This is a genomic window from Gordonia sp. OPL2, from assembly GCF_003797825.1.
In the GTDB taxonomy this organism is placed as follows: domain Bacteria; phylum Actinomycetota; class Actinomycetes; order Mycobacteriales; family Mycobacteriaceae; genus Gordonia.
Window position 1 is genome coordinate 57,672 of the sequence record NZ_RKME01000020.1, and the last position, 48,772, is coordinate 106,443.

General features: G+C 68.2%; 48 protein-coding genes and 1 riboswitch (1 of these 49 running past the window's edge). Of the genes, 27 read left to right on the top strand and 21 right to left on the bottom strand.

Features of this window, described 5'->3' with window-relative positions; all coding sequences use genetic code 11:
* The 3 genes from serC to EEB19_RS17980 form a co-directional block, all read left to right on the top strand.
* Positions 1 to 398, top strand: the 3' portion of a protein-coding gene (gene serC, locus EEB19_RS17970) for a phosphoserine transaminase (protein WP_187588714.1). 748 nt of this gene lie to the left of the window's left edge; 398 of the gene's 1,146 nt are visible here — the last part of the coding sequence; its start codon lies beyond the left edge, outside the window; the stop codon is at positions 396 to 398.
* Positions 399 to 888: 490 nt separating this feature from the next.
* The gene (gene sepH, locus EEB19_RS17975; protein ID WP_187588715.1) at positions 889 to 1,911 is read left to right on the top strand and encodes a septation protein SepH; all 1,023 of its coding nucleotides are present in this window, start codon (positions 889 to 891) and stop codon (positions 1,909 to 1,911) included.
* Between the two features lie 11 nt (positions 1,912 to 1,922).
* The gene (locus EEB19_RS17980; protein WP_187588716.1) at positions 1,923 to 2,702 is read left to right on the top strand and encodes a hypothetical protein; all 780 of its coding nucleotides are present in this window, start codon (positions 1,923 to 1,925) and stop codon (positions 2,700 to 2,702) included.
* A 165-nt stretch (positions 2,703 to 2,867) separates the two neighbouring features.
* On the opposite strand, the gene EEB19_RS17985 is transcribed toward EEB19_RS17980, so the two are convergent.
* Together EEB19_RS17985 and EEB19_RS17990 are read right to left on the bottom strand one after the other, a co-directional pair.
* Entirely contained in the window at positions 2,868 to 3,218 is a 351-nt protein-coding gene (locus tag EEB19_RS17985; RefSeq protein ID WP_187588717.1) for a DUF2537 domain-containing protein, read from the bottom strand.
* On the bottom strand, positions 3,215 to 4,069 hold the full coding sequence (locus tag EEB19_RS17990; protein ID WP_187588718.1) for an RNA methyltransferase: 855 nt from the start codon (positions 4,067 to 4,069) through the stop codon (positions 3,215 to 3,217). Before EEB19_RS17990 ends, EEB19_RS17985 begins: the two co-directional genes overlap by 4 nt.
* A 104-nt stretch (positions 4,070 to 4,173) precedes the next feature.
* On the opposite strand from EEB19_RS17990, the gene EEB19_RS17995 reads away from it, so the two are divergent.
* Positions 4,174 to 5,418, top strand: a complete 1,245-nt coding sequence (locus EEB19_RS17995; RefSeq protein ID WP_187588719.1) for a GNAT family N-acetyltransferase — start codon at positions 4,174 to 4,176, stop codon at positions 5,416 to 5,418.
* 144 nt (positions 5,419 to 5,562) lie between these two features.
* Here the strand turns inward: EEB19_RS17995 and EEB19_RS18000 are convergent, their stop codons facing one another.
* Positions 5,563 to 6,033: a MarR family transcriptional regulator gene (locus EEB19_RS18000; protein ID WP_262365753.1), complete on the bottom strand. Its 471-nt coding sequence runs from the start codon at positions 6,031 to 6,033 to the stop codon at positions 5,563 to 5,565.
* A gap of 146 nt (positions 6,034 to 6,179) precedes the next feature.
* Entirely contained in the window at positions 6,180 to 7,718 is a 1,539-nt protein-coding gene (locus EEB19_RS18005) for an NCS2 family permease (RefSeq protein ID WP_262365760.1), read from the bottom strand.
* 61 nt (positions 7,719 to 7,779) lie between these two features.
* Between EEB19_RS18005 and EEB19_RS18010 the strand changes: the two genes are divergently transcribed.
* Entirely contained in the window at positions 7,780 to 8,028 is a 249-nt protein-coding gene (locus EEB19_RS18010; protein ID WP_187588721.1) for a DUF2530 domain-containing protein, read from the top strand.
* A gap of 6 nt (positions 8,029 to 8,034) precedes the next feature.
* Here EEB19_RS18010 and EEB19_RS18015 read toward each other — a convergent pair whose 3' ends face one another.
* Complete coding sequence (locus EEB19_RS18015; protein ID WP_187588722.1) at positions 8,035 to 9,303, bottom strand: M23 family metallopeptidase; 1,269 nt, start codon at positions 9,301 to 9,303, stop codon at positions 8,035 to 8,037.
* Positions 9,304 to 9,574: 271 nt separating this feature from the next.
* Between EEB19_RS18015 and EEB19_RS18020 the strand changes: the two genes are divergently transcribed.
* The 6 genes from EEB19_RS18020 (at position 9,575) to EEB19_RS18045 (ending at position 16,245) form a co-directional block, all read left to right on the top strand.
* On the top strand, positions 9,575 to 10,369 hold the full coding sequence (locus tag EEB19_RS18020; RefSeq protein ID WP_187588763.1) for an enoyl-CoA hydratase-related protein: 795 nt from the start codon (positions 9,575 to 9,577) through the stop codon (positions 10,367 to 10,369).
* 40 nt (positions 10,370 to 10,409) lie between these two features.
* Positions 10,410 to 11,159, top strand: a complete 750-nt coding sequence (locus EEB19_RS18025) for an SDR family NAD(P)-dependent oxidoreductase (protein ID WP_187588723.1) — start codon at positions 10,410 to 10,412, stop codon at positions 11,157 to 11,159.
* Between the two features lie 6 nt (positions 11,160 to 11,165).
* Complete coding sequence (locus tag EEB19_RS18030) at positions 11,166 to 12,836, top strand: class I adenylate-forming enzyme family protein (RefSeq protein WP_187588724.1); 1,671 nt, start codon at positions 11,166 to 11,168, stop codon at positions 12,834 to 12,836.
* Positions 12,833 to 14,029: an acyl-CoA dehydrogenase family protein gene (locus tag EEB19_RS18035; protein WP_187588725.1), complete on the top strand. Its 1,197-nt coding sequence runs from the start codon at positions 12,833 to 12,835 to the stop codon at positions 14,027 to 14,029. Before EEB19_RS18030 ends, EEB19_RS18035 begins: the two co-directional genes overlap by 4 nt.
* A gap of 340 nt (positions 14,030 to 14,369) precedes the next feature.
* The gene (locus EEB19_RS18040; protein ID WP_187588726.1) at positions 14,370 to 15,515 is read left to right on the top strand and encodes an acyl-CoA dehydrogenase family protein; all 1,146 of its coding nucleotides are present in this window, start codon (positions 14,370 to 14,372) and stop codon (positions 15,513 to 15,515) included.
* A 28-nt stretch (positions 15,516 to 15,543) separates the two neighbouring features.
* Positions 15,544 to 16,245, top strand: a complete 702-nt coding sequence (locus tag EEB19_RS18045; protein ID WP_262365761.1) for a TetR/AcrR family transcriptional regulator — start codon at positions 15,544 to 15,546, stop codon at positions 16,243 to 16,245.
* Here the strand turns inward: EEB19_RS18045 and EEB19_RS18050 are convergent, their stop codons facing one another.
* Positions 16,246 to 16,833 carry a TetR/AcrR family transcriptional regulator gene (locus EEB19_RS18050; protein ID WP_187588728.1) on the bottom strand — a complete coding sequence of 196 codons (588 nt, stop codon included), beginning with the start codon at positions 16,831 to 16,833 and terminating at the stop codon, positions 16,246 to 16,248.
* A 77-nt stretch (positions 16,834 to 16,910) separates the two neighbouring features.
* Between EEB19_RS18050 and EEB19_RS18055 the strand changes: the two genes are divergently transcribed.
* Positions 16,911 to 17,765 carry an alpha/beta fold hydrolase gene (locus EEB19_RS18055; protein ID WP_187588729.1) on the top strand — a complete coding sequence of 285 codons (855 nt, stop codon included), beginning with the start codon at positions 16,911 to 16,913 and terminating at the stop codon, positions 17,763 to 17,765.
* A gap of 42 nt (positions 17,766 to 17,807) precedes the next feature.
* Here the strand turns inward: EEB19_RS18055 and EEB19_RS18060 are convergent, their stop codons facing one another.
* From EEB19_RS18060 to EEB19_RS18070, 3 genes are all read right to left on the bottom strand, one after another.
* Positions 17,808 to 18,881 (bottom strand): phosphotransferase family protein, encoded by a 1,074-nt coding sequence (locus tag EEB19_RS18060; protein WP_187588730.1) that lies wholly within the window; start codon positions 18,879 to 18,881, stop codon positions 17,808 to 17,810.
* 70 nt (positions 18,882 to 18,951) lie between these two features.
* Positions 18,952 to 20,202, bottom strand: a complete 1,251-nt coding sequence (locus EEB19_RS18065) for an acyl-CoA dehydrogenase family protein (protein WP_187588731.1) — start codon at positions 20,200 to 20,202, stop codon at positions 18,952 to 18,954.
* Between the two features lie 45 nt (positions 20,203 to 20,247).
* Positions 20,248 to 20,832, bottom strand: coding sequence for a phosphatase PAP2 family protein (locus EEB19_RS18070; RefSeq protein ID WP_187588732.1), 585 nt, complete (start codon positions 20,830 to 20,832; stop codon positions 20,248 to 20,250).
* A gap of 124 nt (positions 20,833 to 20,956) precedes the next feature.
* On the opposite strand from EEB19_RS18070, the gene EEB19_RS18075 reads away from it, so the two are divergent.
* Both EEB19_RS18075 and EEB19_RS18080 read left to right on the top strand, forming a co-directional pair.
* Positions 20,957 to 23,170 (top strand): MMPL family transporter, encoded by a 2,214-nt coding sequence (locus EEB19_RS18075; RefSeq protein ID WP_187588733.1) that lies wholly within the window; start codon positions 20,957 to 20,959, stop codon positions 23,168 to 23,170.
* 144 nt (positions 23,171 to 23,314) lie between these two features.
* Positions 23,315 to 24,055 (top strand): hemerythrin domain-containing protein, encoded by a 741-nt coding sequence (locus tag EEB19_RS18080; protein ID WP_187588734.1) that lies wholly within the window; start codon positions 23,315 to 23,317, stop codon positions 24,053 to 24,055.
* A 15-nt stretch (positions 24,056 to 24,070) separates the two neighbouring features.
* Here the strand turns inward: EEB19_RS18080 and EEB19_RS18085 are convergent, their stop codons facing one another.
* A complete protein-coding gene (locus EEB19_RS18085) occupies positions 24,071 to 25,213 on the bottom strand; it encodes an acyl-CoA dehydrogenase family protein (RefSeq protein WP_187588735.1) in 1,143 nt (380 codons plus the stop codon).
* 61 nt (positions 25,214 to 25,274) lie between these two features.
* Between EEB19_RS18085 and EEB19_RS18090 the strand changes: the two genes are divergently transcribed.
* Positions 25,275 to 25,877, top strand: a complete 603-nt coding sequence (locus EEB19_RS18090; protein ID WP_187588736.1) for a TetR/AcrR family transcriptional regulator — start codon at positions 25,275 to 25,277, stop codon at positions 25,875 to 25,877.
* On the opposite strand, the gene EEB19_RS18095 is transcribed toward EEB19_RS18090, so the two are convergent.
* Positions 25,831 to 28,668, bottom strand: a complete 2,838-nt coding sequence (locus EEB19_RS18095) for a sacsin N-terminal ATP-binding-like domain-containing protein (RefSeq protein ID WP_262365754.1) — start codon at positions 28,666 to 28,668, stop codon at positions 25,831 to 25,833. The two genes, EEB19_RS18090 and EEB19_RS18095, sit on opposite strands and share 47 nt — an antisense overlap.
* Positions 28,669 to 28,682: 14 nt before the next feature.
* A complete protein-coding gene (locus tag EEB19_RS18100) occupies positions 28,683 to 29,480 on the bottom strand; it encodes a DUF3027 domain-containing protein (RefSeq protein WP_262365755.1) in 798 nt (265 codons plus the stop codon).
* A gap of 336 nt (positions 29,481 to 29,816) precedes the next feature.
* Between EEB19_RS18100 and EEB19_RS18105 the strand changes: the two genes are divergently transcribed.
* The gene (locus EEB19_RS18105; RefSeq protein ID WP_262365762.1) at positions 29,817 to 31,676 is read left to right on the top strand and encodes an MFS transporter; all 1,860 of its coding nucleotides are present in this window, start codon (positions 29,817 to 29,819) and stop codon (positions 31,674 to 31,676) included.
* A gap of 3 nt (positions 31,677 to 31,679) precedes the next feature.
* The gene (locus EEB19_RS18110) at positions 31,680 to 32,240 is read left to right on the top strand and encodes a DUF2771 domain-containing protein (RefSeq protein ID WP_262365756.1); all 561 of its coding nucleotides are present in this window, start codon (positions 31,680 to 31,682) and stop codon (positions 32,238 to 32,240) included.
* 45 nt (positions 32,241 to 32,285) lie between these two features.
* Here the strand turns inward: EEB19_RS18110 and EEB19_RS18115 are convergent, their stop codons facing one another.
* Positions 32,286 to 32,699, bottom strand: a complete 414-nt coding sequence (locus tag EEB19_RS18115; protein ID WP_187588766.1) for a cold-shock protein — start codon at positions 32,697 to 32,699, stop codon at positions 32,286 to 32,288.
* 211 nt (positions 32,700 to 32,910) lie between these two features.
* On the opposite strand from EEB19_RS18115, the gene EEB19_RS18120 reads away from it, so the two are divergent.
* The 5 genes from EEB19_RS18120 (at position 32,911) to EEB19_RS18140 (ending at position 36,083) form a co-directional block, all read left to right on the top strand.
* Positions 32,911 to 33,120, top strand: coding sequence for a hypothetical protein (locus EEB19_RS18120; protein WP_187588739.1), 210 nt, complete (start codon positions 32,911 to 32,913; stop codon positions 33,118 to 33,120).
* Positions 33,117 to 33,665, top strand: a complete 549-nt coding sequence (locus EEB19_RS18125; protein ID WP_187588740.1) for a flavin reductase family protein — start codon at positions 33,117 to 33,119, stop codon at positions 33,663 to 33,665. Before EEB19_RS18120 ends, EEB19_RS18125 begins: the two co-directional genes overlap by 4 nt.
* Complete coding sequence (gene moaA, locus EEB19_RS18130; protein ID WP_187588741.1) at positions 33,662 to 34,750, top strand: GTP 3',8-cyclase MoaA; 1,089 nt, start codon at positions 33,662 to 33,664, stop codon at positions 34,748 to 34,750. Before EEB19_RS18125 ends, moaA begins: the two co-directional genes overlap by 4 nt.
* 6 nt (positions 34,751 to 34,756) lie before the next feature.
* Entirely contained in the window at positions 34,757 to 35,005 is a 249-nt protein-coding gene (locus EEB19_RS18135) for a MoaD/ThiS family protein (protein WP_187588742.1), read from the top strand.
* A gap of 224 nt (positions 35,006 to 35,229) precedes the next feature.
* A riboswitch (cyclic di-AMP (ydaO/yuaA leader) is annotated at positions 35,230 to 35,434 on the top strand.
* Between the two features lie 7 nt (positions 35,435 to 35,441).
* Entirely contained in the window at positions 35,442 to 36,083 is a 642-nt protein-coding gene (locus tag EEB19_RS18140; RefSeq protein WP_187588743.1) for a transglycosylase family protein, read from the top strand.
* 260 nt (positions 36,084 to 36,343) lie between these two features.
* Here the strand turns inward: EEB19_RS18140 and EEB19_RS18145 are convergent, their stop codons facing one another.
* Genes EEB19_RS18145 through EEB19_RS18165 form a run of 5 tightly spaced genes read right to left on the bottom strand, consistent with a single transcriptional unit; the run spans position 36,344 to position 38,536 of the window.
* Positions 36,344 to 36,859 (bottom strand): DUF6328 family protein, encoded by a 516-nt coding sequence (locus tag EEB19_RS18145; protein ID WP_187588744.1) that lies wholly within the window; start codon positions 36,857 to 36,859, stop codon positions 36,344 to 36,346.
* Positions 36,856 to 37,290, bottom strand: a complete 435-nt coding sequence (locus EEB19_RS18150; protein WP_187588745.1) for a molybdenum cofactor biosynthesis protein MoaE — start codon at positions 37,288 to 37,290, stop codon at positions 36,856 to 36,858. The genes EEB19_RS18145 and EEB19_RS18150 overlap by 4 nt, the downstream gene beginning before the upstream one ends.
* The gene (locus EEB19_RS18155) at positions 37,290 to 37,790 is read right to left on the bottom strand and encodes a molybdenum cofactor biosynthesis protein B (protein ID WP_187588746.1); all 501 of its coding nucleotides are present in this window, start codon (positions 37,788 to 37,790) and stop codon (positions 37,290 to 37,292) included. The genes EEB19_RS18150 and EEB19_RS18155 overlap by 1 nt, the downstream gene beginning before the upstream one ends.
* On the bottom strand, positions 37,783 to 38,289 hold the full coding sequence (moaC, locus tag EEB19_RS18160) for a cyclic pyranopterin monophosphate synthase MoaC (protein ID WP_262365757.1): 507 nt from the start codon (positions 38,287 to 38,289) through the stop codon (positions 37,783 to 37,785). The genes EEB19_RS18155 and moaC overlap by 8 nt, the downstream gene beginning before the upstream one ends.
* A 7-nt stretch (positions 38,290 to 38,296) precedes the next feature.
* Positions 38,297 to 38,536: a hypothetical protein gene (locus EEB19_RS18165; protein ID WP_187588748.1), complete on the bottom strand. Its 240-nt coding sequence runs from the start codon at positions 38,534 to 38,536 to the stop codon at positions 38,297 to 38,299.
* A gap of 27 nt (positions 38,537 to 38,563) precedes the next feature.
* Between EEB19_RS18165 and EEB19_RS18170 the strand changes: the two genes are divergently transcribed.
* From EEB19_RS18170 to EEB19_RS27000, 3 genes are all read left to right on the top strand, one after another.
* Positions 38,564 to 40,903: a helicase-associated domain-containing protein gene (locus EEB19_RS18170; RefSeq protein ID WP_187588749.1), complete on the top strand. Its 2,340-nt coding sequence runs from the start codon at positions 38,564 to 38,566 to the stop codon at positions 40,901 to 40,903.
* A gap of 161 nt (positions 40,904 to 41,064) precedes the next feature.
* Positions 41,065 to 42,732 carry a DNA repair helicase XPB gene (locus EEB19_RS18175; protein WP_369074059.1) on the top strand — a complete coding sequence of 556 codons (1,668 nt, stop codon included), beginning with the start codon at positions 41,065 to 41,067 and terminating at the stop codon, positions 42,730 to 42,732.
* Between the two features lie 110 nt (positions 42,733 to 42,842).
* Positions 42,843 to 42,971 (top strand): hypothetical protein, encoded by a 129-nt coding sequence (locus EEB19_RS27000; protein WP_262365758.1) that lies wholly within the window; start codon positions 42,843 to 42,845, stop codon positions 42,969 to 42,971.
* Positions 42,972 to 43,006: 35 nt separating this feature from the next.
* Here EEB19_RS27000 and EEB19_RS18180 read toward each other — a convergent pair whose 3' ends face one another.
* Positions 43,007 to 44,110 (bottom strand): hypothetical protein, encoded by a 1,104-nt coding sequence (locus EEB19_RS18180; RefSeq protein WP_187588751.1) that lies wholly within the window; start codon positions 44,108 to 44,110, stop codon positions 43,007 to 43,009.
* An 84-nt stretch (positions 44,111 to 44,194) separates the two neighbouring features.
* Between EEB19_RS18180 and EEB19_RS18185 the strand changes: the two genes are divergently transcribed.
* Complete coding sequence (locus tag EEB19_RS18185) at positions 44,195 to 45,349, top strand: pyridoxal phosphate-dependent aminotransferase (RefSeq protein WP_187588752.1); 1,155 nt, start codon at positions 44,195 to 44,197, stop codon at positions 45,347 to 45,349.
* Between the two features lie 55 nt (positions 45,350 to 45,404).
* On the opposite strand, the gene EEB19_RS18190 is transcribed toward EEB19_RS18185, so the two are convergent.
* Positions 45,405 to 46,388: an LLM class F420-dependent oxidoreductase gene (locus tag EEB19_RS18190; RefSeq protein WP_187588753.1), complete on the bottom strand. Its 984-nt coding sequence runs from the start codon at positions 46,386 to 46,388 to the stop codon at positions 45,405 to 45,407.
* Between the two features lie 96 nt (positions 46,389 to 46,484).
* Between EEB19_RS18190 and EEB19_RS18195 the strand changes: the two genes are divergently transcribed.
* Complete coding sequence (locus tag EEB19_RS18195; RefSeq protein ID WP_187588754.1) at positions 46,485 to 47,120, top strand: TetR/AcrR family transcriptional regulator; 636 nt, start codon at positions 46,485 to 46,487, stop codon at positions 47,118 to 47,120.
* On the opposite strand, the gene EEB19_RS18200 is transcribed toward EEB19_RS18195, so the two are convergent.
* Positions 47,113 to 48,666, bottom strand: coding sequence for a GMC oxidoreductase (locus tag EEB19_RS18200; RefSeq protein ID WP_187588755.1), 1,554 nt, complete (start codon positions 48,664 to 48,666; stop codon positions 47,113 to 47,115). The two genes, EEB19_RS18195 and EEB19_RS18200, sit on opposite strands and share 8 nt — an antisense overlap.
* Positions 48,667 to 48,772 lie beyond the last annotated feature (106 nt).

Here is a 48,772-nt window from a genome sequence, read left to right on the forward strand (position 1 = left end):
GCAAGAACCAGACCTACAACACCCCCGCGGTCGCATCGCTGCTGTTGCTCGACAATCAGATCCAGTGGATGCTCGGCCAGGGCGGGCTCGACTGGTGTGTCTCCCGGACCGCCGACAGCAGCTCACGGCTGTATCAGTGGGCGGAAGCCAGCGAGTTCGCCACGCCCTTCGTCACCGATCCCACGCAGCGCAGCCAGGTCGTCGGCACCATCGACTTCGACGACGACGTCGATGCCGCTGCCGTCGCCAAGGCGCTGCGCGCGAACGGCGTCGTCGACACCGAGCCGTACCGCAAACTCGGCCGCAACCAGCTGCGCGTCGGTATGTTTCCGGCGATCGACCCCGACGACGTGAGCAAGCTGACCGAGTGCATCGACTTCGTCGTCGACAAGCTCTGAGGGACGGCGCACCCCAACTGCACAACGATCCCTGAGGAACGAAGCGATAGCGGACCTTCCCACGATCCCTGAGGAACGACGCGTTAGCGAAGTGTCTCGAAGGGCCGCCCTTCGAGACACTCGGCTGGCGCCTCGTTCCTCAGGGACCGGACTGAAAGACCGCGCTCGTTCCTCAGGGACCGGACTGAAAGACCGCGCTCGTTCCTCAGGGACCGGGAGCCCGCGCTCGATCCTCAGGAACCGGACCGGGAGCGCGCTCGTTCCTCAGGGACCGGAGTGGACGATCGCGCTCCTTCCTCGGGCCGGAAGAGAAGCGCAGGCGCCGCGTCAGTGACCATCAGGTGACACACCTGTAGCCTGGGCCCCATGGGTCACATCGGCAACAACCTTGCTGATCTGCGGTTTTGCCGCGTGTCCCGCGCTCGGAGCAGTCCGGGCTGGATTACCCTGACCGCAATGCCCGCACTCGTGGTGACTGGAGGAGGAGCAGATGCGTGAGCTTCGCGTCGTCGGCGTAGAGACCGATGGCAATCATGTCATCTGCCAGGACTCCGAGTCGGGTGAGAAGTTCCGGATCGCAGCCGATGAGCGTCTCCGCGCCGCGGCCCGCGGTGACATCTCACGATTGGGGCAGATCGAGATCGAAATGGAAAGCTCACTCCGGCCACGCGAAATCCAGGCCCGCATCCGTGCGGGCGCCACCGTGACCGAGGTCGCCGCACTCGCCGGCGTCCCGGTCGACAAGATCGAGCGTTTCGCTCACCCCGTCCTGCTCGAACGCTCCCGCGCGACCGAACTGGCATCGCTGTCCCATCCGATCCGCGAGGACGGGCCGTCGGTCTCCACTCTGGGCGAGGTCGTCACCGAGGCCTTCACCGCGCTCGGCCACAGCCAGCAGGACGTCGAATGGGACGCGTGGAAGGGCGACGACGGCCACTGGGTCGTGCAGGTCGGCTGGCATGTGGGACGCACCGACAACCACGCGCACTGGCGGTTCCAGCCGGGCGCCCACGGCGGCACCGCAGATCCGCTCGACGATCTCGCCGACGAGTTGACCCACCCCGAGACGATCACCCCACGTCGTCGACTCACCCCGGTGGCCACCCCCGACCTCGCTCCCAGCACGGAGCCCGCTCCGGTGTCCGGTCGCTCGGCCGACGGCCACGACGAGGTCACCTTCGATGCCGATCGCCTCATCGACGCGCAGCGCACCCGGTCGGGCGCGATCCCGCCGACTCACGACGAACACGGAACCGTCGCACTGGACTTCGGGTCCGCCGACGACACCGACCGCTGGAGCGAACCCGCACCCGAGGTGACCGCCGACCCCCGGGACGAGGACGCCGCGTCCGAGACCGACGATGACAGCGCGCCCGCTGCGACGACCGCCTCCGGCGAGTCCGCCGACGGTTCGGACCCGACACCCGCCACGCCGCGACGTCGCTCCCGCAAGCCTGCCGTCCCGGCGTGGGAAGACGTACTCCTCGGCGTCCGCAGCAACGGCAACAGCTAACCTCTATCGACGTGTCGGCACGCGCAGTCACCCTCTGGTTCATCGACAGCGACGATCCCGTCGCACTCCTCCGCGGATGTGCGGCGAATGACGTTGTCGCATCGCAGAAGTTGGCGGAGGCCATCTACGGTGACCGGGTCCTTGTCCCGGTCGCCGACACGAGCCTGGCCGCTGCGGCATCCGCCCAGGACGCCCACGTCTACGCCGGTTGGTACGGCCGTCTCGCCGTGATCTCCTGCTCGCTGTTCGCCACGACCGAGCCCTCCACCCTCACCCGGACGATCGCGTCCATCCGGCAGAGCGCGTCGGCCACGCTGCTGGTCACCGACCCGGATCGCTCGGTGGGTGCGTTCGCCCGATGGGAGAACGGCGAGTTGCGCCGATCGTTCGCCGCCGACCCGATCACCATCGTCGAGGACACCGGCCTCCCCTATCCGTTCGAAAGGCCATTCTGGGCAGGCGATTTCCCGCTGCAGTACGCCCCGGGCGTCGGACCCGAACCTCTCGCCCTGCCGTTCCATCCGCAACAACTCGCCGAGCAGTCGAACCGGGAGTGGCTCGGATTCCGGTTCACCCCACCGTTCGTCGAGACCGATCTCGATCCGAACCGGATTCCCGTCACCGCGTTCGCCATTCACCCCTCCGACTATGTCCCGTCGGCTGCGGACTGGGAGCGATACCAGAATCGCAGCGGAGTCGCGACGGTCGCTCCGGAACCCGAACCGGCCGGGGACGCCCAACCGCCGACGCGGCGACGCGGGAAGTTGGCGCGGTACTTCGGCTTCGGCTGACGGTCCACACATGATCCCCGGGGAACTCCAGGGCGCCGGCGGCGGTGTGTCACGAAGGCGCCCTTCGTGACACTCGGCTGGCGCCTCGTTCCTCAGGGACCGAATGTCCGTGACACTCGGCTGGCGCCTCGCTCCTCAGGGTTCGACTCGCGAGAGATGCGCAGCTCAGCGTCCGAGCGCGAGAAGCGCCACGGCCGAACCCGATCCGGCCAGCAGTCCGATGAGGCTGCCCCAGACGATCCACCGCCAGACGGGTCGATCGCGCAGATCCCACAGGGTCCATCCCAGGCCGACGGTCACGACGACGACGGCGGCCACCCCCAGCCAGGGCACGAGCCCGCCGATCAGTTCGTAGACGCCGACGAGCAGGAACGTCGCGAAGAGTGCGCAGGCGACGGTCACGATGATCCCCAGACCCCAGGGCGTCGGCTCGACGACACGATCGTCATCGGCCGCCGACGACGCGAGCGCAGCAGCGGACAGACGCCGGAGACGCTCCCGGCCGGGTGAGGTCATGCGTCCATGGTGCCGGATCGGGCTCGTTCGTAGAACGCGATTGCCGCGGCCGTCGCCACGTTGAGCGAATCGGTGCCGCGACTCATCGGGATACGGGCCCGGACATCGCTGACGCGCATGGCCGTCTCGGACAGACCTGGCCCCTCCGCGCCCACCAGGAATGCGATCCGATCGGCGTCGACCGCCGAGGCGAGCGGGACCGAACCCTCTCCCGGGGTGAGTGACACGAGCCGGAATCCCGCGTCGCGCACCGCACTCAGATCCCGCGGCCAGTCGTCGAACCGCGCGAACGGTACGAGCAGCGCATGTCCCATCGAGACGCGAACGCACCGTCGGTACAGCGGGTCGGCGCAGCCCGCGCCGAACAGGACGGCATCCACCCCCAGGCCTGCGGCGTTGCGGAAGATGCTGCCGATGTTCTCGTGGTCGTTGACACCTTCGAGAATCGCGACGGTCCGTGCCGTCGTGATCACCTCGTCGACCGGCAGGGCCGGTGCTCGGCGAGCCGCACCCAGCACGCCACGGTTCAGGTGGAAACCCACGACCTCGGCCATGACCTCGGCACTCGCACGGTAGAACGGCACACCTTCGAGCGACGGATCCATGAGGTCGCCGGCCAATTCGGTCAGCCGCTTGTCGACGCCGAGAAACGCGTGCGGCGTGAAGCGCGACGCGATCATGCGTTGCGCGACCAGAACGCCCTCGGCGATCACCAGTCCTTTGCCCACACGCCCGCCGGGGAGGGCGGGCAGATCGGGTCGGCGGTCGACCGAGTTGAGATCGCGGAAATCGTCGACTCGAGGATCGGCGGGGTCGTCGATGTCGACGACGTCGACTCGGATGCTGTCCACCTCGACAGTCTGCCAAGCCTCCTCGAGCCCCCTTCGGGCAGGCCATTGGCGCTTTCGGCGGGGTTGGGCGATGGCCGTCGAACGCGTTGTGAAACGGTTGACGGGTGAGTATTCCGCAGGCCGCATCGTCCGAACTCACCGTGGCTCGTGCCACCGACGACGACTGGGACGAGATCTTCGCGACCGACGCCCGAGCTTTCTTGTTCACCAATCCGCTGTCGGCGGCCGAGCAGGCGGACATGCGCGGGAAGGTCGACAACGCCGACGTCGTCCTCGTCCGCGATCCCGATGGTCTGGTCGGTCGGCCGCTCGTCGGGGTGTCGATGTTCTACCGCATGACGATGACCGTGCCCGGCGGGACGCAGCACCCCGCAGCCGGACTGTCGTGGGTGTCGGTGGCCGGTACACATCGTCGCCGCGGCATTCTGCGGACGATGATCACGCAGCTGTTCGATCAGTGGGAATCCGAGGAGCAGGTGTTCGCCATCCTCACCGCGAGCGAGGCGACCATCTACGAGCGGTTCGGTTTCGGCCCCGCGTGCTTCTCCACCGAGATCACCGTCGACCTCGGCTCGGCGAAGGTCCGCCGACGGGCCGACCGCAAGTCGTCGCCGGTCAACTACGCCACCGCCGATGACATCGCGGCCCGGATCCCCGAGTTGCACGCCCGATGGGCGGCGACCACCCCGGGCGCGCTCGGCCGATCTCGGTCCTGGTGGGACCCGATCCTGGCCGACCGCGAATCGCAACGCCCGGCGCAGAGCAGCGGGCTGCACTATCTTCTGCATCCCGACGGCTACGCGAGTTACCGGATCAACACGTCCGTCGAACCCACCCGCGCCGACGTCGCCGAGGTCTTCGCCGTCACCGACGACGCGCACACCGATCTGTGGCGCGTTCTCGTCGGTCTCGATCTGCTGCCCACGCTCACCGCGTCCATCCCGGTCGACGATCCGCTGCGGGCGAAGCTGACGAACCATCGCGCGGTGTCGGTGACCGGCATCGACGACAAGATGTGGTTGCGCATCCTCGACGTCCCGCGCGCGCTGACATCGCGCAGCTACTCCGCCGACCTGGATGTCGTCATCGAGGTGACCGACGAGTTCCGTGGTCGTGGGGGCGTCTACGACCTGTCGATCCGCAACGGCGGCGCCATCGTGGTGCCGAGCGAGGCCACGCCGACGGTCCGGCTCGACATCTCGGTCCTCGGCTCGCTGTTCCTCGGCGGCATGACCGCGCGCACCTTCGCGGCCGCCGACCGGCTGTGGACGGACACCCCCGAGACGCTCGAGTGCCTCGACCGCGCATTCGCCACGACACCCGCCCCGTTCGCCGGCACGTTCTTCTGAGGCGCGAGTTCTTCCGGGGACGAGAGTTCTTCTGGGGCCAGAGTGCCTCGGAGACGAGCCGATCCCAGGTTTAGTGAACCGCGGCTAGCGGTTCCGGAGGTTCAGCGAATCCAGCATCGGGGACGGTGGCCTGGTGCCAACCCCTCAGTGGCCGTCGTCGCCACCGTTGATGATCTTGGAGATGATCGGCACCACCGCCGCGAGCGTCTCGCGTTCGGACGGCGTCAGTTCGTCGAGGCGTGCGCTCAGCCATTCCTCGCGCGCGTCGAGTTCAGCGTTGATCACGTCGCTGCCGCGGTCGGCCAGCGTCACGATCGCCTGACGGCCGTCGGTCGGATGCGGCTCTCGACGGACCATGCCCATATCCGACAGCGAGGCGATGACCCGCGTCATCGACGGCGGTTGGACCCGTTCGGCGGTGGCCAGTGCGCCGGGGGTCATCGGGCCCTCGTGATGCAGTGTCGACATCGCCGACAACTGCGTCAGCGACACGACCTTGCTCACCCGTCTCCCGCGGAGCCGTCTCGCCAATCGCACGATGGCCAGGGACAACTCGCCGGAGAGCGTCCGGTCCGACATGTCGAGATCCTGGAGGTCGGGGTGTGTGAGTGTCATGTCGCAGGTGTCCTGTTCGTGCGATCTGTTTCTGAGACCACGTGTTTTCCGATGCTAAGCGTAATTCACTTCCGCGTCGGTGCCATGCGATAGCGGCATTTGCCCACAACGGACGTTGCAGATTGGTCTCTTTGATCGACGCCCGCTCAGCCGATGAGGTCGGAGATCGGTCCCCGTGCGAAGTAGGCGACGAACACCGCGGCGACGATCCAGAGCAGCGGATGCACCGTGCGCGCCTTCCCGGACGCCGTCGCCATGACCACCCAACTGATGAATCCGACGCCGATGCCGTTGGCGATCGAGTACGTGAACGGCATGGTGACGATGGTCAGGAAAGTAGGCAGTGCGTAGGCGAACTTGGTGAAGTCGATCGATGCCACCTGACCGATCATCAGTGCGCCGACGACGACGAGTGCCGGGGCGACCGCCTCCAGGGGAATGACCTCGTACAGCGGGGTCAGGAACATCGCGACCAGGAACAACACTCCGGTCACGATGTTCGCGAGACCGGTTCGCGCACCCTCCGCGATGCCCGACGCCGATTCCACGAAGACCGTGTTCGACGAGGACGACGCGACACCGCCGGCGATCGCGCCCGAACCCTCGACGACGAGTGCGCGGCCGATGCCGGGCAGGTTTCCCTTCTCGTCGGCCAGGCCGGCCTCCTTGCCCAAGCCGGTCATCGTTCCCATCGCGTCGAAGAAGTTCGACAGCACCAGCGCGAAGACGAAGACAGACGCGGCCAGGACACCGATCCGGGTGAACGCGCCGAAGAGGTCGACATCGCCGACGAGGCTCAGGTTCGGCATCCCGCCCACACCGCTGGGCAGATCCGGCACCGACAGACCCCAGCCCTTCGGGTCGTCGACACTCGAGCCGAGGTCGAGGGTTGCCTCGAGGATGATCGCGACGACCGAGGTGATCACGATGCCGATCAGCAGACCGCCGGGCACCTTGCGCACCACCAGCACCCCCATCAGCAGCACCCCGAGGCAGAAGATGAGCGTCGGGACAGTGGTGATCGAGTTGTCGCTGCCGAGCTGCACCGGCACCGTGGTTCCCGCGGCATCCGGGATCCGGCGGACGAAGCCCGCGTCGACGAACCCGATGAACGCGATGAACGCACCGATACCGGCCGCGATGGCCGCCTTCAGTTCGGCCGGGACCGCGTTGAAGACTGCGGTGCGGAAGCCGGTCACCGCGAGCAACACGATGATGATGCCGTCGATCACGACGAGACCCATCGCCTCCGGCCAGGTGACCTCCGGTGCGATCGACACCGCGAGGAGACTGTTGATCCCGAGTCCGGTGGCGATCGCGAACGGGTAGTTGGCCACGAGTCCGAAGATGATCGACATGACGCCGGCGACGAGTGCGGTGACCGCCGCGACCTGCGCGAGCGGGAGCACGTTGCCGAGGACGTCGGCGTTCTTCTCGCCGCCGGGGATACCGCCGATGATGATCGGGTTCAGCACCACGATGTAGGCCATCGTGAAGAAGGTGACGAGGCCGCCACGGATCTCACGACTGAGCGTCGACCCACGCTGACTGATCTTGAAGAATCGATCAAGCGTCCCGGCGGGTGCCGTCGGCGCTGTTCCGGTTGCCGTCGGCGGTGGGTCTGCGGGTGGTGACGCCGCGTTCGATGAGGAGGTGGGCGCCGTCGATGACTCCGTGGGCTCGATCGACGATTTCGTGGGCTCGCTCGACGGGTCGGTGGGCACAGTCGAAAGTTACTCTGATGCCATGCCCGACGCATCCGACATCCCCGAACTCCCGCGCGCCCTCCGAGCCCCCGAACCCGTGATCATCGCGGGCATGGTCGCGTGGCTCGTGGCCACGGTGGTGGTGTGGGTGACCGGGTGGGGCGGAGATCGGGCTGTGCAGGTCTGCCTTGTCGGACTCGCCGTCGGCGTGCTCGGCACGACGATCTTCCTCGTCCAGCGAGCGGCATCACGGCGAGGAGATCGGACGGCGCAGCAGGGGCTCGACTGATCCCGATCAGTTGGACGGGAAGTTCACGACGTCGAGATCCATCGGCATGGCGTCGGTGACCTTCTTGTCGACGGGTTCGGCCGCATACGGCACCGGCCCACCGGTGGTGATCAGCTGATCGAGTTGATCCTCGGACCGTAGGCGATGAGCCACCGTGAACTGCTTGAACTCGTAGGGAATCCCGGACGCCCGCAACGGGTCCGGCCCGTCCATCGCATGGAAGTGCAGATGCGGCGCGTCGGAGTTGCCGCTGTTGCCGAGGAGTCCGACGACCTGCCCCGGGCTGAGCTTGTCCCCGACCTTGACGCGCACGCTCCCGGGCTTGAGGTGCGCATAGAACACGAAGACACCGTCGGCGACCTTCGCCACCACGTGGTTGCCGCCGTACTGATCGAGCTGCAGGCCGGTCGGGCTCGTGCCGGGTACCTGATCAGGGAGTCCGTCGACAACCCCGACGACCGTGCTGTCGGCGACAGAGTGGATGTCGTCGCCGTAGTAGGCATAGGACGACAACGATGCGGGATCGCCCACGTACAACTTGCCCGCGGAGTCGAGCCGGACCCAGTCGATGGCGAATCTCTCGGCGAGCCAGAATCTTCCGTTGATCGGGTTGGCGGCCATACGGTGCGCGCTGGTGCCGCAGCATCCGTCGCCGTTCAACCACCCATCGCCGTACAGCGGAGTGTCCACGAGAAGCGCCTTCTGTTGGGACACCGTCACCGTGATGGGCTCGGCGATCACCGCCGGGATCAGCGGCGGCTGCGGCTTCGAGGGTGCGACGGTCAGCGTGTTCGACAACGAGGTCGGTGTCGATGCTCCCTCGGGCACCACCACGTCCAGCGTGAGACGGGCGTACTCACCCCCCGCGAGATCGAGTCCCGGTGCCCCACTGCCCCGGCGCGTGAGCGCGGTCAGCGTGGGACCTTGCAGCGTGAGCAGGGACTGCCCGCCCGCGCTGACCTCGAGGGACCGGATGGCGACCGGATCCGGGGTCACGTTGGTCAGCAAGAGTTCATAGGCGAGGTGGGTGTCGCCGTCAGAACCGATGACCGGGATCGGATCGTCGACAGCCGTCGCATTCACCGGCGTGATGACGTCGGCGCCCTGCGACGTCGGGCCGGCCGCGCCCGACGACGGGACCGCGGACGCGCTCGACGACGAGGCTGTGGACGAACTGTCCGACGAACAGCCTGCGATGGTCAGCGCTGCGGCGCATCCGAGGGCGGCGGCCACGATGCCGCGGCGTCGGATTCCGGTGGCGGGCGGTGCGATCATGGGCGTCTCCTGATCCAGGCCCCGAACCCGATTGCAGATTCTTCCATCAGGTGGCCGGCGTGGTGGGCGGATTGGGAGGATCGCGCATGCGCCGACTGTGTCCAGTTTTTCGCCGAGTGTGCCCGCGGTGGGCACGCTCGGTGAAGTTCTGGACACAGTCGGCGACTTGTCGTCCGAACTCCGCAGCCCTTGACGCGCGCGAGTGGTGAATGTACGTTCATTCATCATGAGCAGTCAGTCACATACCGCACCGATCGAAGGAGTCGACACCATGGACTACGAGGACATCGAGTACACCGTCGAGGGGCCCGCCGCGATCATCACGATGAACCGGCCGCAGCGGTACAACGCTTTTCGCGCGAAGACCGTCGAGGAGATGATCAACGCGTTCCGCCGGGCGTGGGCCGATCGCGACGTCCAGGCCGTCATCCTGACCGGAGCCGGCGAGAAGGCGTTCTGCACCGGCGGCGACGTGAAGCAGCGTGCCGAGACCGGCGACTACGGGCCGTCGGAGAGCGGCATGTTCGAGATCGGCAACCTGCACAAGACCATCCGCGACATCCCTAAACCGGTCATCGCTGCGGTCAACGGACTCGCCATCGGCGGTGGCCACGTCCTGCACGTGCTCTGCGACCTCACCATCGCCGCCGACACTGCACGCTTCGGACAGTCCGGGCCCAAGGTCGGGTCTTTCGACGCCGGGTTCGGTTCGGCCTTCCTGGCGCGGGTCGTCGGCGAGAAGCGCGCACGCGAGATCTGGTACCTGTGCCGCCAGTACGACGCCGAGACAGCGCAACAATGGGGTTTGGTGAACTGGGTCGTCCCGGCCGCCGACCTTCTCGACGAGGCCAAGAAGGTGGCGGGCGAGATCGCCGAGAAATCGCCCACCGCGATCCGATTCCTCAAACAGAGCTTCAACGCCGACACCGATCACCAGGCCGGCCTGTCGAATCTGGCGATGAGTGGTCTGGATCTGTTCACCCACCACACGGACGAGGGTGCCGAGGGCGCACAGGCATTCGCCGACAAGCGCATGCCCGAGTTCAACAAGTTCGCCGCAATCTGACCCACTGCACGTGATCACCTCAGACAGGACTCCGAACATCATGGACAACACCAGCATCGCCGTCGTCACGGGCGCCGGCTCCGGGATCGGCCGCGCCATCGCCGAGGCCTTCGCCGCACAGGGCACCACGGTCGTCGCCGCCGACCTCGATCTGGATGCGGCCAAGCGGACCGCCGAGACCAGCCCGGCGATCATCCCGATGGCCGTCGACGTGGCGGATCGGACAGCCGTCGACGCGCTGCGCGACGCGGTCACCGCCGAGGTCGGCGTCCCCGACATCCTCGTCAATGCGGCCGGATGGGATCGCACCGATCAATTCCTCAACGCCACCACCGAATTCGCCGAGAAGGTCGTCGCGATCAACTATCTCGGACCGGTCCACATGGCCAGCGCATTTCTGCCCGGCATGGTCGACGCATCGGCGAGCGACGGGTGGACGGGTGGGCGCGTCATCAATCTCGCCTCCGACGCAGGCCGGGTGGGCAGTGCCGGGGAGAGCATCTACGCCGGCGCCAAGGGCGGCGTGATCGCCCTGTCGAAGTCGTTGGCGCGTGAGATGGCCCGACACCAGATCACGGTGAACGCGGTGTGTCCCGGGCCGACCGACACCCCGCTGTTCCAGGCCCAGCCGGAGAAGCTGAAAGAAGCTCTCGTCAAGGCGATCCCGTTTCGACGACTCGCCCGGCCCGATGAGGTCGCGGCCCCCGTCCTGTTCTTCGCCTCCCCCGCGGCGTCCTTCATCACCGGTCAGGTGATGAGCGTCAGCGGCGGCCTCACCATGGCCGGGTGATCGGCGATGACCTACACCTACGACGCCCACCAGTATCGCGCCTTCTTCGAGCAGGAATTCACCTACCTCAACGGTTTCCGCCGAAATGTCACGCGATACGCCGACGCGATCGCGATGATCGACCCCGTCACCGACACCGAATGGACCTACGCCGACCTGGGTCGCCGGGTCGACGGGATCGCCGCCGGACTGCGTGAACGCGGCGTCACCGACGGCGACGTGGTGGCCTACCAACTGCTGAACGGACCTGAGTTCGCCCAGCTCTATCTCGCCACGCAGGCGGCGGGCGCCGTGGGTTCTCCGATGAACTTTCGGCTGGCGGCGGGCGAGACGGCCGCCATCCTGGACATCAGCCGACCGTCTGTGTTCGTCTATGAGACCGATCTCGCGCCGATGGTGACCGAGGCGATCGCGCGAGCCGACCACACACCGTCCGTCCTCATCGGAGTCGGCACGGGCGAGCTCGTGAGCGGTCCGGTGTCGATCCGGTTCGCCGAGCTCGATTCCACAGAACTCGTCCCCGATCCGAGGCGCGGCATCTTCGACGAGACCACCCGCCTCTACACCTCGGGAACCACCGGGATGCCCAAGGCCGTTCCGATGAACTCCGCGATCGAGATCTTCTCGGCGCACGACGTCATCATGCACTTCCCGTTGAGCCCGGAGGATCGCACGCTCAACATGACCCCCTGGTTTCACCGCGGCGGACTCTACTGCGCCGGCCCCAATCCGGCCTTCTACCTCGGTTCCTCCGTGGTCCCCATGCGCGCCTTCGACGCCGGCACCACCCTGGATTGGGTCGAGAGGTACCGGTTGACCTTCTTGATCGGCGCGCCGACCAACCTCGCGATGCTCGCTGCAGCACAACAGGAGTCACCGCGGGACCTGTCCAGCCTCAAGGGCATCGTCACCATGGGCGCGCCGCTCGAGCGCGAGGCCACTCTGCACTATCAGGACGTCCTCACCCCGAGGATCTTCAACGGGTACGGCTCAACCGAGGGATTCTGGAACACCTTCCTGCGGCCGGACGATCTCCCCGACCACGCGGGGACCGCCGGACGGGCCTGCATCGACGACGATGTGCGTGTCGTCCGAGTGCGCGACGACGGGCGCCTCGCCGAAGCGCACGACACCGTCGCACGCGACGGAACCGAGGTCGGCGAGGTGATCATCCGATCTCCGAAGTGCGCTGCCGCGTACCACGACTCGCCGAACCAGGAAGCGGCGAAGTACCACGGGAGTTGGCTGCACATCGGCGATCTCGCCACCTGGGATGCCGACGAGTTCGTGACCATCGTCGGCCGCAAGGACGACATGCTCATCTCCGGCGGCGAGAACGTCCACCCCGTCCAGGTGGAAGAAGCGCTCAACGGCCATCCCGACGTCGCCGACTCGCTCGTCGTCGGCGTTCCCGACGAGCAGTGGGGACAACTCGTCGTCGCCTACATTCTCCCCTCCGAGGGCGCCGCGCCCACCGCCGAGATCCTGGACGACTACTGCCGCACGCATCCGATGCTCTCCCCGTTCAAGCGCCCTCGCGCCTACCGGTTCATCGACACGCTCCCCGTGTCGGCCACCGGCAAGAAACTCCACTACAAGGCCACCGAATCCGCCGCAGCCGAGGTGGCTTCCGGCGAGTTCGTCACCCCGCAGACCCCTCAAGGAGCCACCCGATGAGTACCGCCCCGTTCTCCGCCCTCGACCCACTCAACCTCGATCTCGGATACTCGGATGATGAGCTGGCCGTACGTGATTCGGTCCGCGGGTTCCTCGCCGAGCACGTGACCCCGCACATCGGCGAGTGGTTCGAACAGGGATCGATCCCGATCGCCCGCGATCTGTTCAAGCAATTCGGTCAACTCGGCGTCCTCGGCATGCACCTCGACGGATACGGTTGCGGTGGAGCGAGTTCCGTCCACTACGGACTCGCGAGCCTCGAACTCGAGGCGTGCGACTCCGGCATCCGCTCGATGGTGTCGGTCCAGGGATCCCTCGCGATGTTCTCCATCTACAACAACGGCAGCGAAGAGCAGAAGAACCACTGGTTGCCCTCGATGGCCGAAGGAACGACGATCGGGTGCTTCGGACTGACCGAACCCGATGCCGGGAGCGACCCCGCGGCCATGAAAACCCGAGCTCGACGCGACGGCGACGACTGGATTCTCGACGGGCGCAAGATGTGGATCACCAACTCCCCCATCGCCGACGTCGCCGTCGTCTGGGCGAAGACCGAGAGCGGCGTGCGCGGCTTCATCGTGCCGACCGACACCCCGGGAGTCAGCACTCCGGAGATCAAACACAAGCTGTCGCTGCGGGCCTCGACCACGGGTGAGATCGTCCTCGACAACGTGCGACTCCCATCCGATGCCGTGATGCCCGGCACCGACGACCTGCACAAGGGCAACGGGATCAAGGCGCCGTTGTCGAGCCTCACCGAGGCCCGCTACGGCATCATCTGGGGCTCCATCGGTGCGGCGCGCACGGCCTGGCAGGCGGCAGTGGACTATTCGACCCAGCGAACCCAGTTCGGCAAGCCGATCGCCGGGTTCCAACTGACCCAGGCCAAGATCGCCGACATGGCGCTCGAACTGCAGAAGGGGCAACTGCTGGCAGTCCACCTCGGGCGCCTCAAGGACTCCGTCGGGTTGCGGCCCGACCAGGTCAGCTTCGGCAAGCTGAACAACACCCGGGAAGCCATCGAGATCTGCCGCACCGCACGAACCATCCTGGGCGGCAACGGCATCTCGCTCGAATACCCCGTGATCCGGCACATGGTGAACCTCGAGTCGGTGCTGACCTACGAGGGCACCCCGGAGATGCACCAACTCGTCCTCGGCCAGGCGTTCACCGGCGAGAACGCGTTCCGTTGACGTCCAGTGGTCTCGATACGCCGCCTCGCCTGGCGGCTCGGAGGCTACTCGACCAGCAGGGTCCGACCGCTCATCGAGTAGCGCCGAGCGAGCGCAGCGAGCCACGCGTTCACCCGCCGGTTGAGCAGCGCCGAGCGAGCGCAGCGAGCCACGCGTTCACCCGCCGGTTGAGCAGCGCCGAGCGAGCGCAGCGAGCCACGCGTTCACCCGCCGGTTGAGTAGCGCCGAGCGAGCGCAGCGAGCCACGCGTTCACCCGCCGGTTGAGTAGCGCCGAGCGAGCGCAGCGAGCCCGACGCGTATCGAAACCACCTCCACCACAAAGACATCAGGAGAATCACCGTGGCCTCACTGATCCACGACATCGAGCACAAACACTTCCGGGAGACCGTCGCACGGTTCGTCGCCGAGCAGATCACCCCGGCCCACGATGCCTGGGAGGACGCCGGTCAGTGGGATCGTGCGCTGTTCACCGAGGCCGGCAAGAACGGACTCCTGGGTTTCGCGGTGCCGGAGCGGTTCGGCGGCCCCGGAGTCGACGACTTCCGCTACCACGCCATCGTCGTCGAGGAAACGGCCCGAACCGGCGCGGCCGCGGAGGCGATCGCGTTCTCGCTGCAGAACGACGTCGTCCTCCCCTACCTCGTCGAGATGACCGACGACGACCAGAAGGCCCGCTGGCTGCCCGGTGTGGTCTCCGGCGACACCGTCCTCGGCATAGCGATGACCGAACCCGGGGCCGGCAGCGATCTCACGGGAATCCGGACCACCGCCGTCCGCGATGGTGACCACTACGTCGTGAACGGATCGAAGACATTCATCTCGAACGGCCGCAACGGCGACTTGTTCGTCGTCGCCGCGCGGACGTCGCCGGACAAGCACCGGGGACTGACCCTGCTGGTGGTCGACGCCGACACCCCCGGGTTCGAGCGCGGCCGCAAACTCGACAAGATCGGCCTGCACGCCCAGGACACCAGCGAACTGTCCTTCACCGATATGCGGGTGCCCGTCGCCAACCGGCTCGGCGAAGAAGGCCAAGGCTTTTACCAACTGGTGCACAACCTTCCGCAGGAACGTCTCTCACTCGCCGTCGGCGCGGTCGCGGCGGCGGAGGGGACCTTCGCCCGTACGCTCGATTACGTGCAGGAGCGCACCGCATTCGGATCGCCGGTGTCGTCGTTCCAGAACACCCGGTTCGTCCTCGCCGAGTTGGCCACCGAGCTCGACATCGCACGCACCTTTCTCGACGACTGCATCGCAGAACATGTCGCGGGTGAGCTGACCGCGGCTCGGGCGGCCAAACTCAAATGGTGGGCGACCGAGCTGCAGGTGCGCACCGCCGATCGGTGCCTGCAACTGCACGGCGGATACGGCTACATGCGCGAGTATCCGGTGGCGCGGGCCTTCGTCGACGCGCGCATCCAAACCATCTACGGCGGTACGACCGAGATCATGAAGACCATCGTCGCCAAGGACCTGGGCATCTGAGAGGATGACAGCCGTGACGAGGAGCTCCATCCCATCGACCCGCGGTGCTTCGAAGGGCACTGCATCGAAGGGCACTGCATCGACCACCTCCGACGACGTCGCCGAGGCAGTCAAGGCGGTCCGCGTCTCGTCGCGACGACGTCAACTGCTCGACGCCGCCGTCGTCGTGATGGGGCGCACCGGTTTCCACCAGATGTCGATGCAGGCGCTGGCCGACGAGGCGCAGGTCAGCGTCGGACTCTTCTACAAGTACTTCGGCAGCAAGGAGGACATCCTCCTCGCGGCGATCATCGACATCCTCGAGACCTTCCGCGATCAGCTGCAACCGGCGATGGACCTCGCCGGCGACGATCCGGTCATGCAGCTGATCGCAGGCTTCCGTCAGTACACGAGCATCGTCGACGAGAACCGCGACGCCGTCGTGCTCACCTATCGGGAGAGCCGGACTCTCGATGCCCAGGGCCGCGAACGCATCAAGGAGCTCGAGGTCGAGACCGCCGCCCCGATGCGCGCCGCGGTCGAAGCCGGGGTCGCGGGCGGTCTGATGAACGACGTCGACATCGATCTCGTGGTGTTCGACCTGATGATGCTGGCCCATGCCTGGGCGCTCAAGCACTGGCACTTCGGCACCGAGTTCGACATCGACACCTATATCGCGGCACAACTGCGACACTCGCTTCGTGGGCTGGTCGTCGCCGATCGCCTCGAGGAGTACCTGGTCCGCATCTGATCAGCCGGCCGGGGCCGTCACCGTCGACGTCAACGTCCGGGCGTACGCCGCGACACTCCGCCCCGCCGCCAGCAACGGCTCGCCCGATCGAAGGGTGCGCGCCATGACGAAAGCGCCCTCGAGGGCGGTGATCACCGCGATGATCAACGAACGCGCGTCGTCGTCGGACAGCCCTCGTTCACGAAAAAGCTTGGTGCCCCCAGTGATCCATCCGTCGAACACCTCGGCGGAGACCTCTCGCAACGCCGGTTCGGCGTCGGCGACCTCCCCCGCGACCGTGGACACCGGACACATGTTGACCCACCCCGTCTCCTCGATGGTCCGCGCCGCCTCGGCGAAGGCCGACTCGATACCTACGACGACGTCGTCGTAGGGCGCGAGCAGCGCGGTCACCAATTCGCCGTAGGCCGCACCGGACTGGCGCAGGGCCGCCTCGGCGACGGCCCGTTTTCCACCCGGGAAGTGGTGATAGACAGAGCCGATCGGCGCCTCCGCCGCCGCCACGACCTGTTTGATCCCGGTCGCGGCGTACCCCTGGCGTCGCAGCAATTCGGCCATGGCCACCACGATCCGTTGATCCGTCTGCATATGGCCATACTAGAACATTTGCTCTAGAGTGATCGTTCTAGAGCAAATGTTCTAGTCGTCGAACAAGGGAGGGCATCATGCGTCAGGTCCGATTGCCGGCAGGTCCGATCGAGTACGCCGAGGATGGTGACGGCCCGCCCGTGGTGCTGCTCCACGGCCTGTTCATGGACGAGACACTCTGGGACACCACACTGCCGTTCCTACCCACAGGGTTTCGCTATCTCCGGCCGGTCCTGCCCCTCGGCGGTCACCGGCTGCCGATGAACCCCGATGCCGACCTCGAGTTGAACGGAATGGTTCACGTCCTCGCCGACTTTCTCGAGGCACTCGACCTCCGAGATGCCACGATTGTGCACTCCGACTGGGGCGGAGGACTTTTCCTCACCGCGATCGGTCGCGACGAGCGAGTCGGGGCGATGGTGGTCCTGCCGTGCGAGGCATTCGAGAACTTCCCTCCCGGCCTGCCCGGGAAGATGGCGACGCTGGCGTCGAAGATGCCTGGCGGGATCTCGCTGGCTGCACGTCAGCTCCGGATCAGGTGGTTGCGCCAGACGCCCCTGCTGTTCGGGTGGATGACGGCCGAACCCATCGCCGACGATGTCGTCCGGCGGTGGACCGACCCCGTGCTCACCGATCCCGGCGTGCGGCGTGACCTCGAGAAGTATGCGGCCACGCGACACGACCGGAACGCGCTCGTCCGGGACACCGAGGCCCTGCGCGACTTCCGCGGCGACAGTCTGGTGCTGTGGTCACCGCACAATCGGGTGATGCCACCCGCACACGGCCCGCGGCTCGCCGACCTGCTCCCGGGCGCCCGGTACGCCGAGATCGAGGATGCGGCCGTGCTGTCGATGCTCGATCAGCCGGTCGACGTCGCACGAGAGATCGGCGAGTTCCTCCGGGCACGGACCGAGGCGCAGACGCGGAAGTGAGGTGCTGCGGGGCGGTTTCGGGGGTCTCGAGCCAGCGAGTGGCTACTCGGCGATGAGGTCGTTCAACCGGCTCTCGACCATGCCCACGGCGAAGCCCAGTGCACCGAAACGCTCATTGGTGGTCTGCCCGTGGTAGTAGCGGTAGTAGATCTGCTGCGCGATGACGGCGAGCCGGAAGTGACCGAAGGCCTCGTACCAGCGCCACTTCTCCGGGGTCATGACGAAACCCATGCGCTCGCAATACCGTTCGACGAACTCGGTGCGCGTGAGCATGCCGGGAAGGTTGGTCGGTACGCGACGCATCGCCTGCGTGGCCTCGTCGTCGTCGGCCTGCACCCAGTAGGCCAATGATCCGGCGACGTCCATCAGCGGATCGCCGAGAGTGGCCATCTCCCAGTCGAGGATGCCGATGACCCGGGTCGGGTCCTCATTCGACAGCACGACATTGTCGAGCTTGAAATCGTTGTGTATCACGCAGTTCGCGATGTCGTCCGGCTGGTTCTCGGCGAGCCAGGCCATCACGGCCTCGTAGTCGGGGACGTCGTCGGTGCGGGCGTTGCGGAAACGTGCCGACCATCCCTCGACCTGCCTGCGCACATAGCCGAAGCCCTTGCCGAGATCGGCGAGCCCGGCCTTCTCGGGGTCGACCGAGTGGAGTTCGACGAGCGTGTCGATGAAGTGGAGACACAGGTCGCGGGCCTGCTCGGGCGACAACGAGACCTCGGGCGGGAATTCCGTGCCGGCGATGATCCCGTCGATCTTGCCCATCACGTAGAAGTCGGATCCCAGCACCGATTCGTCGTCACAGAACGCCACCATCGGCGCGATGTAGGGCAGGACCGCCGACAGCTTCGACTGGATCCGGAACTCGCGACCCATGTCGTGGGCACCGCGCGCCTTGGTGCCGCCGGGCGCCCTACGCAGGATGAGGTCACGGTCCGGATAGCTCAGCAGATAGGTGAGATTCGAAGCGCCACCGGAGAACTGCTTCACCGTGGGGGTTCCGTCCAGGCCGGACGGGTCGTCGGCGTTCTCTCGCAACCACTGCGCGACCCGCTCGACGTCGAACGCATCCTCCGAGCGCACCTCACGTGCTCCGGCCACCTGATGACTCACCCCGACAACCCCTCTCTGCAGAACGTCTTCGCCGCGACGTTACCCGTTGGTGAACAGACGGTGCCGCCACTCACCGATACTTGCCGAGTTCCAGCCGGGCGACGACACCGCGATGCACCTCGTCGGGACCGTCGGCCAGGCGCAGCGAGCGTGCACCGACCCAGGCGGCCGCCAACGGGAAGTCGTCGGTGAGGCCCGCGCCGCCGTGCAACTGGATCGCCATGTCGATGACGTCGAGAGCCATGTTCGGCACGTCGACCTTGATCTCGCTCACCGCCGACAGCGCGTCGCGGCCCAGCCCCTGGTCGAGCAACCACGCCGCGTGCAGCACCAGCAACCGCGACCGATTGATCGAGATGCGCGCGTCGGCGATGCGTTCGCTGTTGCCGCCGAGCTTCGCGATCGGCTTGCCGAACGCCGTGCGTTCCATGGCCCGCCGTACCCCGAGTTCGAGTGCGCGCTCGGCCAGGCCGATCGCCCGCATACAGTGATGCACCCGGCCGGGTCCCAGTCGTCCCTGCGCGATCTCGGCGGCGCGTCCCGGTCCGAGCAGGATGTTCGACGCCGGCACGCGGACATCGTCGAAGGACACCTCACCGTGCCCGAGCGGTTCGTCGAAGTACCCCATCGTGGTGAGCATCCGGTCGACGGTGACACCCGGGGTGTCCACGGGGACCAGCACCATCGTGTGACGCGCGTGCCGATCGGCGGTCGGGTCGGTGACACCCATGAAGATCAGGATCCGGCATTCCGGATTGCCGACGCCGGTGGAGAACCACTTGGTGCCGTTGAGCACCACGTCGTCGCCGTCGAGGACCGCACTGGCCGCCATGTTGGTCGCATCGGACGACGCGACGTCGGGCTCGGTCATGCAGAAGGCGCTGCGGATCGAGCCGTCCAGCAACGGATCGAGCCACCGGTCGCGTTGGGCCTGCGAGCCGTAGCGCAGCAGGACCTCCATGTTCCCGGTGTCCGGTGCGTTGCAGTTGAAGACGATCGGAGCCAGCATGCTCGATCCCATCGCCTCGGCGACCGGTGCGTAGTCGACGTTGCTCAGGCCCTCGCCACCGTCGGTGCCGAAATCCGCGGCGTAGCGGCCGGCGTGTTCCTTCGGCAGGAAGAGATTCCACAGTCCCGCCTTGTGCGCCTTGGCCTTCAGCTCGGCCAGGACCGGCGGCGGCGACCACCGGTCCTGGCCCGCCTCGCGACGACGCGCGATGTCGCGGTGCACCTCGGCTTCGATGGGCGTGATCTCGTCGGCGATGAAGCTCGCGACGCGGGAGGTCAGATCCGCGGACCGCGGAGACGGGGAGAAGTCCATGACCCCGACCGTAGCCTGCGCGTCTCGACCGGTGCGGCGATTCGCCTACCGCCGGGCCCGGGCCGCAGGATGCGCGCCGGTCGCGACGGGCGCCCATCGGCGACACAGCCAGAGACACAGCGCAACCCATGCTCCGCCGATCAGCCACCCGGCGACGACGTCGGTGGTCCAGTGCACGCCGAGGTAGACACGGGTGCATCCGATCGCCACCGACCACAGCGGCGCGATGACCAGCACGGCCGGATGGGCTCGCACCCAGGACACCGTCCGGTAGAGCGTCGCGCCGAGCAAGCAGTAGACGACCATGCTCATCATCGCGTGGCCGGACGGGAACGAGAAGGTGTCGATGTCGATGAGACGGTCCGCGACGGGCGGCCGAGGACGCGCGACCAGGTTCTTCAGACCGACCATCAGCACCTGACCGACAAGGGCGCCGGCACCGATCAGCACGGCCTCGGCGTAGGCACGCCGCGCCACGAACGCGACGACCGCCACGACGACGACCACGGTCAGGAAGAGCGCATTACCCGTCGTCGTGATGACCTGCGCGATCGTCGTGGCGATGTCGGTCCGTGCGCCGACGACCGCATCGGTGATCGACCGGTCGATCCCGCTGGGACTCAGCAGCACCGGCGGCACCACCGCAAGTCATGCCCAAGCGTTCCGCAAGTCATGGGTCACACCCTATCGATGCACCCGGCGAGATCCCTGCTCTCACGCCTTGCCGGCCACAGTGCCATCGAAAGGCAACGCCATGCACACCTCCGTCCTCTACCGGATCGGCCACGCGAGCGCGTCCCATCCGTTCCGTGCCCTGATCGGCTTCGCGGTCGCGCTCGGCCTCCTGCTCGGCCTCGCCTCCACCCTGGGTGGGCAGACCCAGGAGAACTGGGATGTCACGGGCACGCCGTCGCAGACCGGCATCGAGATGCTGCGCGAACACGTACCCGGGGCCGGCAACGCGTTCGCGCGGATCGTCGTCCGCTCCGACGACGGCGCGCTGTCGCCCGGCGAGACGTCGGCACTGCGCGAACGACTGACCCGGATGCCGCACGTCACCACCGTCGACAAGCCACGGCTGTCCGCCGACGGCGACACCGCGGTGCTCACCGTCGGATACGACGTCCCGGTCACCGACGCCGACCTGATGGGCGACGCGAGCGCGTTGGAGCGCGCGATCGAACCGTCCCGCGCCGACGGACTCCAGGTGGAGATGAACGGATCGCTCCCGGAGACCGCGGCCGCTCCGATCAAGGGACACGCGGAGATCATCGGCGTCACGATCGCCTTGCTGATCATGGTGTTCGCGTTCGGCTCCGTCGTCGCCGCGGGTCTCCCGATCGCATCCGCCCTCGGCGGGCTGATCGCCGGATCGGCCGGGGTCACCCTGCTCGCCGCGGTCACCGATGTCAGTCCGACGGCCCCGATGGTCGCGAGCATGGTCGGGCTCGGCGTCGGCATCGACTACGCGTTGCTGGTGGTGAGCAGGCACATCGAGTTCGTACGCCGCGGCCATCCACCGGTCGAGGCCGCCGCACGGTCGGTCGCCACCGCAGGACGGTCCGCGGTGTTCGCCGCGACCACCGTCCTGGTGTCGCTGATGGGTCTGCGACTCGCGGGCCTGCCGACCTACTCGTCGTTCGGTTTCGCGACCGCGATCGCCGTCGTCGCGATGCTGGCGGCCACGCTGTTGGTGGTGCCGGCGCTGTGCCGACTGACCGGCGACCGGATTCTGCCGCGCACCGTCCGTCACGCCGAATCCCGCCACGCCGACATCGTCCGGTCGGGGGAACAGCCCGCACGTGCACCGCTCACCGCCCGCTGGGCGGCGGCGGTCGGCGCACGTCCGGTCGCGGCGATGCTCGTCGCCGGAGTAGTGATGCTCGCCCTGGCGGCACCCGCCGCCGCGATGCGCACGTGGCCGCAGGACTCCGGCGCGCAATCGACCGAACTGACCACCCGGCAGGCGCACGACCTCATCGCCGCCGAGTTCGGGACGGGCGCGAACGCCGACGTCGTCATCGTGGCGCCGACCGATCGCGTCGACGCCACCGCACTGGCATCCGCACTCGACGAAGTCCGTGGCATCCCGGGCGTCGTCGACGTCGCGTCACCCACCCGCTCCCCCGACGCCGCACTCGACATGGTGACCATCACGATCGCGCACGACCCGGCCGCTGCGGCGACCGGCGATGTGCTCGACGCGATCCGGGCCGACCTCCCACCCGGCGCCATCCTGACCGGCTACACGGCCTACCTCGACGACATCTCGGCCATGCTCGAGAAGCGGATGTGGGTGGTCATCGGATTCGTCGTGGCGGCATCGGTTCTGCTGCTGCTGGTCGTGTTCCGGTCGGTGGTGATCCCGCTGAAGGCCGCATTCATGAACCTGCTGTCCGTGGCGGCCGCCTACGGCGTGATCACGATGGTGTTCCAGTGGGGCTGGGGCCTGTCGCTGCTCGGCGTGGATCACCCTGTCGCCGTGTCGAGTTGGGTGCCGATCCTGGTGTTCGCCATCCTCTTCGGGCTCTCGATGGACTATGAGGTGTTCCTCCTGTCGCGGATTCGGGAAGAGTGGCTGGCCACCGGCGACGCGCGGACCAGTGTCATCAACGGGCTGGCGAAGACCGGTCGGGTGATCACCACGGCCGCAGCGATCATGGTCGCGGTCTTCCTGAGCTTCGCCTCGGAGACCGACATCGTCCTCAAGATGATGGGGCTCGGCATGGCCGTGGCGGTGTTCCTCGACGCGACCGTGGTCCGGATGGTGCTCGTCCCCGCGACCATGGCGCTGCTGGGCGGCCACAACTGGTGGCTGCCGACCTGGCTCGACCGGATTCTCCCGCACGTCGGTGTCGAGGCGACCGCATTCGACGACGACGACTGCGACGAGCGGGCGCTTCGTGACGCTCGCAAGCTCGCTCCTCAGCGACCAGAAGAGGACGCTCACACGCTCGCTCCTCGCTGACAACCCGATCCCTGAGGAAGGCCGGAGCGCCAGCGGAGGACTGTCACGAAGGGTCGCTCGCACAAGCGCACCCCAAGTGAGACCCAAGCGGACTGTCCGACCCTGAATCCAGACAGCCCGAAGAACGAGAAAGGCCAGTGAGAGATGACCGCACAGACCCACCCCGCGACCCCGTCCGGCACCGTCGAGCAGCTGAGGCTGCCCGGCCAGTTCGCCGCGCCGGACGGTCCGCTCGACCCGTTCATGATGTACCTCGCCCACCACGGTTTCCGGCGGGATCTCGCCGACTTCGCGCGCTGCGTGCCGCGCACGCCGTCGGCGGATCGCACGACCTGGCGTGCGCTGCAGAAGCGGTGGTCGATCTTCCGAGAGATCCTGCATCACCACCACGCCGGGGAGGACGCGTGGATCTGGCCCCTGCTGGAGGAGCGCAGCACCGACGACGAGCGCGCGATCCTCGCGGCGATGGAATCCGAGCACGGCCTGATCGACCCGCTCCTGGACGCATGCGATGCCGGATTCGCACGCATGGCGGCCGGGGCGGACGACACCGACCGTGCCGACCTGACGACGGTCCTCGGCGACACCCACGCCCACCTCACCGCCCACCTGGCCCATGAGGAGAGCGACGCGCTGACCCTCATCCAGGCCCGGCTGAGCGTCGAGGAATGGGCCGGGTTGGAGGAGAAGTTCGGCGACGACTCGTCGCTCACGGATGCGCTACGACTGGCCCCCTGGATGCTCAAGGGCCTCGACGACGACCGCCGCGCGATCGTCAAACAGCGTGTCCCGCGGCCGCTCTGGGTCCTCGCGGCACTCGGCGCCCGATCGTTCCGGCGCGGCGAGCGCCGGGCGTTCCGCTACGACCCCGACAGCACGGTCTGATCGGCGGGCGGTTCCTCAGCGCGACGCCAGCGAGCGAGCGATGACCAATCGCTGGATCTGGTTGGTGCCCTCGAAGATCTGCGTGATCTTGGCCTCGCGCATGTATCGCTCCACCCGGAAGTCGCGGGTGTAGCCGTACCCGCCGAACACCTGAACGGCGTCGGTGGTCACCGACATGGCCGTGTCGGTGGCGAGGAGTTTCGCGGTCGCCGCGGCCCGTGAATAGGGTCTGCCGGCGTCACGTCGACGGGCGGCATCGAGGTAGGTGGCGCGGGCCGAGTCGACGGCGGCCGCCATGTCCGCCAAGAGGAATCCCAGACCCTGGTGATCGATGATCTTGCGGCCGAATGCGGTTCGTTCCTGCGCGTAGTCGACGGCGGCATCGAGTGCGGCCTGCGCCAGACCTGTGGCGACCGCGGCGATGCCGAGCCGGCCGGAGTCCAGCGCGGAGAATGCGATACTCAGGCCCTCCCCCTCCGCACCCAGTCGCCGGTCCTCGTCGACGAATGCGTCGTCGTAGGTCGCCGAGGTGGTGGGCACGGCGTGGAGCCCCATCTTCTCCTCCGGCTTTCCGAACGCCAGTCCGTCGGTGTCGCGGGGCACGAGGAAGCAGCTGATGCCCTTCGACCCCTCGCCGGTCCGCGCGAAGAGGTTGTAGACGTCGGCGATCCCGCCGTGCGTGATCCATGCCTTCGCACCGTTGACCCGATATCCACCCTCGACGGTGCCGGCGCGACAGGACAGGGCCGCCGCGTCCGACCCCGCCTGCGGCTCCGACAGGCTGTAGGCACCGACGAGACGGCCGTTCAGCAGGTCCGGCAGCCAACGTTGCTTCTGCTCCTCGGTGCCGAAGTTGTAGAGCGGATGGCACGCGAGGCCATGCACGCTGACGGCGACGGCGACCGCCGCCCACCGCGCGCCGAGTTCCTCGAGAACCTGCAGATACACCTCGTATGGCTGCCCGCCCCCGTCCCACTCGACCGGGTACGGCAGACCGAGCAGACCGGCCTCACCCATCTCGGCGAACAAGCCCTCCGGATAGGTTTCGTTCTTCTCGTGCTCGTCGACGATGGGGGCCAGCCGCTTGTCGGCGAAGTCCCTGGTCATGGCGATGAGATCGCGAGCCTCATCAGTGGGTAGCAATCGATCGACCGGCATGACACGACCTCCGAGGGAACTAGAGCAGTACTGAAGTACTCCTCACAGTACTATGTGAGACATGACCGACGACACCGCGTTCGCAACGACCCGACGCGGCGACCTCTTCGACGGGTTGGTGACACTGTTGCTTGCGGAAGGCTTCGCCCACCTGGGGGTCGCCGAGCTGGCCGCCCGGCTGCGATGTTCGAAATCCACGCTCTACACCCTCGCCGGCAGCAAGGAGCAGCTCGTCGTCAAGACGGTGACGCACTTCTTCCGGGTCGCCACCGACGAGGTGGAAGGCCGCGTCGCGGACACCGAGGGCGCCCGCGCGAAGGTCATCGCCTATCTCATCGCGGTGGGCGACGCACTCGCCCCCGCCTCGGAACAGTTCATGACCGACCTACACGCCTATGCGCCGACCCGCGAGCTGTACGAGCGGAACACTCAGGCTGCGGCGCGCCGGGTGGGCGAGCTGATCGCGAACGGCGTCGCCGACGGCGACTTCCGGGACGTCAACGCGTCGTTCGCCGCCGACCTCGCGGCCTCGATGATGAGTCGTATCCAACGTCGTGAGGTCGCCGCCACCACCGGACTCGACGACGCGCACGCCTACCGCGAGCTGGCCTCGATCCTCACGGTCGGGATCGATGCCCGGACGACCACCTCCGCAGGTGCGTGACGCCTCGTCCGTCGACCCACCACTCGACCGGTGCCTCGGTGCGGACACCGTTGCGCTGCACCATCACCCACAGTTCATCGTGGATTCGGACCTCGCCGTGCAGAGTGTCGACGTCGCGCATCGCGGTGAACCGCATCGCCTCGGCACACTGCGCAGTCCCGGCGTCCCCGACGTCGCGGACCTCGGACTCGATCTCCTCCCCCGCGGTCGGCAGGTCGAGGATGTCGGCGAGCAGATCCGCGTCGTCGCCCTCGACGCGGGCACCGGCCAGAACGGCCTCCCCCGGGGCGAGCACCTGCAGCACCCAGGGGGTGTCCACGACGACCGCGGTCTCCACGGCCTCGCCCGACATGGTCCGGACATGCTGCGGCACATCGAGTTCCGAGGTCATGATGACTCCGTCGCGCACAGCGCGGACGACGGAACCGTAGGCGGATGCCGCCACTCCCGGGGTGATCGTGCGCTGCGGATCACCGAGATGCGCGAGGACGGTGTTCGCGTCGTCGGGAGACTCGATCTCGAGTCCCCCGAGAGCTGCGGCGAGAGCATCTGCATGCGGGTGGTCCAGGGCGTCACGGACACCGAGAACCCGCTCATCAGAGGGCGATCGGTACCAACCGAGCCGGTGCCCGTCGACGACGGCGTGATGACGTAACCACCAGGCTGTGTATCCGTCACGGTCGGCCAGCACCGGCGCGAGTGCCTCGTCCGTGGCGAGCAGGGTCAGTGCCTCCGGCCACCGGTCGTCGGCGACCAGATCGAGGTCGCGCACGGCGATCAGGCGATCGGGCGGATCGGCCGCCGACGACCACCACTCGTCCTCGTCGGGCAGATCGTGGTCGGGTCCGACGGGCAACTCGTCGACGACGGTGAGGAATCCCCAGCCGACACCGATGCGGCGCAAGACCTCCGGGCCGACCGCGCGGACGAGGCCGTCGGCGACGACGCCGAACGGCGAGTCGTCGACGAGCACCGCGGCCAGTGGGCTGTCCGGCAGCAGGAGCTCGTCGGCCGGGCGCAGCGAACCGTCCTGATCGGGGATCAGCAAGCCCGACAACCATTCCGGTGCCACCGCTGATGGGTCGGTGGCCAGCAGCGCGAACACCGCGTCGGCGATCTCGCTCATCTCGTCGTCGTCGACGTCGGTGATGAGCTGTTCGAGGGCCGGATCGGACAGGGCTACCGACACCGACAGCGACTCGGCGCCAAGTCGCTCGACGAGCGGATGCCGGGCGTCGGCGTGCAGGGTGGGTACCCAGGGGATCGGGGTGTCGATGGTGTCCGCGACGAAGAGCCCGCGGGCGCCGATGTTCATCCGGCCGTCGGCCCGCGGGACCGGCAGCGCCCCCAGCTCTTCCACATCGGAGGCACTGATCACCAAGGGCGAGAGTGCCTCGTAGAGGTCGCGCCACCAGGTCGGGTCACGGTCGACGCCGATGAGCCGCTCGGCGAGGTCGGCCGGCCCGATCTCCGTCACGCCCACAGATCTCAGCCGCGCCAGATGCCGCCGCTCGGACACGTCCGGGTGCGCGAGGTCCCCCATCACAGGCGCGAGCACGTCGGCGAGCGCTGCGGTCAGATCGGGGAACACGACCGAACGGCTCGGGACGAGATCCGCGGCGGCGGAACCGCCCTCGGCCGGGTCTGTAGTCGCGGCGGGAAGCCAGGCCGCGTACCGCAATTCATCGATCACGGCGTCGCTCAGAGCGCTGTCGTCACGGTTGCGGCTGGCGGCGTGCGTCGGGATCAGCACCGGCCGCCACGACGCACGCACTGCGGCGATGAGGTCGCTGTATCCAGCTGCGGCCGTGCCGATGTCGGCGTCCGGATGTAGGTGTCGCCGGTCGGGGGTCAGCGGCAGGTCGGTGATGACGCGTGCCGGCAACGACAGCTCGATGTCGGTGGGTGTCGGCGCACACAGCACATTCGGATCGGGGCCACGCGGGCCGTCGGCGCCCAGTTCCACCAGCCACCGGGTAGCGCCGCCAGTCGACTCGGCCCACTGCCGTCGCTCGGTGCGGCCGCTCGTCTCGACGTCGACGATGGCCGTCGCGGTCGTCTCCGACAGCGGCTCCCGCCGAATCGACGCGACCGCGTCTGCCACCGAGACCTGCTCCAGTGCAGGAAGTTCCAGGAGAAGGTCGGTCGCCTGTGTCCGAGCCATGTCGATCAGGGCATCGACGGACACCCCGTCACGCAGATGGAGGATGATCTCGGTGTCGAGACCCTTGGCCGGCGTCTCCGCCACCGGCCAGGCGAGCCGGAGCAGTGGCGGCACACCGCCGGGAGCCCCGACGGCGACCCCGGAATCGACTGCGGCACGCACGGATTCGGCGCGGTCGAACACGATCGATCCCGTCGTGGACCGGACCTCGACGCGGTCGGCGACGGTTGCGGTCGCGGTGAAGCCGACCCCGAACCGGCCCACGTGCGGGGCCTGCGTCGATCCGGTCTTCGCCGAGACCCGGAGGGCGAGCAGGGATCGGACGCCGTCGACGGTCAGCGGCGCCCCGGTGTTGCCGACATGCACCGTGGTGTCGGTGGCCCAGATGACCAGCCGGCCCGGCACACCGGACGCCGCGGCGGCATCGGCGGCGTTGGCGGCGAGTTCGGTGAACAGTCGATCGCGGTAGCCGACCGTGACCAGATCGGTCTCGGCGGCGACGTCCTCGGCCAGGCGGGTCGGCGATGTCCGCCAGGTGTCGAGTGTGGCCGAACGCAATGCGGCGAGACCGAACGCATCGGCGCCACCGGCCGCCCCTGCGGCACCGGCCCGGTCGGCGGCACTCACCGTGTCAGGGCGCCTCAGGAGGTCACGTCGCCGGCGGAGCCGACGCTGACGATCTCCAGCGCACCGTCGTCGTAGGCGTCGTAGGCCGGAGAACCATCACCCTTCGGCGCCGGGACGTCGGAGTGCGCCCCGCACCCGTAGTCGGCGGCCACGACGTGACCGTCGGCCGAGTACTCGTTGGCACACACCCCGAACGCCGGGCGCAACGCACCGGCGAGGGGAAGGTAGAAACCGCAGGTGGCACAGCTGTAGGCGGCGGCGACGGCCATGTCCGCACGCGGCCCGAAATCGCCGTCGTACCAGCGCTGCGCGGCCTCGTCGCGCCCTTCCCGGCTCAGCAGACGCCGTCGGCCCAGACCGAGTTCACCCGCGACCTGTCCGATCTCCTCGTCGTCGTCGGCGCTCGGCTCGTCGTCGGCGGGAAAGCGGAACTCGTCGCCGGTATCGATCTGGTTCGGCACCAGACGCGCGTCGTCGGGCTCTGCGGCCAGGACATCACCCGGGGTGAGGTCGCCGGCGGCGACGCGCTCGTTCCACGGCACCCAACTCGGGGCGAGCAGCGATCCCTCACCCGGGAGCAGCACGATCTCGGAGACCGTGATCTCGTCCGTGTCCGGCGCACCCGCCAGGACGACGCACCACTGCCAGCCGCGGTAGCCGACGAGTCCGGCCTCGAAGTAGTGGGCGACGGCCCACTCGCCCTCGGTGGCGCTCTCCAGGTGCGCGCCCGGATGTTGGCCGTCCTCGACGAGCGCCGCGCGCGCCACGTCGACGGCGGCACGCAGCCGGTCGGCGTCGAATGCAAGAGTCACCCGTCCAGTGTGCAACACCGCGTGACCTGCGCGGCACCGACCCGTCATTTGCGGTCTCGCGCGCCCGGATTCATCGCGTTCACCGTGCCCGGTCGTGAGCGAGGTCACCCCCGGCACGCGCGAGGCGGCCGTGCCGACACCGAGTCGGTGCGATGAGGAACAATTGGCGATGTGAACCGACCCAGTCCCCGCTTTTCGCGGCGGGAGCAGAGCGAACCGACGGGGCCCGACCCCCGCGGCACGGCTCGCGACGCCGGGCCGGCCGACGACCGTCGCAACCACCGGCAGCATCCGGGCACCGCCAACTATCCGGCCGACGACGGCCGGACAGCGCACATCCCGCCGGGGGCGTCACGTCGTCCCACCGGTCGCCCCGTCAACCGCGGCCCCGCCGACCACGCCTACCTGCCACCCCGCACGCACAACCCGCATCTGCCACCGCTCGACGACGCCGGCCATCCCGATGCCGCCACCGACCGTCTCGGCGGCACGCGCGCGATGCCGAGCGACGTCCCCGGTGGGCGCGGTGTACCGAAGAAGATCACCGTCGCCCGGGTCGCCGCGATGCGCAGTCGCGAGCTGACCGGCCGCGGCATCGGGAAGATCTATCAGGCGGCCACCGCCGACGGGGCCGACCGATCGGGACTCACCGCGCTGACCCTGCCGGTCATCGTCAACTTCGCCGTCGACGCGGCCATGGCCGTCGCGCTGGCGAACACCCTGTTCTTCGCAGCGGCGACGGGTGAGTCGAAGACGAGCGTCGGCCTGTACCTCGCGCTCACCATTGCGCCGTTCGCGGTGATCGCACCGCTCATCGGGCCTCTGCTCGATCGTCTGCAGCACGGTCGGCGGATCGCGATGGCGACGACGTTCGGTCTCCGCGTGGTCCTGGCCCTGCTGATCATGGCGAACTGTTCCTGGGACTCGACCGCCCAGCAACTGCAGTACGACCCGTGGGTGCTCTATCCGTGTGCGCTCGGGCTGCTCGTGCTGTCGAAGTCGTTCGGCGTGCTGAAGTCGGCGGTCACGCCGCGCGTCGTCCCGCCGAGCATCGATCTGCCGCGGGTGAACTCCCGTCTGACCACCTTCGGCCTGATCGGCGGCACGATCATCGGCGGTGGTGTCGCCGCGTTCTTCGAACTGCTGCTCGCGAAGGTGCTGCCGATCCACATCCCGGGCGCCATGGCGTGGCTCGCGCTGATCGCCGCGGTCGGCGCGTACCTGTGCATGCGCATCCCGTCGTGGGTCGAGGTGACCGAGGGTGAGATCCCGACGACGCTGACCTATCACGGCGAACCGGCCGCACGTCCTGTCCGCGACGACGCGGGTGGCACCGGCCTGCGCGGCGCCCGCGAGACGGCGACCGCCATCGCCGCCAAGATGCGGCAGCCGCTGGGCCGCAAGGTGGTGGCCGGACTCTGGGGCAACGCCACGATCCGGATCCTGACCGGCTTCCTGACGCTCTACATCGCGTTCTACGCCAAGGCCCAGCAGGACGTGCACTCCGACTGGACACAGCTCGTCCTGCTCGGGGCCGTCGGTGCAGCCGCCGGTGTCGGCAACATGATCGGCAACGGTCTCGGCACACGCCTGGAGCTGAAGAATCCCCCGCAGATCGTGCTCTGGTGCACCGCCGCATGTTTCGTCGTCGCCACCCTCGCGGCGATCTTCGGCAACATCGTCGTCGCCACGGTCGCCGCGTTCATCGCGTCGGGGACGAGTGCTGTCGGCAAGGTGTGCCTGGACTCCTCGATCCAGGACGACCTGCCCGAGGAGTCACGGGCGTCGGCGTTCGGCCGGTCGGAGACGGTCCTGCAACTGGGCTGGGTGCTGGGCGCGAGCCTGGGCGTCCTGCTGCCGCCGACATTGTGGATCGGCTTCACCGTCGTCGCCGTCCTGCTCGGGATCGGACTGCTCCAGACCGTGCTGACCACACGGGGATCGTCGTTGGTCCCCGGTATCGGCGGCCGGCGCCCGGACTATGCGGAGCCGACGGTGGCGATCCACCTCGGCGACGCCGACCGCATGACGCGTCGATCCGGCCATGTGCCGCCGTCGCAGGCCGCGACCCGGGCACATCCGGCCGCCGACGGCCTCCACGGAGCCGGATCGACCGCGCGGATGCCCGCCGAACGTCCGCGCACCGACCGGATCACCCCAGACCGAGATCGCACCGACCACACAGGACAGCCCTAGAACGTGAATCTGAACAGCGGAGAGAAGAAGGCGCTCGGCGTCATCGCGGCGGTCGTCGTCGCGTTCGTGGTCGTCGTCGGCGGCACGGTGGTGTTCCTCACCAAGGACTCGTGGTCGGGGGACGACACCTCGCACGACGACATGTATCTGCAGCTCGCCGTCGGTGACCGGCTCGTCCGGGTCGAGCCGACCCGCATGTGCGATGTGTTCCTGAAGAACTGCGAACCCGAGAAGCTCACCGACATGCGTATCCAGCGGGTGCCGGTACCCGTCGGCGAGACGGTGATGCTGTCGGTGTCACAGGGCATCGCGGAGTGGCCGTGGAACCTGGTCGTGCAGTATCTGACGCCGGATGGGCCGGATGGGACGTCCGTGCCGATGCGGTCGAACTCGACCTACACAACGGTCCTGCAATCCACGCCCGAACGGGTGCTGATCAACGTCGAGGTGCAGGTGCCGTCGGCTGTGGCCGACGCCGGCACCGACAACGTGATCGCCCGCGGATTCCTCGCCGCCAACACCACCCCCGACAACCTGCAGATGCGTGCGGCCCAACGGGGTTGAGCGGGTCCGCGGTCGAAGCCTCGCGGCGCCGCGACCCCCGCGCCCTCAGCGTTCGAGTTCGCGGGTGACCGCGCGCACGACCTCGGAGATCCGCTGCGACGTCTTGCGGTCCGGGTAGCGGCCCTTGCGCAGCTCCGGCTGCACCGTCCCCTCGAGCAGGGTGATCAGGTCCGCCACCATGCCGTGCAGTTCGTCCGGGGTGTGCCGCTTGGTCTCCTTGCGGGCGGCCTCACGGGTGTTCTTCGCGACGCTCGGGGCGGGGTCGAGAACGGTGACCGACAGGGCCTGTGGACCGCGACGGCCCGCGGCCATGCCGAATTCGACGCGTTGGCCGGGTTTGAGGCCCTCCACGCCCTCGGGCAGGGCCGACGAGCGGACGTAGACGTCCTCCCCGCTGTCCTGCGCGAGGAATCCGAAACCTTTGTCCGCGTCGTACCACTTCACCTTGCCGGTCGGCACTGTGCTCACCCTCATCTGTGCATCGGAGTTCCATGACAAAAGCGCCCCTCACCTGACTTTCGGCTGGTCCGTCGAGCAGACCCGGCTCCATGTCAGATGATCCAGGCGCCAATGGGCACCAAGTCTAGCCAACGGCTCCGACGACGGTCACGTGGAATACCTCACCCTCGGCGTACGTCACGACTGAGGGAGGTGTTCTACCGTGGAAAGCATGAAGAGGCAATCGTCCCCGCGGCTGCTGCAGGCGGCCGGGGTGGTGTTCGCGGTCGGAGTGGCCGCGATCGTGGCGCTGTTCGTCACACCGCTGGTCACCGACGGCGGGACCGCACCGACGGTCGTCTACCTGCTCACCATGTGCGCGCCGCTCGGATTCGTCCTCGGCATCGTCTTCGCGTTGCGTTCCGGGCGGCGGACCCGATGACGCTGGAGTCGGTCATCGTCGCCGCCGACGACCTCGCACCCGCCGCCGACACGGAGGTGCTCAAGCAGGCGTACAGCTGCTTCCCGTCGGGCGTCGTCGCGGTCGCCTGCCGGGTTGCCGACGACGAGGGCGTCGCCACTCTCGCGGGCATGGCGGCCAGCGCCTTCACGACCGTGTCGCTGGACCCGCCGCTCGTCTCTCTCTGCGTGCAGAACACCTCGACGACCTGGCCGCGACTACGGTCGGCGCCGGCCATCGGGGTCAGCGTCTTCGCCCGCGATCAGTCCGACCTCTGCCGTCAGCTGGCCGGTCCGAGTGAGGGCCGGTTCGCCGGCATCACCCCGTTCGGCACCGACGACGGCGCGGTCTTCATCCCCGACGCCGCCGCCAGTCTCTCGTGTTCGCTGTACAACGAGATCCCGGCGGGCGACCACACCCTCGTGCTGTTGCGTATCGAATCGCTCCGATACGACGCGGGCGTCGAACCACTCGTCTTCCACGCCAGCACCTTTCGCTCGCTCGAGGCACTCCGGGGGCAGTCGTGACCGTCGTCGCGCTCGGATTGCCCACCACCGCCTCCGCCGCGGCGGCACCGCCGGACACGCCGTCGGACGGTCCGCTGCGTGACCGTTTCGGCCGCATCGTCACCGACCTGAGGGTGTCGGTGACCGATCGCTGCAACCTGCGCTGCACCTACTGCATGCCGGCTGAAGGACTCGACTGGCTGCCCACGGATGAGGTGCTGAGTACCGATGAACTCATCCGGGTGATGACGGTCGCCGTGCGTGACCTGGGCATCCGGTCGATCCGCTTCACCGGCGGCGAACCACTCCTTCGTCGCGACCTCGAGCACCTGATCGGCGCCGTCGCCGGACTGCCCGAACGACCCGAGATCGCGATGACCACCAACGGCCTCGGCCTGGCCCGTCGCATCGACGGCCTCGTCGCGGCCGGGCTCAGCCGGGTCAACGTGTCGCTCGACACCGTCGATCCCCAGCGGTTCGCGGAGATCACCCGACGAGACCGCCTCGACGATGTGCTCAGCGGGCTCGCCGCTGCGCGCGACTCCGCCCTGCGTTCGGTCAAGGTGAACGCCGTGCTGGCCGGCCACGAGGACCTCGCCCGGCTGCCCGACCTGCTGACCTTCTGCCTCGATCACGGCTATCAGCTGCGGATCATCGAGCAGATGCCGCTCGACGCAGATCACCGCTGGAACCGGTCCGCCATGGTCACCGCCGAGGAGATCCTGGCCGTCCTCCGGTCGCATTTCACCCTCCTGTCCGATCCGCGGCCGCGAGGGAGTGCACCGGCGGCCACGTGGCTGGTGGACGGATACGACGTCGACGGCGAGCCCGCACGCGTCGGCGTGATCGCCTCGGTCACCCGCCCGTTCTGCGGCGACTGCGACCGTGCTCGCCTCACCGCCGACGGCGCTCTGCGCAACTGTCTGTTCGCGGAGTCGGAGACCGACCTGCGCGGGATTCTGCGGGGCGATCTGCCCGAGAAGGACATCGACGAGGCCATCGCCCGACGGTGGCGCGGCAACGTCTGGACCAAGGCCGCGGGCCACGGCGTCAACGATCCGGACTTCCATCAACCCACCCGGCCGATGTCGGCCATCGGGGGCTGAGCGCGCATGCGACTGACCATCCGATACTTCGCTGCCGCGCGCGCCGCCGCGGGCACCGAGTCCGCCGTCGTCGACATCGACGCCGACGCCACTCTGGGGCAGCTCGAATCGCTCCTCGCCGCCGGCAACCCCGATCTCGAACGCGTACTCGCACGATGCTCATATCTGCGCGACTCGATCGCGGTCTGCGACCGGGGCGTCCGACTCGGTCGATGCGACACCGTCGACGTGCTGCCGCCATTCGCAGGTGGCTGACGCCACAATCGGCCTGTGAGCTTCCTCACATAACGGGACGATAACGAGAAGGACACAAGTCGACTATCGCCCCGTGAGCAGGGATGACGCCAGATGTGGGTCGAAAGCCCCACTCAGGCCTCGAAAACTGGCTTGCCAACAACGTGATTCGTCCACGCAGACGTCGTAGTGTGACTGAACGACGCCCTCGGGGGTCACAGATCAGTAACCACATACATAACGTTCCGTCGGCCGCGCCGAGCCTCGCTCCGCCACGGGACGCCAGTACGACATCTAGGAGCGAGGACGGGGGACCCACCCTCGTAGAGACCGGACATCTTCGGATGTCCTTGGGGTTAAGACACGGCATGGACACCATGTCAGGCCGTGACCGGGCACCTCTCGCCCGAACCCGACAGCTGACTTCGTAGGCGCGTGGAGAGAGGAAACACCTGACATGTCCGGACGTCATCGCAAGCAGACGACCACCACGACCACCAAGACCCTCGCCAAGGTCGCCCTCACCGGTGCCGTCCTGGGCGGCGGAGCCGCCATGCTGGGCACCGGTTCGGCGAACGCCGCCACCGACGCCGAGTGGAACCAGGTCGCCCAGTGCGAGTCGGGCGGCAACTGGGCCATCAACACCGGCAACGGTTACCAGGGTGGCCTGCAGTTCAGCCCGAGCACCTGGGCCGGCCACGGCGGCACCGAGTTCGCCCCGAGCGCCGACCAGGCCAGCAAGCAGGAGCAGATCGTGGTCGCCGAGCGTGTGCTCGCCGGCCAGGGCAAGGGCGCATGGCCCGTCTGCGGCACCGGGCTGTCGGGTTCGACCCCGCGCACCGCACCTGCCGAGAAGCCCGCACTCCCGCAGCTCCCGCAGTTGCCGGCACCGTTCAACTGGTCTGCGGCCCCTGAGGCCAAGAGCACCGGTGACGTGAAGAGCCAGATCGACAAGGCCGTCGACCAGGCCGCCGACAACAACAAGATCACCCCCGAGGTCAAGAACCTCTGGGAGGCCGCCAAAAAGACCGGTTACGAGCTGAACCCGGATCAGATCGCGCTGTTCAACCAGCACAAGGATCAGCTGCCCACTCCCTGAGTGAGGCGCTGACCTCGCCCCTTTACGGGCCCACAGTCGAAGGGCCCCGCACGACGGCATCACGCCCGTGCGGGGCCCTTGTCCATGGTCGGGGTCGGGCGACGGATGTCTCGATGGTCGGGTGTCTCGATGTTCAGGTGCCTCGATGGTCGGGTCCCCGGTGGCCGCGTTCTCGCGGCAGATCGGGTCCCGCTATGGCCAGGTCCCGTCGCGGCCGCAGACCGGCCGATTCAGGTCCGGCCGATTCAGGAACGGCCGATTCAGGTCCGGCCGTCAGGGCCGTCCAGGTGACGGCGCTCGCGCAGCGGCAGTGCCACCCACATCACCACGAAGACCGCCACGGCGATGATCGCCGCAGCCAGGGCGGCCCACCCGCCGAACGCGATGTCGAAGATGACCGACACCACTCCGGTCAGCGCCAGCCCGAGGAATGTGATGCCGATGAGCGTCAGTCGGTGGGCGCGGTCGACGAGACGGTCGATGGCATGGCGGCGGAACAGCAGCCGGTGCAGGGCGACGGGCGAGATGAGGGTGATGGTGCTGAGTACCGCGAACACCAGGCTCAGCACGAAGATCCGCTGCTCGCGGGTGGTGAGCTCCTCGAATCCCTCCTGAAAAGGGATGGTCAGCATCAGGCCGGTCAGGATCTGCCCACCGGTCTGCACCACGCGCAGTTCCTGGAGCAGGCTGGCCCAGTTGCGGTCGAGCCGTTCGGTGCGCGTCTCGTTGCGCTCCGGGTCGCGCTCGGAGGCCGAACCGTCGTCGGCGACGGTCATGCCGATCCGACCCATTCGTCGCGGCCGTCGGTGAAGAACTGGTGTTTCCACACGGGCAGGCGCGCCTTGACCTCGTCGACAATCGTCGAGCACGTCTCGAACGCCGCCCGACGGTGATCGGCAGCAACCGCGACGACGAACGCGACGTCGCCGATGACCAGGTCACCCACCCGGTGGCTGACCGCGACCGCGCGGACGCCGTCGGCCGCGGCGGCCACCTCGGCGACGACCTCACCCAGCACCTGCTGCGCCGTCGGGTGGGCACTGTAGGACAGTCGGGTGACCCCGCGACCGCCGTCGTGGTCGCGGACCGCGCCGGTGAACCCCACGATGGCACCAGCCGCCCCCTGGGCGGCAGCGGCGACGAGCGCCTCGTGCTCGGCCAGCCCGATCACGCTGTCCGACAAAGCAGCTCGTGCGACGACGGCCATCAGTGATCACCTCCACCGATCTGATCCAGTGCATGGTCGAGTACCCCGTCGAGGACCGCCAAACCATCGCGGACCCCGCCCGTGGAGCCGGGCAGGTTCACGACGAGAGTGCGACCGGCGACGCCGGCGACACCGCGGGACAGCACCGCCGTCGGCACCGTCGGCAGTCCCGCGGATCGAATCGCGTCGGCGAGTCCCGGGATCTCCACGTCCAGCAACGCGCGGGTCTCCTCGGGTGTGCGATCGGTCGGCGAGAGCCCGGTGCCACCGGTCGTGATGACCAGGTCGGCGTCGGCGTAGACGCCTGCTCGGATCGCTCCCCCGACAGGTGGGCCGTCGGCCACCACGAGCACCTCGTCGACGACGAACCCGTGGGCGGTGAGCCACTCGCCGATGAGCGGACCGGTCCGGTCGGTATACGCGCCACGGCTGGCGCGTGTGGAGGCGACCACGACCCGTGCCACCCGCGACGCGGGCCGGATCGACTCCGGATCACTCACGTCGCCACGATCCCGACTTGCCGCCGGTCTTCTCCAGAAGCCGGATGTCGTGCATCGACGCCCGGCGATCCACTGCCTTCACCATGTCGTGCAGCGTGAGCCCGGTGACCGCGACCGCGGTCAGCGCTTCCATCTCGACGCCTGTCTGACCGCTGGTGGTCACCGTCGCGGTGACGTCGATGTGATCGTCGCCGACCGCGAAGTCGACGTCGACCGACGACAACGCGAGCTGATGACACAACGGGATCAGCTCATCGGTACGTTTGGCCGCCATGATGCCCGCGATGCGGGCCGTCGCCAGGACATCCCCCTTGGGGAGTTGGTTGTCGGCGAGCAGCGAGATGACCTCGGCGGTGGTTCGAAACGTTCCCCCGGCCACCGCGCGGCGGTTCGTCCGCGCCTTGGCGCCCACGTCGACCATCCGGGCCGCGCCGGCCGAGTCGATGTGACTCAGTCGGGAACCGGTCGGCCCGCTCGACTGGTCGCCGCTGTCGGACACCGCCTGATCAGCGGTTGACGACGGTCTTCGACTGGAGGAAGGGCAGGTCGTCGACCGGGAGCGGGAACTCGACCTCACCGAACGGCGACAGCGCGCCGGAGATGTGGGTCGCGAACTCGGAGACGGCGTGCTCGGCGGCGTCGCCGTTCCCGTCCTTCGGCCAGCCGTTGTCGACGTACTTCTTCTTCTCAGCCACGCGCTCATTGTGCCATGTGGCCTCGGCCGACGTCCCACGGAAACCGCCCACGCGCTCCGGCTCAGTAGAATCGACCGAATGAGTGCAGATGACCAGGGCCTGAGCCTGGCCGACGATCTGGCACTGCGCGGCGACGACGAACTCGTCGGGCTGCTCACCGCCCGCCCGGACCTCGCCTCGCCGCCCCCCGCCGGTACCGGTGTGCTGGCGTCGCGCGCACTGTCGGCCGCGTCGTCGGCGTTGGCCGGCGAGAGCCTCGATCTGCTGTCGGTGGCCGTCCTCGAGCAGACGATCGAGCTCGGTACGGCCGGTTCCGGCCGGATTCCGGCTCCCACGAGCGTCACCGCCATCGTCAAGGCGCTGTCCGGCCGCGCCGATGAGCGCGACATCGTCGACCGAATCCGCCTGCTACACGACCGCGCTCTGATCTGGGGGCCGGACGACTCGCTGGAGACGGGCGCACACGCTCCCGCCGCGCTGCCCTGGCGTGCCCACCATCTCACCGGTCCGCTGGCCGAACGCGATGCCGACGACATCCGCACCGACATCGACGGTCTCGGCGAGCGGGAACGCGGGCTGATCGAGACCCTGTCGCGCGGACCGGCACTGGGCCGCAGCCGGGACGCCGCGGTCGACGCCGACCCGGAGCAACCCGTGCCGCGGCTGATCGCCGCCGGACTCCTGGCCCGCGTCGACGACCAGACCGTCGAACTGCCGCCGATGATCGGGCAGCTGTTGCGCGGCGAACCACCGCTGCGGGCCGATGACCTCCGGGCACCCGCGCTGCACGACAGTTCGGCCCGGCGTCGCTTCTCGGCCGCCGCGATCGACGACGCGGCCGGCGGTGAGGCCCTCGAACTCATCCGGCACGCGACCACCGTGCTGCGCACACTCGGCGCGACCCCGGCATCGGTACTGCGCAGCGGCGCGCTCGGGGTGCGGGAGCTGCGTCGGCTGGCGAAGGTGACCGGCCTCGATCAGCGGCGGGTGGCATTCATCACCGAACTCCTCGCATTCCTGCGCCTCATCGACGCCGGATTCCCCGATCCCCCACCACCGTCGGACACCGGCGAACTGGCGTTCGCCCCGACGCCGGGAGCCGACACCTGGCTGCATCAGGCACCCGAGCGACAGTGGATCGCGCTCGTCGAGGCGTGGCTCGAGATGCCGCGCCGGGCCTGGCAGGTCGGCGAACCCGACCGCGACGGCAACGCCTACGCCGCATTGTCGGGTGAGCTCCACGACGCGTACGCACCGATCCAGCGACAGGTCATCCTCGAGATGCTCAACGACGCCGGGCCGGCGATCCCGGTGGACACCGACGCCCTCGTCGCGTCGCTGCATTGGCACCATCCGCGACACATCCGCCGTTACTCACGACGCGTCGTCGACGAGACCGTGCGGGAGGCACGCGAACTCGGCATCGTCGCGCACGGGGCACTGACCCGGGTGGGTCGCGCAGCGATCACCGGCACCGACGACGAGGGACACGAGTCGACGGTGTTGTCGGCGATGCGCTCGGCACTTCCCGAACCGATCGATCACTTCCTCACCCAGGCGGACCTGACACTCACCGTCCCCGGCCCGATGACCCCCGAACTGGCCGAGCAGGTCGAACTGGTCGCCGATCTCGAGTCCGGCGGTGCCGCATCGGTCTATCGCGTCTCCGAGGAGAGTGTCCGGCGCGCGCTGGACGCCGGACGCAGCAGCAGTGAGCTCCTGACGATGTTCACCGCTCACTCGCGGACGCCGGTGCCGCAGTCGTTGACCTACCTCATCGAGGACGTCGCCCGTAAACACGGGCAACTGCGGGTCGGGGTGGCCGCGGCGTTCATCCGTTGTGAGGATCCGACGACGCTGGCGGCAGTCCTGCGCAGCCCGGCGGCCGAGCATCTGGCCCTGCGGGCCCTGGCCCCGACCGTCGCGGTCTCCCAGGCCGATGTCCGCGACGTCCTCGAGCAGCTCCGCGCGGCGGGCTTCGCGCCGGCGGGCGAGGATTCGTCCGGGACGTTGGTCGATCTGCGGGAACGCGGGAGCCGGGTCACCGTCGCCCGGCAGCGACGGCAGCCGCAGGCGCGCCGCTCGGTGCCCTCCCCCGACCAACTGGTCTCGGTGGTGAGCCGCATGCGGTCGCATGATCGTGCGGCGTCGGCACGACCCGCGTCGTCGGCGACGTCGACGGCCCCGGTGCGCGCCGCGGGCGGCGGCGAGTCCGCAACCGCCCTGATCCAGTTGGCATTACGTGTGAATCGTCGCCTGCGCGTCGACTACGTGGACGCGCACGGGTCCGCGAGCCGCCACGTCGTGACTCCGCGGACGCTCGGCGCGGGCCAGCTCGTCGCCGTCGATGCCGGAACCGATGAGGAACAGCGGTTCTCTCTGCACCGGATCACCAGTGTGGAGTTGCTCGAGGGCTGATGCAGTGGTCGGTGAATACGCCTGATCACCGACATGACCGTCACCGCTCCGCAGCACATGCCTGGATAATCCGGACATCTGCTGCGGAGCGGTGATGCTCGTGTCCGGGTGGTTCGCACTCCGGGCTGACAGGAGTTGCACGTATCTGGACAATGGATCGGGTGACCGATGGACCTTTGATCGTGCAATCCGACAAGACGCTGCTGCTCGAGGTGGATCATCCCGACGCCCCGGCGGCACGCGCGGCGATCGCTCCGTTCGCCGAGCTCGAACGCGCGCCGGAACATGTGCACACCTACCGGGTGACGCCGCTGGCGCTGTGGAACGCCCGCGCGGCGGGTCATGATGCCGAGCAAGTCGTCGACGCGCTCGTCACCTACTCCCGCTACGCGGTGCCCCAGCCGTTGCTGATGGATGTCGTCGACACCATGGGGCGGTTCGGCCGGCTGCAGCTCGTCAAGAATCCGGCCCACGGGCTGACCCTGGTCAGCTTCGACCGCGCGGTCCTCGAGGAGATCCTGCGGAACAAGAAGGTCGCGCCCATGTTGGGCGCGCGTCTCGACGACGACACCGTCGTCGTGCATCCGTCGGAGCGCGGCCGCCTCAAGCAGGTTCTGCTCAAGGTCGGATGGCCGGCCGAGGACCTCGCCGGGTACGTCGACGGTGAAGCCCACCCGATCGCCCTCGACCAGGACGACTGGCATCTGCGCGACTACCAGGAGCTGGCCGCCGACTCGTTCTGGGCGGGCGGGTCCGGTGTCGTGGTACTGCCGTGTGGTGCAGGCAAGACGATGGTCGGCGCCGCGGCGATGGCCAAGGCGGGTGCGACGACCCTCATCCTGGTCACCAACACCGTGGCGGGACGGCAGTGGAAGCGCGAGCTCATCGCGCGCACGACCCTGACCGAGGAGGAGATCGGCGAGTACTCCGGCGAGCGCAAGGAGATCCGCCCGGTCACCATCGCGACCTACCAGGTCATGACGCGGAAATCCAAGGGCGAGTACAGGAATCTCGATCTCTTCGACTCCCGCGACTGGGGTCTGATCATCTACGACGAGGTCCATCTGCTGCCCGCGCCGGTGTTCCGGATGACCGCCGATCTCCAGTCCCGGCGCCGACTCGGACTGACCGCCACGCTGGTGCGTGAGGACGGCCGCGAAGGCGACGTCTTCAGCCTCATCGGCCCGAAACGCTATGACGCACCGTGGAAGGACATCGAGGCACAGGGCTGGATCGCACCGGCCGACTGCATCGAGGTGCGCGTCACGCTGACCGACGAGGAGCGGTTGCAGTACGCGGTGGCCGAGGCCGAGGAGAAGTACAAACTCTGCTCGACCGCGCACACGAAGGTCAACGTCGTGAAGTCGATCCTGGCTCGGCACAAGGACTCTCCGACCCTCGTGATCGGCGCCTACATCGATCAGCTCGAGGAACTCGGCGCAGCGCTCGACGCCCCGGTCATCCAGGGCTCGACGAAGAACAAGGAACGCGAAGCCCTCTTCGACCGCTTCCGCTCCGGCGAACTGCAGACGCTGGTGGTCTCCAAGGTCGCCAACTTCTCCATCGATCTGCCCGAGGCGTCGGTGGCCGTGCAGGTGTCGGGCACGTTCGGCTCCCGGCAGGAGGAGGCGCAGCGACTCGGCCGCCTACTCCGGCCGAAGAAGGACGGCGGTCAGGCCCACTTCTACTCGGTGGTCTCCCGCGACACCCTCGACGCCGACTACGCCGCACACCGGCAGCGCTTCCTCGCCGAGCAGGGCTACGCCTACCGCATCACCGATGCCGACGACCTACTCGGCCCTGCGATCGGCGAGGAGTCCCCCAGCTGACCGACCGCACGCAGGAAGTTGGCAGCCGGCGGCGAGGTCGTCACAAGAATCGGCGAGCAATGTCGAGTTGTCGGGGAACACATGACAATTCGAGAGAAAGAGACATCGCCATGAGCTCGATCAGGACCGCCGGCGTCGCCGCTCCCATCACGTCTCCGGGAAGCCCCACCTACCGTCGTCGGCGCAGGTTCGACCCGGTCACCAAGAAGTGGGAGTGGGTCTGGGCCCAGACCAGCTGATCGTCTCCACCGCTCGGCCCGACGATCACCGCGGGTCAGGCCGACGGGTCGGAGAGGCAGTAGCCGATCGGCTTGGGGAGTTGGAAGAACACCTCGAGCTGACCGCTGCTGCACGACGGCGGGGTCGGCGTACGCTGTTCCACCCGCAGGACCTCCGTGCCGGCGGCCTTCGTCGCGCCGCACGACACCTTCTTGTAGTCCGAGAGGCTGGCGGTGGGGAGTCCACCCGTCGGGATCTGATAGCACTCCCCCTGAACGAGATTGGGCACCAGGCAGAGCTGCTCGCCGGTCTCCTCACCGCCACGCATCCAGTAGAGCCGCGAGTAGTCGTCACTCGGACAGGTGGCGCCGCTCGCCTTCTGCGCGACGAAGAACGTGAACGTGCTCTGCGACGTACAGTCCGCCTTCTTCGCGCTGATGTTGTCGTCGCTCTGCGTTCCGCTGACGGTCACGCAGTCGCCGACGGCGACGTCGTCGGAATCGGTCACCGAATCACGGGTCAGGAACACTCCGACACCGACGAGCACGATCAGCACGACGACGATGCCGCCGACCACCCACCAGAGCTTCTTGTTCGACCGCTTTGCCGGCGGGGGCGGCGGATACTGACCGCCCGGATACGGCTGTGCTCCCGGATATTGCTGCGCACCCGGATACTGCTGCGCACCGGGATACTGCTGCGCACCGGGGTACTGCTGGGCGCCCGGGTACTGGCCGGCGCCGGGATACTCCTGCGCCCCTGGGTACTGGCCGGCACCCGGATACTGCTGCGCTCCCGGGTACTGCTGGGCTCCCGGGTACTGCTGGGCCCCGGGATACTGCTGGGCTCCCGGGTATTGGCCGGCTCCTGGGTACTGCTGAGCTCCGGGTTGCCCTGCCCCCGGATATGGCTGCTGACCGGGATACTGCTGACCACCGGGCGGTGTCTGCGGTCCGGGGTGGGGCTGCTGCCCACCCGGATCCGATGATGCACCCGGGTACTGGCCGGCGCCGGGATACGGCTGCTGTCCACCACCCTGCCCCGGACCGGAATCCTGTCGGCCGGGTGCCTGCTCACCGGGCGAGTGCGGAGTTGCGGGGTCCCGGCCTTCCGGGTTCTGTGGGGAATCCGGATTCGGTGGTACCGGCGGCGTACTCATAGGCGCAGATCGTACCGCCCCGAAAGGTGCGATGCGGGCATCATGCGTCCGCCCGAATGACATGTGGTGTGTCAGCCTGGAATCGTGCACACCGTTTGCCGCCTCCGCCCATTCGGCACGACCATCTTCGCCGAGATGTCCGCCCTCGCCCTCGAGCACGACGCCGTCAATCTCGGCCAGGGTTTTCCCGACACCGATGGACCGGCGTCGATGCTGGAGGCCGCGCAGCGGGCGATCGCCGAAGGCCACAACCAGTACCCACCCGGGATCGGCATCCCGGCGCTGCGGCACGCGGTCGCGCGTCACCAGCAGCGCCACTACGGGCTCGACTACGACCCCGACACCGAGGTGCTGATCACCGTCGGCGCGACGGAGGCGATCGCCGGGTCGATCGTCGGGCTGGTGGAGCCCGGCCGCGAGGTCGTGATGATCGAGCCGTACTACGACTCGTACGCGGCCACCGTCGCCATGGCCGGTGGCGTGCGCCGCACGGTTCCCCTCGTCGCCGACGACGACGGCTTTCGGCTCGACCGCGCCCGCCTCGCCGATGCCTTCGGCCCCGCGACGTCGGTCATCCTGGTGAACTCACCGCACAACCCGACCGGAACGGTGCTCTCCGACGACGACCTCGCCGAGATCGCGCGGCTCTGTGTGGAACACGACGTGATCGCGGTGACCGACGAGGTCTACGAACACCTGCTGTTCGACGGTCGGGTGCACCGTCCGCTCGCGACCTTCCCCGGCATGCGTGAGCGGACCCTGCGCATCTCCAGCGCGGCGAAGACGTTCAACTGCACTGGGTGGAAGGTGGGCTGGGTCAGCGGTCCGGCCGATCTCGTCGCCGCGGCCAGATCCGCAAAACAGTTCATGTCCTATGTCGGTTCCGGCCCCTTCCAACCGGCCGTGGCCGGCGCCCTCGACGACGAGATGGAATGGGTCCGTGCCTCGTCGGCGGATCTCGGCGCGAAGCGCGACCTGCTGTCGGCCGCGCTGTCCGATGCGGGCTTCGTCGTCCACCGCAGCGAGGCAAGCTATTTCGTCTGTGCCGACCCGCGACCGCTCGGCCACGACGACGGCGCCGCCTTCTGTCGCATGCTGCCCGAACGGATCGGTGTCGCGGCGGTCCCGGTGAGCGCCTTCGTCGACGACGTCGAGCCGTGGCGTCACCTGGTGCGTTTCGCGTTCAGCAAGCGTGACGAGGTCATCGCCGAGGCCGCACGACGGCTCCGGGGTTTGTGAGGTCCGCCGACATCGGCCATCGGTTCACCGGCCGCACCGTCGTCGACGAGATCGGTCAGCGCAGGGCGGGCATCACCTTGTCGACGAAGAGGTCGAGACTTCCCGCGTCGAAGGCGATGTCCGGGAAGTAGAAGATGCCGTACGCCAGACCGTTGTCGCGCAGCGCGGTGAGGTTCTCGATCACCTGATCGGGTGTGCCCACGGCCGGCATCCCACGGAACGCGCCCATGCTCGCTTCGGCGGCGGCCGGGTCGACGTAGCGCGCGAGTCGTTGTTCGAGGGCCTCGAGTCGACGCGCGACCTCCGCGTCCGACTCCGCCAGCACCACGTTGTAGTTGGCGGACCGGACGATCGAGTCGAAATCCCGTCCGAGGTCGGTGCAGTGCTGTCGCAGGACCGACGACTTGTGGGCGAATCCCTCCGGCGTCCCGTCGAAGTTGGTGTAGTCGGCGTACTGCGCGGCGATCCGCAAGGTCTTGCGCTCACCCCCGCCGGCGATCCAGAACGGGATCCGACCGGCGACCGGCTGTGGCGCGCAGATCGCGTCGTCGACCCGGTAGTGGGTTCCGTCGAAGGTGGCACGCCCGGTCTCCCACGCCTGCTTCATGATCTGTACGCCCTCGTCGAGACGGGCGAGCCGCTCCCCCGCGGACGGGAACCCGTAGCCGTAGGCGCGCCATTCCTGCTCGTACCAACCGGCACCGATGCCCATCTGCACGCGGCCACCCGAGATGAGGTCGGCGGTGGCGGCCACCTTCGCGAGGTACATCGGGTTGCGGTAGCTCATCGCGGTGCACATCTGCCCGATGTCCACCCTCGACGTGGTCGCGGCGAACGCGGACACGAGGCTCCATGCCTCGTGGGTGGCCTCGTCGGTGGGCATGGGCACGGTGTGGAAATGGTCGTACACCCAGATCGAATCCCAACCGGTGTCCTCGGCCTTCAAGGCCAGCGAGGACATCACCGACCACTGGTCGGCGGGGGCGATGCCGGCGAGATCCAGACGCCAGCCCTGCGGGATGAACATTCCGAAGCGCATGGGCTCAACCGTAGCGCCACCATCGTCCTCCGGGCCCGCATTAGACTGGCACCGAGTCCGTCACGCACGTCGGCGGCAGGTGGGGAGAGAACGAGAATGGCCAGGGTGCGCAGTGAGCAGGTGGCGGCGACCCGCCGCCGCATCGCCTCCACCGCGGAACGTCTGTTCGCCGAGCAGGGTGTCGCGACCGTCTCGAACCGCCAGATCAGCGAGGCCGCCGGACAAGGCAACAACTACGCCGTCGGATACCACTTCGGCGGTCGACCCGAACTGGTCGGCGCGATCTTCGCGTTCCACAACGCCGCGATCGAACCCCGGCGCCACACCATGGTCGAGAACCTCGGGTCCGGCCCCGAGGTCCGCGACTGGATCGATTGCCTCGTCCGTCCGCAGACGGATTACCTGGAGTCACTCGGCAGCCCGAGTCACTTCGCCCGGTTCTGTGCCCAGATCACCACCGACCCCAAGTTCTGGCCGATGCTCTACGACCACGCCACCGAGTCCGACGGGCTGATGTCGGTGCTCACCGGCCTCTACGGCTCGTTGCCACCGCTGCCCGCTCCGGTCCTCGAAGCGCGGGACAGCATGGCGCGCAACATGATCCTCTTGACGCTCGCCGATCACGAACGCGCGGTGGCCACGGGTGAGACGACGAACTCCTGGGCCGACATCTGCGACTTCCTGGTGGATGCGCTCGTCGGCGTGTGGATGGCACCGGTCACCGTCAGATGATGGATCCCACGTCGTTGCGAACGAGATTGTCCATCGCGCGCTCCGCGACCGCGGCGATGGTCATCGAGGGATTGCATGCCGCGGTGTTGCCGGGGATCAGTGCTCCGTCGAGGACATAGAGTCCACGCTGTTCGCGCACCCGCCCGTCGAGGTCGCACACCGTGCCCATGTTCGCGCCGCCGAGTCCGTGCCAGGTCGACGGGAAGACGGCATTCGTGTCGCTGAGCACTCCCTGACCGCCGACGATGGCCTGCGCGGTCGGGTGGATCGCCCGGGTCTGGATGTGGGCGTCCCCCTCATGCGGCCACCGCAATCGGGCCTGCCCGGTCGCCGAGTCGTACACGAAATGACCGCGCGTGTCGCTGACACCGAAGCCGACCATCATGGTGGAGTGCGCGTCGAGTCCGAACCCCGGGATCGAGGCCTGGATGACGGTATGTGCGAGTTCAGGATTCGACCAGTTCAGACTGCCGTAGACAACCGGCCCGCCCTGTACCGCACCGAATCCACCGGACGGGTCGGACCAGACGTAGATCCGGTCGGCGTTGGTGCCCCACCCGTGTCCGAGGCCATCCGGGAGGTCGGTGATCTGATCGCGCGCGGCGGCGCGCACGAGCAGCTTGGTGGTGTTCATGCTGCCCGCCGACATCACCAGGGCACGAGTCGTGAGGATCTTCTGCTCCACGGTCGCCCCTGTGGCGTCGATGCGGTTGACGTGCACCCGCCACCGCCCGTCGCGGGTGCGTGCCACGTCGATCACCTCGTGCTGCGGACGGACGTCGACGAGTCCGGTGCGTTCGGCGGCGGCCAGATAGGTGACGTCGATGGTGTGCTTGCCCCCGTTGTTGACACCGAGCGCACCCGAACCGTCGGTGTAGGACGGCGCCATCTTGCCCTGCAGCTCGGCGATCGCATAGTTCCAGTCGATCGGCATGGGGATCTTCGACAGCGGCCGATGCGCGGAACGGACATGGCGCGCAAAGGTTCTCACGGCACGATAGTTGGGGGTGTCGATCAGCCGGTCGGGCGCGGTCTCGATCTGGAGCATCCGGGCGACCCGCGGGTAGTGCACGCGATTCATCAGCGACCAGTCGAGTTGCTCGGGCAGCTCGCGGTTGAACACGTCCTGCGCCGGCTGCAGCGTCATGCCCTGATACACCAGGGAGCCGCCGCCGACACCGGCCGCGCACAGCGCGGTCATGTTCTCCCCGACGACCGCCTCCACGAGCCCGACATACGGATCGAACGCGACCGGCCGTCCGAACAGTTGTGGCGCCGAACGGCACCACAGGATGCGCTTGTCGGGAGCCGTGGCACTCGGAAAAGTCTTGGCGTTCGGCCCTGTTCGCCATCGTCGCCCACGCTCGAGGACCACCACCGGGACCCCGGCCTGAGCGAGTCGGAGCGCGGTCACACCGCCGCCGAAGCCTGAGCCGATGACCACGACCCGGTGGTCTTCGCGGGTGAGCTTGATCCTTGTCGCGGGTGCGGCGTGCGCGGTTCCGGTCAGCGAACCGGCCGCGGCGGCAGCCCCGGCCGCGGCCATGCCGGCAAGAAATGAACGTCGCCTGATCACAGGCGTCCCCCTCAGCAGATGCTAGATACGCGATGCGTTCGACGAGAGTCCGATCGACCCCCGACCCGACCCCCGG

What these genes read in the sequence shown, in the direction of transcription:
- sepH (WP_187588715.1), top strand. Translation starts at nt 889, where the DNA reads ATGCGTGAGCTTCGCGTCGTCGGCGTAGAGACCGATGGCAATCATGTC.
- EEB19_RS17985 (WP_187588717.1), bottom strand. Translation starts at nt 3,218, where the DNA reads ATGACCTCACCCGGCCGGGAGCGTCTCCGGCGTCTGTCCGCTGCTGCG.
- EEB19_RS18000 (WP_262365753.1), bottom strand. Translation starts at nt 6,033, where the DNA reads ATGACACTCACACACCCCGACCTCCAGGATCTCGACATGTCGGACCGG.
- EEB19_RS18010 (WP_187588721.1), top strand. Translation starts at nt 7,780, where the DNA reads ATGCCCGACGCATCCGACATCCCCGAACTCCCGCGCGCCCTCCGAGCC.
- EEB19_RS18015 (WP_187588722.1), bottom strand. Translation starts at nt 9,303, where the DNA reads ATGATCGCACCGCCCGCCACCGGAATCCGACGCCGCGGCATCGTGGCC.
- EEB19_RS18020 (WP_187588763.1), top strand. Translation starts at nt 9,575, where the DNA reads ATGGACTACGAGGACATCGAGTACACCGTCGAGGGGCCCGCCGCGATC.
- EEB19_RS18025 (WP_187588723.1), top strand. Translation starts at nt 10,410, where the DNA reads ATGGACAACACCAGCATCGCCGTCGTCACGGGCGCCGGCTCCGGGATC.
- EEB19_RS18030 (WP_187588724.1), top strand. Translation starts at nt 11,166, where the DNA reads ATGACCTACACCTACGACGCCCACCAGTATCGCGCCTTCTTCGAGCAG.
- EEB19_RS18035 (WP_187588725.1), top strand. Translation starts at nt 12,833, where the DNA reads ATGAGTACCGCCCCGTTCTCCGCCCTCGACCCACTCAACCTCGATCTC.
- EEB19_RS18050 (WP_187588728.1), bottom strand. Translation starts at nt 16,833, where the DNA reads ATGCAGACGGATCAACGGATCGTGGTGGCCATGGCCGAATTGCTGCGA.
- EEB19_RS18055 (WP_187588729.1), top strand. Translation starts at nt 16,911, where the DNA reads ATGCGTCAGGTCCGATTGCCGGCAGGTCCGATCGAGTACGCCGAGGAT.
- EEB19_RS18065 (WP_187588731.1), bottom strand. Translation starts at nt 20,202, where the DNA reads ATGGACTTCTCCCCGTCTCCGCGGTCCGCGGATCTGACCTCCCGCGTC.
- EEB19_RS18075 (WP_187588733.1), top strand. Translation starts at nt 20,957, where the DNA reads ATGCACACCTCCGTCCTCTACCGGATCGGCCACGCGAGCGCGTCCCAT.
- EEB19_RS18080 (WP_187588734.1), top strand. Translation starts at nt 23,315, where the DNA reads ATGACCGCACAGACCCACCCCGCGACCCCGTCCGGCACCGTCGAGCAG.
- EEB19_RS18085 (WP_187588735.1), bottom strand. Translation starts at nt 25,213, where the DNA reads ATGCCGGTCGATCGATTGCTACCCACTGATGAGGCTCGCGATCTCATC.
- EEB19_RS18090 (WP_187588736.1), top strand. Translation starts at nt 25,275, where the DNA reads ATGACCGACGACACCGCGTTCGCAACGACCCGACGCGGCGACCTCTTC.
- EEB19_RS18120 (WP_187588739.1), top strand. Translation starts at nt 32,911, where the DNA reads ATGAAGAGGCAATCGTCCCCGCGGCTGCTGCAGGCGGCCGGGGTGGTG.
- EEB19_RS18125 (WP_187588740.1), top strand. Translation starts at nt 33,117, where the DNA reads ATGACGCTGGAGTCGGTCATCGTCGCCGCCGACGACCTCGCACCCGCC.
- EEB19_RS18135 (WP_187588742.1), top strand. Translation starts at nt 34,757, where the DNA reads ATGCGACTGACCATCCGATACTTCGCTGCCGCGCGCGCCGCCGCGGGC.
- EEB19_RS18140 (WP_187588743.1), top strand. Translation starts at nt 35,442, where the DNA reads ATGTCCGGACGTCATCGCAAGCAGACGACCACCACGACCACCAAGACC.
- EEB19_RS18145 (WP_187588744.1), bottom strand. Translation starts at nt 36,859, where the DNA reads ATGACCGTCGCCGACGACGGTTCGGCCTCCGAGCGCGACCCGGAGCGC.
- EEB19_RS18150 (WP_187588745.1), bottom strand. Translation starts at nt 37,290, where the DNA reads ATGGCCGTCGTCGCACGAGCTGCTTTGTCGGACAGCGTGATCGGGCTG.
- EEB19_RS18170 (WP_187588749.1), top strand. Translation starts at nt 38,564, where the DNA reads ATGAGTGCAGATGACCAGGGCCTGAGCCTGGCCGACGATCTGGCACTG.
- EEB19_RS27000 (WP_262365758.1), top strand. Translation starts at nt 42,843, where the DNA reads ATGAGCTCGATCAGGACCGCCGGCGTCGCCGCTCCCATCACGTCTCCG.
- EEB19_RS18180 (WP_187588751.1), bottom strand. Translation starts at nt 44,110, where the DNA reads ATGAGTACGCCGCCGGTACCACCGAATCCGGATTCCCCACAGAACCCG.
- EEB19_RS18190 (WP_187588753.1), bottom strand. Translation starts at nt 46,388, where the DNA reads ATGCGCTTCGGAATGTTCATCCCGCAGGGCTGGCGTCTGGATCTCGCC.
- EEB19_RS18195 (WP_187588754.1), top strand. Translation starts at nt 46,485, where the DNA reads ATGGCCAGGGTGCGCAGTGAGCAGGTGGCGGCGACCCGCCGCCGCATC.
- EEB19_RS18200 (WP_187588755.1), bottom strand. Translation starts at nt 48,666, where the DNA reads ATGGCCGCGGCCGGGGCTGCCGCCGCGGCCGGTTCGCTGACCGGAACC.